Below are 56,669 nucleotides of genomic sequence, written 5' to 3' on the forward strand. Positions count from 1 at the left end.
GCGCCGGAGCCCTGGGTCCTGGACGGCGTCACATTGCTGCCGGCTCCGGCCCCGCGGGCGTCCGTGTCCCCGGGCACACCGGTGGTCACTCCGCCGAGCGCGACGGCCGCGAGCGACACCGCGCCCGCGGCGACGAAGGCGAAGCGCAGTCCGCGAGAGGCGGACCGGTCGGGCTCGTGGCGGCTGACGTCGTGGATGCGGAAGCCGCGCCCCGGGGAGGGGGGCAGCACATCGGCGTGCGGTCCGGCGGGCACGTAGCCGAAGGGTTGGCCGCGCATGCCGAAGACTCCGGGCAATCCGGTGCCCGGCGGGCCGCCGGGCAGTCCGCCGCCGAAGGCTCCTCCGGTCAGCCGCGGGCTGTCGGAGTCGCCTCCCCCGGGGAGTCCCTGGAGGCGGGCGAGGAAGCTCTCGGAGGGCGGCGGCGGGGCCATCTCCGCGAAGACGTTCTTCAGTCGGCGCTGGGCGTCGGCCTCGGCCTTGCACTTCGCGCAGGTGGCGAGGTGGGCCAGGACGCGGTCGCGCGACTCATGGCCGAGCTCTCCGTCCACCAGGGCGGAAAGTCGGTCCCCGAGGTGCTGCTCGGCAGGGGTGGGACGGGTTCCACTCACGCGGTCGCGCCCCCTCCCCCCAGCACGGGCACACGGGCCGCGAACGAGCGACGCTCGGCGCGGGCCTCGGGAGACCGGTGTGCCAGGGCCTTGCGCAGCTGGGAGCGGCCGCGGTGGATCCGGGAGCGGACCGTGCCGAGCTTGACGCCCAGGGTCGCGGCGATCTCCTCGTAGGACAGTCCCTCGATGTCGCAGAGGACGACGGCGGCGCGGAACTCGGGCGCGAGGGTGTCCAGCGCCTGCTGGACGTCAGCGTCGAAGTGCGCGTCGTTGAAGACCTGCTGCGGGGAGGGCTCGCGGCTGGGCAGCCGCTCGGCGGCGTCGTCGCCGAGGGCGTCGAAGCGGATGCGCTGCTTGCGCCGCACCATGTCGAGGAAGAGGTTCGTGGTGATGCGGTGGAGCCAGCCCTCGAAGGTGCCGGGCGTGTAGGTCGACAGCGAACGGAAGACGCGGACGAAGACCTCCTGGGTGAGGTCCTCGGCGTCGTGCTGGTTGCCCGTGAGGCGGTAGGCGAGACGGTAGACACGACCGCTGTGGGTGCTGACGACCTCCTCCCACGTCGGAGGAGTCCACGCCTGCGACTCCGCGTCGGTGGTGAACGTCGCGGTCTGCGCCGGGGCAGCAACGGGGAGCTGGTCAGCGTTGTCGGTCACGGATTTCGGCTCACCCGTCGATCTGAGCAGGCGCCGAAGCACCCCTCCCCGATCCACAGGCGCAGCCGCACCTCCCCTGTCGGCTCTGGTGGTGTCCAGTGGAGCCCCTACCATAGCCACCTCGCCCGTTAGCTCCGGATAAGCGGTTTTACGCGAATTTGATACCGGCTCATATGGGTGCGCCGACGTCTGCCCTCGGCCCCGCTCCGTGTACCGGTCCATCGACTTCCCCCCGCTCGGTGCTCCCACCCCCTTAAACGCCCGGTCCCACCCGCAGGTTCCCAGCACCAACGGATACAGTCACGCCCAGGCAATCACGGGGACAGGAGAGGGTCATTACCGGCAACCGGCAGACGAGCTGGGCGGCTTTCGCCGACGCCTTTGTCGCCGAGGACGAGGCGCTGGCCTGGGCCCGGGACCGGGCCCACGAGGCCGGCCTGCGCTCGGTGACGCCCGGCACGGGCGCCGCGCTGCGCCTTCTCGCCGCCACCGTGGACGCGAAGGCGGTCGCCGAGATAGGCACCGGGACCGGCGTCTCCGGAATTCATCTTCTGCACGGCATGCGGCCGGACGGGGTACTGACCACGGTCGATCCGGAGCCGGAGCGCCAGCAGTTCGCCCGTCAGGCCTTCCGCGCCGCCGGGTTCGCCAGCAATCGCGCGCGCTTCATCCCGGGCCGCGCGCTGGATGTCCTGCCCCGTCTGGCGGACGCCGGATACGACCTCGTGTTCTGCGACGGCGACCGGCTGGAGTGCCTGGACTACCTCGCTGAATCGTTGCGCCTCCTGCGTCCGGGCGGGCTCGTCGCCTTCGAAGGCGTGTTCGCGGACGGCCGCACCGTGGACTCGGGACCGCAGCCGGTCGAGGTGAGCCGGCTGCGCGAACTGCTGCGCGCGGTGCGCGAGAGCCAGGAGCTGGTGCCGTCGCTGCTGCCGGTGGGCGACGGCCTGCTGTGCGCGGTCAAACGCTGACCGCCGCCCGGTCCGCCACCCGTTCCGACGACCGGCCCGAGGCCGGCCTGCTTCCCGCCGCGCGCCCCTGACCAGGCCGTACGCCCTCACCGACCCCGGTCAGCCGAGCATCGCGGCGGTCCCTTCGAGCCGGAAACACGGCTTCCCCGGCACCATGTACGGTGCCGGGGAAGCCGAAAGAGGTGTGGGTCGCGTTCCGCGTCAGCCGACGACCTTCTTGAGGGCGTCGCCGAGCGCGTCAGCCTCGTCAGGGGTCAGCTCGACGACGAGCCGACCGCCGCCTTCGAGCGGAACGCGCATGACGATGCCCCGCCCCTCCTTGGTCACCTCGAGCGGGCCATCGCCCGTCCGCGGCTTCATGGCCGCCATGCTCGTTCCCCTTCCTGAAACCAGTTCATCGTCGCCGACGGCCCCCTCGGAGGGCACGCACGTCCCCTCATAGGACACACGTCACCGGCATCGAACACATTGCTTCCAGGCCATTATCTCGCATCTCAGGACCCGATGACCAACATCAGTCGGCATCGCTTGCGCAACGCGCTTGAGCAAAACCACCCAATTCGGCGATGTGACTGCGATACTTCGCCGCCGCACCGACTTCCAGGGTGCGGAATTCTTTGATGCAGGTCACATGTACGCCCGGCGCCACCGTCGGTGATCTCCGCCATGCTGTCATCGGACACTGGACGTACCGGCCGGTACGACGAACCGCGACCCCCGGAGGGGACCCACCATGGCCGACACCGTGCTCTACGAGGTGAGCGACGGACTCGCGACGATCACGCTCAACCGCCCCGAGGCGATGAACGCGATGAACACCGAGACCAAGGTCGCTCTCCGGGACGCGGCGCAGGCTGCCGCCGATGACGACGCCGTACGGGCGATCCTGCTGACCGCGGCCGGCGACCGGGCGTTCTGCGTGGGCCAGGACCTCAAGGAGCACATCGGGCTGCTGGCCGCCGACAGGGAGTCGGGGTCGGGCGGGACGATGAGGACCGTGCGTGAGCACTACAACCCCATCGTGCGGGCGCTGACCGGCGCCGCGAAGCCGGTGGTGGCCGGGGTCAACGGTGTCGCCGCCGGGGCCGGGTTCGGTTTCGCGCTCGCCGCCGACTATCGCGTCGTCGCCGACACCGCCGCCTTCAACACGTCCTTCGCGGGTGTCGCGCTGACCGCCGACTCGGGGATCTCCTGGACGCTGCCCCGGGTGATCGGCCCGAGCCGCGCCACCGATCTGCTGCTGTTCCCGCGCAGCATCAGCGCCCAGGAGGCGTACGAGCTGGGCATCGCGAACCGGCTGGTTCCGGCCGCCGAGCTGCGGGCCGAGGCGGAGAAGGTGGCGCGGGCGCTGGCCTCCGGGCCGACGCTGGCGTACGCCGCGCTGAAGGAGTCCGTCGCCTTCGGGCTCACCCACTCGCTGGAGGAGACCCTGGAGAAGGAGGACGAGCTCCAGGGGCGGGCCGGAGCGTCCGAGGACCACGCCATCGCGGTCCAGGCCTTCGTGAACAAGGAGAAGGCCAAGTACCTGGGGCGCTGACCGTCCGGGGGCGCCGCGGATCCGGTGCCCCGACCGTCCGAGGGGACACCGCGGGCCGCGCGTGGTCCGCGGCGGACACCCCTCACGCGTGAAGGGGCCACCGGGTCACCCGACGTGGCGCGCCGTGCAGTCCGCCAGGTGGTCGTTCACCAGGCCGCACGCCTGCATCAGGGCGTACGCCGTCGTCGGGCCCACGAAGCGGATGCCGCGCTTCTTGAGCGCCTTGGACAGGGCGGTCGACTCGTCGGTGACGGCCGGTACGTCGGAGAGCTTCTCGGGGGCCGGCCGGGTGGCCCGGTCGGGGGCGAAGGACCAGATGAGCTCGTCCAGCTCACCCGGGGCCCATTCGGCCAGCACGCGCGCGTTGGCGATCGTCGCCCGGATCTTGGCGCCGTTGCGGATGATCCCCGGGTCGGCGAGCAGGCGCGCCTCGTCGGCCTCCGTGTACGTCGCGACCTCGGCGATCTCGAAGTCCGAGAACGCGGCGCGGAAGCCGGTGCGGCGGCGCAGGATGGTGATCCAGGACAGCCCCGACTGGAAGGCCTCCAGGCACAGCCGCTCGTAGAGGGCGTCGTCGCCGTGGACCGCCCGGCCCCACTCCTCGTCGTGGTACGCCACGTAGTCCTCGGTGGACAGCGCCCAGGGGCAGCGCAGCGCGCCGTCGGGTCCGGCCAGCGCCTCGCTCACCGCTCGTCCTCGGGGTGCTTGCGCAGCGAGGTGGTGGCACTCGCCGCGCGGGCGCCCGCCAGCGCGGTCTCCAGGTCGGCGATCCGGGCGTCCCGCTCGCCGATCTCGGCGCCCAGCCGGCCGAGTGCGTCGTCCACGTCCGCCATGCTGTAGCCGCGCATGGTGACGGCGAAACGCAGCGCGTCCACGTCGCCCTTGTGCACGGGACGGTCGTACGGCAGCGGATCGCGCAGCCGCTCGGGCCCGGCGTCCGGAAGGGGCGTGCTCTCGCCGCCGCCCACCACGGACAGGGTCACCGCGGCGACCACGACGGCGAGGGCGACGACCAGGAACAAGAACATGAACATCGCTGAGGTCCCCACGCTCTGGTGCCGGCGCGGGTCGCGTCGGCGCGAAAGTACTGGTGCTGGCGAAAGCAGTCTGACGCTGGAAGTGTCAGGCCCCGATCGTGCCATGCGAGTCTGACAGTTAAGGTCGCAGGCGGCTTATCGGTGCGACTTACTGGGAGAGGTCACAGGGGATGCTCAGGCTGGGCAGGCGTGAATTCGACGCGCACGAGCCGGTGATCATGGCGATCGTGAACCGGACCCCGGACTCCTTCTACGACCAGGGGGCCACCTTCCGCGACGAGCCCGCCCTCGCGCGCGTGGAGCAGGCGGTGTCCGAGGGTGCCGCCATCATCGACATCGGCGGGGTCAAGGCCGGTCCCGGCGAGGAGGTCACCGCCGACGAGGAGGCCCGCCGGACGGTCGGCTTCGTCGCCGAGGTGCGCCGCCGCTTCCCCGACGTGGTGATCAGCGTCGACACCTGGCGGCACGAGGTCGGCGAGGCGGTCTGCGAGGCCGGTGCCGATCTGCTGAACGACGCGTGGGGCGGAGTGGATCCGCGGCTGGCCGAGGTGGCCGCCCGGTACGGCGTGGGGCTCGTGTGCACGCACGCCGGGGAGTCCGAGCCCCGTACCCGCCCGCACCGGGTCGCCTACGACGACGTGATGGCCGACATCCTGCGGGTCACGCTCGGCCTCGCGGAGCGCGCGGTCGCCCTCGGGGTGCCCCACGAGTCGGTGCTCATCGATCCGGGACACGACTTCGGGAAGAACACCCGGCACAGCCTGGAGGCGACACGGCGGCTCGGGGAGATGGTCTCCACCGGGTGGCCGGTTCTCGTCTCCCTCTCCAACAAGGACTTCGTGGGCGAGACGCTCGACCGGCCGGTCAAGGAGCGGGTCGTCGGGACGCTGGCGACGACCGCCGTCTCCGCTTGGCTGGGGGCGCAGGTGTACCGCGTCCACGAGGTCGCGGAGACCCGCCAGGTGCTGGACATGGTGGCCTCGATCGCCGGGCACCGGCCGCCGGCGGTGGCCAGGCGCGGGCTGGCGTGACGGACGGGGCGCGCCGGGGTACGGACGCCCAAGCGGTACGAGAGGCATGAGGGGTGCGCGGGGCGCGACGGGTACGGGAGGCACCGGCTCCGCGGCCCCTCCCGTACCCCCTCTGCTCCCGTACCCCCTCCGCTTCTGTGCCGCCTGCCCCGTACTCCCTGGGTTAGCGGCCGGCCTCCTTCGACACCAGTGCCACCGCTTCGTCCACGTCGTCGGTCACGTGGAACAGCATCAGGTCCTTCTCGGCCGCCTTGCCCTGGGCGACGAGGGTGTTCTTGAGCCAGTCCACGAGCCCGCCCCAGTACTCCGTGCCGAACAGCACGATGGGGAAGCGGGTGACCTTCTGCGTCTGGACCAGGGTCAGTGCCTCGAAGAGTTCGTCGAGGGTGCCGAGGCCGCCGGGCAGAACCACAAATCCCTGGGCATATTTCACGAACATCATTTTTCGCACGAAGAAGTAGCGAAAGTTCAGGCCGATGTCGACGTACGGGTTCAGCCCCTGCTCGAAGGGAAGCTCGATGCCGAGGCCGACGGAGATGCCCTTGGCCTCCAGGGCGCCCTTGTTGGCGGCCTCCATCGCTCCCGGTCCGCCGCCGGTGATCACCGCGAACCCGGCCTCGACCAGTCCGCGCCCGAGGGCGACTCCCGCCTCGTACTCCGGCGAGTCGACCGGCGTCCGCGCCGAGCCGAACACACTGATCGCAGCCGGGAGTTCGGCCAGTGTGCCGAAGCCTTCGATGAACTCCGACTGGATGCGCAGAACGCGCCAGGGGTCGGTGTGCACCCAGTCCGACGGACCTCCCGCGTCCAGCAGCCGCTGGTCCGTGGTGCTCGCCTGAACCTGGTTCCGCCTGCGCAGCACCGGGCCCAGCCGCTGCTCGTCCGGTGGCCGCTTCTTGCCCTCCGGGTTGCCAGTAGCCATGTCCACTCCCTCCGCGTACGGATCTCCCCCGCTCCGGCCGAAGCCGTTGCGGGGGAAGGTCGTTCCGCCCCAGCGTAGATCTCCGCTGGTTACGGCGGGGGGACGTCGGCATGTCCGCCGTGAACAGCCGACGGGTACACGGCGCCCTCAGGCGGTGAGCCAGTCGCGGAGCCGCTCCTCACCCGCGAGGATCTTGGCCGTTTCCACTCGCTCGTCCCGCTTGTGCGCCAGGTGGGGATTGCCGGGGCCGTAGTTGACCGCCGGGACGCCGAGCCGGCTGAAGCGGGAGACGTCCGTCCAGCCGTACTTGGGCTGCGGAGTGCCCCCCACCGCCTCGATGAACGCGGCGGCGGCCGGATGGGACAGGCCGGGGAGGGCGGCACCGCTGTGGTCGTCGACGACGAACTCCTCGACACCGCAGCCGGCGAACACCTCGCGGACGTGCTCGACCGCCTCCTCCTCGGTACGGTCGGGCGCGTAGCGGAAGTTGACGGTGACGACGCACTCGTCGGGGATGACGTTGCCGGCGACCCCGCCCGAGATGTTCACCGCGTTCAGGCCCTCGCGGTACTCCAGGCCGTCGATCACCGGGTGGCGCGGCTCGTAGGCGGCCAGCGCGGCGAGGATCGGGGAGGCCGCGTGGATCGCGTTCGAGCCCATCCAGGCGCGGGCGGAGTGGGCCCGCTCGCCCTTGGTCTTCAGCAGCACCCGCAGCGTGCCCTGGCAGCCGCCCTCGACCTGCCCGTCGGAGGGCTCCAGGAGGACCGCGAAGTCGCCCCGCAGCCACTCGGGGTGGGCCTCGGACACATGCTTGAGCCCGTTGAGATCGGCCGCGACCTCTTCGTTGTCGTAGAAGACGAAGGTGAGGTCCCGGTTGGGTTCGGGGACGGTGGCCGCGATACGGAGCTGGACGGCGACGCCCGACTTCATGTCACAGGTGCCGCAGCCCCACAGCACGCCGTTCTCGTCGAGGCGCGAGGGCACGTTGCCGGCGATCGGCACGGTGTCGATGTGACCGGCCAGGACGACCCGCTCGGCGCGGCCCAGGTGCGTGCGGGCCACGACGTTGTTGCCGTACCGGTCGACCGTCAGGTGCGGCAGGGCGCGCAGGGCGGTCTCGACGGCGTCCGCGAGCGGCTTCTCGGTGCCGCTCTCCGAGCGGAAGTCGACGAGCCGCGCGGTGAGCTCGGCGGCGTCGAGAGTGAGGTCAAGCGGGGTGTCGGCCATGGCGTCGACCCTACGCGCCCCGCAGGGGCGTCCCGAAAGCAGCCGGATGGGGTCGTATCCCCCGGTCGCGCTCGCGTTGTCCACAGCCCCACGGTTCGCCCACAGCGCTCTCCAGTACCTTGTACGCGTGTCTGAGCCGTCCCCCACTCCTGTCCGGCGACGCCGCCGTCGCCTCCTGCGTTTCGGCGGGGCCCTCGTGGTCCTGCTCGCGGTCGCGGGTTACCTCGGCGTGCAGTACCTCACGGGCGGCGTGGGCGCGCCCCGGTGCAAGGTCGTCTCCGCCAACGGCGACGGCGCGTCGTACGAATTCACCCCCGAGCAGGCGGTGAACGCGGCGACGATCTCTGCGGTCGGCACCTCCCGGGGCATGCCCGAGCGGGCGGTGGCCATCGCCCTCGCGACGGCGCTCCAGGAGTCGGGGCTGCGCAACATCCAGCACGGCGACCGGGACTCCCTCGGCCTGTTCCAGCAGCGTCCGTCGCAGGGCTGGGGCACCGAGAAGCAGATCATGGACCCGACGTACGCGGCGGGCATCTTCTACGAGCACCTGGCCAAGGTGCCCGGCTACTCACGGCTGCCGCTCACCGTCGCCGCGCAGCGGGTGCAGCACAGCGGCTTCCCGCAGGCGTACGCGAAGCACGAGCCGGACGCCACGCTGCTCGCCGCCGCCCTGACCGGCCGCGCGGCGGCCACTCTGACCTGCCAGGGGCGTCCGGCCGCGACCCCCGCGGGCGGCCCGGCGCCGGTGCGCGCCGCGCTCGCGCGGGACTTCGGGCGTGATGTGCTCCAGGAGGCGGGGGCCACGGTGGACGCCGCGGGTTCCTTCGCGTCGCCGGCACCGGCCGCCTCGGATTCCCCGGTCGCCTCGGCCTCGGCGGCCTCCCCCGCCTCCCCGGCTTCGTCCGCTTCCCCGGCGGCCACGGCAACCGCGGACCGGACCGTGACGGTCCCCGTGCACGAGGAGGGGTCCGACACCGGGACCGGGGCGCTGCGCCGCGGCTGGGAGGTGGCGCACTGGGCCGTGGCCAACTCCTCGGCCCTGCACATCGACCGGGTGACGTACGCGGGGCGCGAGTGGACCGCGGGGACGTCCGAGGGCTCGTGGCGCACGGCCGACGCCAAGAGCGGTACGGGTGCCGAGGAGGCCGCGGCCGAGGTCCGGATCGTCACCGGGCAGTAGTACGGGTCCTCACCCCTGGGGAGGACCCGACCCTCCCCGACGGCGATGTGCGCGCGCTTTCGGGCGCTCACTCTCCCGTCCGTGAAATCCCTTGGGACCAAAGGGGCATGAGGGTCCCACCGACCCCTCGGCCGGGTATTCTTTGCCCGTTTTTATCCACAAACGATAATGCGACGCATTGCCAACTCTTTACATCGGGGCACCGCAACCTTCGCGGACTTCGAGCGGTAGTCACTGCGTCCGAGCCCGGAACGATCAGTTCGGCCGACCGGCATCCGGTGACGCGGTTCGCCGACGGTCGGCGAACGGCCGGGCACGGCAAGGACACTTCCCCGTTCTCTTCCGTCTAAGGAGCACCATGTCCCTCTCCCTGACCCGCCGGATCGCCCGTGTCGCGCTGCTCGTCGCGGCCGGAGCGGCACCCGTGGTCGGCGCGGCCGGCTCCGCCTGCGCGGCGACCGACCTGCCGGCCACGCCCGCCCTCGGCGGGCTGACCGCCCTGGACGGGGCGAACGTCGCCGGCACCCTCGACGGAGCGACGCACCATGCAACCGGGATCGCCGGCAAGTCCGGTGGACAGGCGGTCCGGAAGGCCCTGCCGGGCACCGGTGCCAAGGTCGCCAAGAAAGCCGCGCCCGTCGCGAAGAAGGCCGCGCCCATCGCGAAGAAGGTGGCCGGGGACGCGGCCGGGCAGGCCGGCGGCCTCCTCGGTGACACCGCGAAGACCGCGGGCGGCGGCCTGCCGACCGACGCCGTGACCAAGGGCGGTCTGCCGACGGGACAGCTGCCACTGAAGGGCCTGCCGCTGGGCTAGGGCCTGCTGTACGGCCAGGGCGGGCCTGGCATGTAGGGGGGGTAGGGCCTGTTGTACGGCCAGGGCGGGCCTGGCATGTAGGGGGGGTAGGGCCGTTGTACGGCCAGGGCCTGCTTGTAGGGCCAGGGCCTGCCGCTGGGCTGGAGCCTGCCATCAGGCCGGAGCCCGTCCTCGGGCCGGGGCCTGCCGTCCGGGTCGTGCCGTACGGCGACGGGGGTCCGGGGAACTCGCTTCCCCGGACCCCCGTTTCGCTGTTGTGCGGCCGGACTACCGCAGGCGGTCCACCGCCGCCGCCACACGCTCGTCCGAGGCGGTGAGGGCCACGCGGACGAACCGCTCGCCCGCCTCGCCGTAGAAGTCGCCGGGGGCCACCAGGATGCCCAGCTCGGCCAGGTGGGCCACCGTGGACCAGCAGGACTCGTCCCGCGTCGCCCAGAGGTAGAGGCTCGCCTCGCTGTGCTCGATGCGGAAACCGTGGCTCAACAGTGCGTCGCGCAGGGCGGTGCGGCGGGCGGCGTAGCGCTCGCGCTGTTCGCGGACGTGGCTGTCGTCCGAGAGGGCGGCGACCACGGCGGCCTGGGTCGGCGCGGAGGTCATCATGCCGCCGTGCTTGCGGATCGCGAGGAGCTCGCCGAGGACGGCGGGGTCGCCCGCGAGGAAGGCCGCGCGGTAGCCCGCCAGGTTCGAGCGCTTGGACAGCGAGTGGACCGAGACGATCCCCTCGTAGGAGCCGCCGCACACGTCGGGGTGCAGCACCGAGACCGGGTCGGCCTCCCAGCCCAGCTCGAGGTAGCACTCGTCGGAGAAGACGAGGATGCCGTGCTCACGGGCCCAGGCGACGATCCGGGCGAGCTCAGCGGCGGACAGGACCTTGCCGGTCGGGTTCGACGGGGAGTTCAGCCACAGCAGCTTCAGGCCCGCCGGGTCCAGCTCCGTCGGGTCGTCGTAGACCACGTGCTCCGCCCGCGCGAGCCGCGCGCCGACCTCGTACGTCGGGTACGCGAGGCGCGGGTACGCGACCTTGTCGCCGGGGCCGAGACCGAGCTGGGTCGGCAGCCAGGCGACCAGTTCCTTGGAGCCGACGATCGGCAGGACATGCCGGTGGGTGACATCCCGTGCACCGAGCCGTCGCTCCACCCAGCCGGTGAGCGCGTCCCTCAGCTCGGGCGTGCCCCACACCGTGGGATAGCCGGGCGAGTCCGCGGCCGCGACCAGGGCTTTCTGGATCAGCTCGGGCACCGGGTCGACCGGGGTGCCGACGGACAGGTCGACGATGCCGCCCGGGTGAGCGGCGGCGGTCGCCTTGTAGGGCTCCAGCTTGTCCCAGGGAAAGACGGGAAGCCGGTCGGAGACTGCGGACACGGGATCAGGCTCACTTTCTCGTACGTACGACCCGTACACGCGGGTACGGGCTGCTGCACGGATGCGGCGCCGGCCGGGGCCGCAAACGCCTCGGTCCCGTACGGCGACCGGAGTGACCAGGCCGTACGGGACCGAGGCGGCGCGTCGAACCGGCGCGGGCCGCTTACTGGTTCTGCGGCGGCAGCGCTGCGATGAAGGAGTGGTCGCGCTCGATCAGCCCGAGCTTGCTGGCACCACCGGGCGAGCCGAGCTCGTCGAAGAACTCGACGTTCGCCTTGTAGTAGTCCTTCCACTCCTCCGGAGTGTCGTCCTCGTAGAAGATCGCCTCGACCGGGCACACCGGCTCACAGGCTCCGCAGTCGACGCATTCGTCCGGGTGGATGTACAAGGACCGGGAGCCCTCGTAGATGCAGTCGACCGGGCACTCTTCGATGCACGCCTTGTCCTTGACGTCGACACAAGGCTGCGCGATGACGTAGGTCACGCTGTCGTTCCTCCTCGATAGGGCGCTGGCGGGCCTGTCACAGGCTCCGCCACCTGGCGCGCGGGAGCGCGGCGTCGTCGATGCCCGCCCCTAGTATCTCCGTTCTTGGGCATGATCCGAACAGGAGGGGTGAACTGACCTGTGGAATTCTCTGCCGCCGGCCGCCTGGAGGTCCGCGTCACCGCTGCTGACGTGGGCAAACGCGTCTCGGTGCGGCGCCTGATCGACAACGGAGACACGGTGGAGAAGTTCACCGATACGGTCGGTGTTCTCACATCATGGGACAACGGCGTGCTGCTGATCACACGACGGACCGGAGAACGTGTCCGGATCACGGAATCGTCCCTGGTCGCGGCCAAGGTCGTCCCGTCCGCGCCCGCACGGAGACGCGGCCCCGCGGCGTCCTACGAGGAGCTCGCGCGTGTCGCGGCGCGGGCCTGGCCGCCGGTGGAGAGCGAGCGGCTCGGCGGCTGGGAGCTGCGGGCGGCGGGCGGGTTCACCCGGCGCGCCAACTCCGTGCTGCCGCTGGCCGACCCGGGCGTGCCGCTCGACCGGGCCCTGACGTACGTACGGGACTGGTACGCGGCCCGTGACCTGCCCGCCTTCGTCCAGACCGCCACCGGTGCCGAGGGCACACAGGAGCTGCTCTGCGCCGAGCTGGAGGAACGCGGCTGGACGCGTGAGGTGACCGCGGAGCTGTGGACCGGCCCGCTGGCGCCGGTCGCGGACCGGGAGGCTCCCGGGGTGACGCTCTCCCGCACGGCGGACGAGGCGTGGCTCGGCCGCTACCAGCGCAAGGGCGTCGGCGACGTGGCCCTGAAGGTGCTGGGCGGCGGTCCCTCGGTGTGGTTCGCGACGGTGCCCGGTACCGGGGGCGCGGCTCCGGCGGCGATCGGGCGGTGCGTGGTGGACGGCCGCTGGGCCGGTTTCGCCGCCGTCGAGGTCGACCCGGACCTGCGCCGCCGGGGCCTCGCCACGGCCGTCATGGCCGCCCTGGCGGGCCGGGCCCTGGAGGAGGGCGCCTCGGCGGCCTGGCTCCAGGTGGAGACGGACAACACGGGGGCGCGGGAGCTGTACGCCCGGATGGGCTTCGCCCCGCACCACGTGTACCACCACTACCGGTGGCCGGCCGCCCCCGTCACGCGGGCGGGCCCGCCGAGCGCCGGTACGGACGCCGCACCGGAGACGGGCGGGCTGCCCGGGGACACCGGTCCGGGTGTCGAGCCGTATCGATCGACGTGACGGGGCACGAGCCGGATATGCGTTCCCCCCAGCCACCCGAGCCCGAGCGAGCCGACGAGGTACGGCGGCGGTTCGCCGACGCCGCGCGGGCCGAGCGGCCCGACCTGGCGGAGCTGTGCCTGCTGGTGGGCGCCGCGGCGGACGGGACGCTGGACGACACCGGGATGGACGCGGCGCAGATCCGGCTGGACGAGCTGGCGGGCCTGCTGCCCTTCCGTCCGGGCGGCCCCCTGCCGTGGGCGACCGCCCTGGCCGAGCTCCTCGGCGGGCGCTGCGGATTCCGCGGCTCTCCGGGCGACTACCAGCGGCTGGAGTCCTCGCTGCTGCACGCGGTGCTGCGCCGGGGGCGCGGGCTGCCCATCCTGCTCTCGGTGGTGTGGATGGAGGTCGCGCGGCGGGCCGGGGCGCCGGTCCACGGGGTCGCGCTGCCCGGTCACTTCGTGGTGGGCTTCGGCCCGCCCGAGCAACAGGTGCTCGCCGACCCCTTCGACGGCGGGCGCGTGCTCACCGGCCAGGACGCCCAGCTCCTCGTCGCGGGCGCGACCGGCGCCCCGCTCGACCCGTCGATGCTCATCCCCGCCGACCCGCTCGACGTCGTCCTGCGCGTGCTGAACAACGTCCGGGCCTGGGCCGCCACCCGGCCCGAGCGCTCCGATGTGGCCCTGTGGTCGGTGGAACTCTCCCTGCTGCTGCCCTCGCACCCGGCGCGGCTGCGTTACGAGCGGGCCCAACTCCTGGTCCAGCGAGGTGACTTCCTGACCGGGGCGACCGAACTGGACGCCTACGCCGACGTGGTGGCGGCGGTCGACGAACCGGCCGCGTCCCAGGTCCGCCGACAGGCCCACGCGGCAAGGGCGATGCTCAACTGATCGCACCGTGCGGCACGGGTGATCCTCGACGGCCTCGCTCGTGCGGCACAGGCGGATGCCCGGGGCCGGCCGGCCCCGGGCACATCCCGCTTCACGCTCCGGCGGGACGCCCTTCCCCGGCAAGGACCCGCAGTTCCTCGATGTCCTCCGGATCGATGTCGAGTTCCCGTGCCTCGGCGAGCAGCGCGCCGATCCGCTCGGGCCGGCCCCGCTCCGCGAGGAACTGCGCGTAGTGCAGGTACGCCTCCTCGTCCTGGTGGCCGATCGCGTCCTGGTAGCGCCGCTCGGCCTGCTCCCACTGGTCGAGGTCCTCGTGCAGGAGCGCGAGGTTCAGGTAGGCGTTGATCTCCTCGTCCTTGTCGATGGCGGCCTCGTAGTGGGGCACGGCCTCCTGCTCGGCGCCGCCGTCGACCAGGTGAAGGGCATAGGCGAAATGCGCGCCCGGCAGTTCCTCGGCGAGGGCCTCACGCAGGTGGGTGCCGGCCGCCTCCACGTCGCCGGTGGCGTTCTCGGCCTCGCCGAGCACCACCAGGACCGACCGATGCCCCGCGTCCAGAGCCTGTCGCAGCCAGGGGAGGGCCTCCTCGTACTCCTCCTGGTCGGCGAGGAGCCTGCCGAGGTTTCCGGCCGCCATGGTGTCCCCCTGGCCGACCGCCCGGCGCAGCAGGTCGGCGGCCTCGTCGAGCCGTTCGTCGTCGTCGCTGAGGAAGGCGCCGTAGTCGTTGAGCGCCCGGGGGTTGTCCGCGGCCAGCGCCTGCCGGTAGTACTCCTCCGCGCGCGCCCTGTCCCCGATCTCCTCGGCCAGGACCGCGGCCGTCCACAGGGTGACGTCGCGGCCGCCGCGGGCGGCCTGCTCCAGGGCCGAGACCGCTTCCTCGGGCCGGTCGAGCTCGATCAGCAGATCGGCCAGGGCCTCGTACGCCCCGGCGTCACCCGCCGCCGCGGCCGCGGAGATCAGCTCCAGCGCGGCGCCGATGTCACCCCATTCGTGCACGAGGTCCAGGATCCTGTCCGCGACATCGTCGTCCGGGCTCGTCCACGCCCGCAGATACAGCGACAGAGCCGCGGCGGGGTCTCCCGCCTCCAGCCGTCGTTCCGCTCGGGCCTCAAGATTGTCTTCCGCCATGGAGCCATCTTGCCGCCCGGCCCCCGGCGTGGTCGACAGGCCCTGGTCCTTTCGGCGAACACGAAGGTTCCGGCGGGTTCCCCGGGAGGCCGAGGCCGGTGCGGGTGGTCCTGCGGGCGGCTACAGCCACCCCTTCTCGCGGGCGGTCCGTACCGCCTCCGCCCGGTTGCGTACCGCGAGTTTCTGGATCGCGGTCGAGAGGTAGTTGCGGACCGTGCCCTGGGAGAGGTGGAGGGCCTTGGCCAGTTCGGCGTTGGTGGAGCCGTCGGCGGCGGCGCGCAGGACCTCGCGTTCGCGGTCGGTCAGGGGGTTGGCGCCCTCGGCCAGCGCGGCCGCCGCCAGGGTGGGGTCGATGACACGCTCGCCGGCCAGCACCTTGCGTACGGCCGCGGCGAGTTGGGCGGCCGGGGCGTCCTTGACCAGGAAGGCGTCGGCGCCGGACTCCATGGCGCTGCGCAGGTAACCGGGGCGGCCGAAGGTGGTGAGGATGAGCAGCTTGACGCCCGGGAGCTCCTTGTGGACCTCGGCCGCCGCCTCTATGCCCGTCATTCCGGGCATCTCGATGTCGAGGAGCGCCACGTCCACGTCGTGGGCGCGGGCCGCGGCCAGCACCTCGTCGCCGCGCGCCACTTGGGCGACCACCTCGATGTCCGGCTCAAGTCCCAGCAGGGCGGCCAGTGCCTCGCGGACCATCGACTGGTCCTCGGCGAGCAGGACCTTGATCGTGCGGCTCATGCACCGGATCCTACGGGGTCGCCCGCCGCGCCCGCAGAGGCCCCGCCCCCCTCCAAGGGCGCCCGTGCCACCAGCCGGAACCCGTGCCGGACACGCCCCGCCTCCATCGATCCGCCCGCCTTCTCCAGGCGTTCGGTCAGCCCGGTCAGGCCGTTGCCGGGTGCGGCTCCCGAGGTGCCGCCCGAGCCGTCGTCCTCCACCGAGAGTTCGAGCACGGGACCGTCCAGGGTCTGGCGCCGGACGAGTTCCACGGTGCAGCGCCGGGCACCGCTGTGCCGTACGACGTTGGTGACCGCCTCGCGCAGCGCCCAGGCCAGCGCGGACTCGCTCTCGTCCGGAACGCCGTCGAGGTCGGGTTCGGCCGGCAGGTCGGCGACGACACCCGCCGCGGTCAACGCGACCTGTATTCCGGCGAGTTCACCGGCCAGCCGGGGCCTGCGATAGCCGGTCACCGCCTCGCGTACGTCGACCAGGGCCTGACGGCTGACCTGTTCGATGTCGGCGACCTGCTGGGCCGCCTTGTCGGGGTGCCCGGGGAGCATCCGCCCGGCCAGCTCGCTCTTGAGCGTGATCAGCGAGAGCGAGTGGCCGAGCAGGTCGTGCAGGTCGCGGGCGAGCCGCAGGCGTTCCTCGTTCGCGGCGAGCTGGGCGACGGTGGCCCGTGCCTTGCGCAGTTCCACCGTCGTGAGGACGAGCTGCCGCACGCCGGTCATCGCGAAGCCGATGAGGACGACGAGCAGGACGAGGTTGCGCGCGTCCCCTTCGCCGCCGTGCAGGCCGACGAGCAGCATCACGACGGCGGTCAGCGGGATGGTCCAGTACGAGACGCGCAACGGGAACGTCGTCCCGCAGGCGACCGAGACGTACACGAACAGGCCGAGCCAGGGCGCTCCGAGCGTCAGGCACAGGACGACGGCCAGCACGCCGAGGCCCAGCACCATGAGGGCGACGGCCAGGGAGCCCGTGAAGGCCTTGCCCATGTGCCGGAAGACCAGCGTCAGATAGACCGCGACGAAGGCCGCGAGGCCCGCCCAGCCGGCCGCGGTGGCCGGGGGCGTGTGGTGGCCGGAGACGAGGTCGTGGACCGGCGAGCTGAGGAACACCAGCCAGATGACGATCCACACCGACTTGCGCAGGGCCTCGCGGACGTTGCGCGGGGACTGTCCCATCCTCACGATCCGGTCCGTGCGGGCCATGTCGGGCATCGGGTCTTCCGTCATGGCGTTCACGCCTTCAGCGTGTCCTTCCGGTACAGCCAGGCCGCGCCGCCCGCGAAGAGGGCGAAGGACACGGCGAGGATGGCGATGTCCTTCGCGTGCGGGGCGTTGCCCAGTTCGATGGCCTGCCCCAGGGCAGCGTACGCGTGCGTGGGGAGCCATTTGGCGATGCTCTGAAGCCAGTCGGGGAAGGTCGTCGTCGGCATCCACAGGCCGCCGAGCATCGACAGGCCGAAGTAGACGATCATCGTGATCGGCCGGACCGCGTCCCCGCTGGCGAGGTAGCCGATGGCGACACCGAGCGCGGCGAAGACCAGGCTGCCCGCCCAGATCACGCCGGTGAGCGCGAACCACTGCCAGACGTCCAGGCGTACGTTCTTCACCGCCGCGGCGACCACGAAGACGATGACGATCGACGGCAGGCTGATCACGGCGGCGCTGGCCGTCTTGGCGAACACATAGCCGCGGCCGGGCAGCGGGGTGAGCCTCAACTGCCTTACCCAGCCGCTCTCCCGCTCCTTGGCGATGCGCTCGCTGTTGCCCATGAGGACGGCGGTCAGGGCGCCGAAGGAGGCCATGGAGACCATGAAGAACGTGGGCAGGGTGAGACCGGTGCCGGGGACCTTGGTGGTGCTGTCGGCGCTGCCCGCGATCAGCAGGAACAGGGCCGAGGGATAGATCACCGAGAAGAACAGGAACTTCCGGTTGCGCAGGGCGCGGGTGATCTCCAGCTTGATGAGACTGTTCACTTGGAGATCTCCATCTCGGCGGCGGTGCGGGTGGCCTCTTCGGCCTCGGTGATGGCGACGAAGGCCTGCTCCAGACCGAGCCCGGCGACTTCGAGGTTGCGGGGGTAGACGCCGAGCCCGTACAGCGCGTGGACGGTCGCGTCCGCGTCCGAGGACTGGATGCGCACGGTCTGCCCGGACCCCGCGGCGGAGCCGCTCTTGGACACCGTGACCGAGGTCAGGAAGGGCAGCGCGCGCAGCGGGGCCTCGTCGATCGTGCCCTCCAGGTCGAAGGAGACGCGGCGCGCTCCGGCCTTCGCCTTGATCTCGGCGGCGGTGCCGTCGGCCAGCAGCCGTCCCCGGTGCAGGACGAGGACGCGGTCCGCTATCGCGTCGGCCTCTTCCAGGTAGTGCGTGGCGAACAGGACCGTACGGCCCTGGTCGGCCTGTTCGCGCATGGTGGCCCAGAACGCCTGCCGGGCGGTGACGTCCATGCCGGTGGTGGGCTCGTCGAGGACGATCAGGTCGCTGTCGCCGGCCGTGGCGAGGGCGAAGCGGACGCGCTGTGCCTGACCGCCGGAGAGCTTGTTGACCTTGCGGTCGGCGATCTGGGTGATGCCCGCGCGGGCGAGGACCTCGGCGGCGCGGTACGGCCTCGGGTGCAGATCGCAGGCGAGCTTGACCAGTTCACCGACGGTGACCTCGTCCATCAGGCCGCCGCTCTGGAGCATGGCGCCCACCCGGCCGGCGACGATCGCCTCGCGCGGGCCGGTGCCGAACACCCGGACCGTCCCGCTGTCGGCGTTCTTGAGGCCGAGCAGCAGGTCCAGCGTGGTCGACTTGCCCGCGCCGTTGGGTCCCAGCAGGGCGACGGTCTCGCCGGGGTGGAGTTCGAGCGTCAGTCCGTCCACTGCCCGGACGTTCCCGTAGCTCTTGGTCACCGATTCGAACCCGACCACCGATGTGGTGGTCGCCGCAGTCGTTGTCATGGCTCCATGGTGATGGAGACGAGGGTGTGCGCGGCAGTGTGGTGTGTCCTGGGCCGCGGATGACAGATGTCATGTCGGCGGGCCGGCACGGCAAGAGGGCACCTCGGTCGGTGGATACCGGCCGGAGTGCCCTCGATGTGCTTGCCGTGCGCGCTAGTTGGGGTTGGTGGAGATGGTCACGATCCGGGCGGCGGCCGTCTTGCCGAGGAGCGCCCTGCCGACGGCCGAGGCCACGTCCTGCGGGCTCACGGCCTTCTGGCTGCCGTTGCCCTTGGTGATCGTCACACCGTCGAAGGCATGGCCGTACAGCGCCTCGAGCGTCTTGAGGTCGTAGTGCTCGACGAGCTTGCCCTGGACCGGCTGGACGCTCAGGAACTTCCAGATGGACTTCTGCGGGCTGAAGGAGACGGCGTGGGCCGCGTCCGTCCGGACGGTGATGTTCGCGGACATGGCGACCGTCGCGAACGTCGACATCTTCCGGTCCACCTCGGCCTTGTCCACCGTCGGCTGACGGGTCGTGGTAGCGACCTTCACCGGCGCGGCCGCGTTGGTCTCGACCTGGGCGCGGTACGCGTCCTCGACGGCCTGGACCGAGGGCCCGGCGTCGATGCCCTTGCCCGCCTTGCCGTAGACCGCGACGGCCTTGCCCGGCTGGAACTTGATCGTGCCGTCGCTCGCCGAGCCCGAACCGCTCGCGGCACGCTCCAGCGCGGCCTGGAGCTTCTCCTTGTCGACCGGCATGACGGGATCCACCACACGCCCCTGGCCGAACAGCGAACCGATCACCGAGATCGGGTTGTAGTCGCTGCCTGCGGCGGCGCGGACGGTCGCCTGGCTGTCCAGCTGGAGTCCGGCCTGGTCGGGCCTGAGCTGGACCGTGTCGCCGTCCACGGACAGCGTGAGCGGCTTGTTCGTCCGGCTGCCGAGGGCGTCGTCGAGCTTCTTGACGGCGTCGTCACGGGTGCCGCCGCCGATGTCGACGCCGAGCACCGTGGTGCCCTTGGGCACGTCCGAGTGGTTCATGAGCAGGCCGGCACCGTAGGCGCCGCCGGCCAGGACCACGACGAGGGCGGCGAGGAGCGCCGGTTTGTTGCGGCCCTTCTTCTTGGCCGGCTTCGACGGGGCGGACGGCTGGCGGACCGGCTCGGGGAGCTTCGGCGGGGTGTGCGACCGGGGGCCGTCGTTGCGCTCACCGTCGTACGCGAAGTTCTGGGAGGGCGAGACGACGGGGATGCCGCTGGTCAGGGTGTGACCGGAGACGTTCTCCGCGGGGGCGCCGTAGCCACCGGGTCCCGGGTCGGGTGCCGGCTTCTGCGGCGTCAGGATCGCGGTGTCGTCGCTGAGACCGCCGCTCAGGCCGCCGCGCGTGCCGGTGCCGGTGCCGGGGTAGCTCCTGCCCGCGTTGCGGTTGCCGGTGCCCGGGCCGGACTGCGCGGCCAGGCTGCCGGGGCCCGCGCCCGCGCCGGCTGGCGGCCGCAGCGGGCCGTCGCCGGTGGCGGGACCGCCGGTCGGACCGGAGGGGCCGCCGCGGCCGCTCTCGGCGAAGTACGGGAGGTCGTCGCGGCGCGGTTCGCCGGACCCCGTGGACGCGCCCGGCCCGCCGGACGAACCGATGGCCGGGAAGGAGCCGGTGTCGCGCAGGGCCCCCGAGACGTCGAAGGAGCCCGTGCCGCCGCCGTGGCCGGGGGCCACGGGTCCGGCGCCGGTGGCGCCGGGGAGGGCCGCGCCGTTCGGGCCGCCGGGGCGCACGCCACCGGTGATGCCCAGCGGTCCGGCGCCGATGGACGGCGCGGGTCGGCCCGTGCCGAGTGCGCCCACGGGACCCGGGGTGCCGGCGGGCGCCGAAGCGCCCGGCATGCCCGCCCCGTTGGTCGAGCCGCCGCCCTGCCCGCCCTTGGGGGGCGTACCGGGCTTGCGGGGCGCGAACCAGTTGCTCGTCTCGGCCGCCTCGGGCTGGTCCGCGGGCGGAGCCGGGACGATGGCCGTCGATCCCGAGGCGTTCGCGGGCGAACTCATGCCCGGCACCGTGTGTGTCCCGGTGTCGCCGCCGTCGGGCGACACGTCGGCGTCGGCGACGGGTGTACGGACGACCACGGGCGGGATGGGCCGCGATCCGGGGATGTTGATCCGGATCCGTGTCGTCAGGGTTGTCTCGGTCTTGCGCTCCTCCGTCGGCTTTCCCGCGGCCGAACGACCCGTGTCGGCGCCGTTCTGGGAAGCCGTGGGGGTGCCGTACGGCGGCGTCCCCGACGGGTACGCGGCTCCACCGCGCCCGTTGGGCCCGGAGGACGAACTGTCAGTTTCACGACTCAAGGCAGGTTCTCCCGGTTGGCTCCGCCGCCCGTTTGCTCGACCTCATCTCGGGCAGCTCGGCGGCGCGCACCACCATACTGGCCATGTCCGGCCGGCAAACCTCGGCCGTGCAGGAATCTCGCACGGGACCCGCACGGGACCGATACGGCGAAGTGGTACGTCACTTGCCAAGTCGGGCGCCGGAAGGGCCCGGTTGCCGCCCCTGACCGAGAGTGGCACACATCACAGCCAGGGCCATGCCTCCGAGCAGGAAGAGATACGAGCCGACTCCCGCTCCGAAGAGGAAGTCCCCTTCCGGGCGGCTGGCGGTGAGCAGGACGACGGCGACCATCCAGCCCGCGGCCGGGGCGACGGCCCCGGCCCGGGACTCCGTCGCCCGCGCGCCGCCCAGGAAGAGTCCGGCGGCGCCCACCAGGGCGAGCAGCAGCCCGAGGGGGAACCAGCCCGGCTGCACCAGCGCTCCCGCGACGCCGACCACGGCGCCGAGCAGGAAGAGCCCCAGGTAGGCGGCGATCCGGCCGCCCGAGGGGCGCATCAGTGGCTGGGCGAGCATGCTTGGGCCGCCGCGCTGTCCGTTCGTGCTCATCGCTCTTCCGTCCCTCGCCGGGTCGTGCCGCTCGTCGTCGTCCCCGCGCCCGTCACCGGTCGCCCCCTTCGGCCTTCCCGGTCCCTTCGAAGAGGTCCCTCTCGCGCGCCGCGGGTCGCGGGGCGCCGGCCAGTTCGTAGTACTCGGTGGTGAACAGCGGCTGGGCCAGCTCGTTCGAGAGGACGAACCAGGGCCCGTCCACGGTGATCTGGGTGGCGTGCGCGCTCATCGCCGCGGCCTTGGCCGCGGCGTAGGCGGTGCCGTCGATCTCGGTGGTGACGACCGCCTCGTCGACCACGCCGGGTACGTCGCCGACGGCGGCGGCCCGGTCGAACGGCAGCCCGGGGAGGGCTTCGCGCAGACGGGCGAACGCCTCCTCGGCGACCGGGCGCGGCACCCGGTTCCAGTAGGTCTTGGCGATCCGCCAGGCGCCGCCGAGGTCGGGGCGGTGGGCGGGCTCCGCGGCCAGTTCGGCGGCGCGGACGGCCACGCGGTGGGCCTGGATGTGGTCCGGGTGCCCGTAGCCCCCGTCGGGGTCATAGGTGACGAGCACCTGGGGACGCATCTCGCGGATCACCTCAACGAGGTGGTCGGCGGCGGCGTCGACCTCTGCGGCCCAGAAGGCACCGGCACGGTGGTTCTGCTCGGCGCCCATCATCCCGGAGTCGCGGAACCGCCCGGGGCCGCCCAGGAAGCGGTGGTCGGCGACGCCCAGTTCCTTCATGGCGGCGCTCAGTTCACCGGTCCGGTGGGGGCCGAGTCCGCCGTCGCGGTCAGGGGTGAGATGGGCGAGTTCGGGCGGAATGACCTCACCCTCCTCGCCGAGGGTGCAGGTCACCAGCGTCACCTGGGCGCCCTCGGCCGCGTACCGGGCCATGGTCGCGCCATTGTTGATCGACTCGTCGTCCGGATGCGCGTGCACCAGGAGCAGACGCCGGTCGGGCAGTTCCGTCATGGAGCCCACCCTACGAGGCACCGGTCGCCCGGGACCCACCCGCCGGGCTCGTCGCGCCGCTGCGGACGGCGGCCGCCGAGGGGCCCCGCAGGCCGCTGGGTCCGGCTGTTCGGCGGCGCGGACGAACCGGGCCGTTTCGGCGAGGCCGGGCGGGGCAGGCGGGGAGCTGGAGCCGTGCGCTCTCCCCGCCGTCGGTCCCGGCGCGGATCAGAACTTGATGCTGCCGATCATGCCCGCGATGTTAGTGGTCAGGTCGCTGATCGTGGGCGCGATGGTCGAGGAGGCGAGATAGAAGCCGAGCAGCATGCAGACGACCGCGTGCCCGCCTTTCAGTCCTGACTTCTTGATCAGAAGAAAGACGATGATCGCCAGCAGCACCACCGCCGAAATCGAGAGTGCCACGGCGGCTCACCTCCAAAGTTCCCAGGGACCTGGGGTCCGGTACGGGGTCGGACATGGGGGGTCGGTCAATCCAAACAGCAGCCAGCAGGTTCCTACCCACGCAGCGCTAGTGATCATAACTATCCGTACGCGCGCATCGATCGGCGCACGGCCGCACAAGGGGGCGCATGGCCAATATGGTCGAGGCATGACGAACGAGCCTCTCTCCTTCCCGCGCCGGTACGCCCGCACCCAGCGGTTCACCTCCGGCGCGCCGCGCGCGTTCACCGTGTCCCCCGACGGTTCCCGTGTGGTGTTCCTTCGCTCCCCCTCCGGCACGGAGCGGGCGAACCAACTCTGGGTCCTCGACGTGCCGGAGGGCCGTGAGCGGGTCGTCGCCGACCCCGCGGCCCTGCTCGGCGGTGCCGCCGAGCACCTCTCCCCGCAGGAGCGGGCGCGGCGCGAACGAAGCCGCGAGGGCGGCGCGGGCATCGTCGGCTATGCCACCGACACAGCCGCTGAGTTGGCGTGTTTCACCTTGTCAGGGCGGCTGTTCACGGCGGAGCTGCGGGCCGGCACCGCGCGTGAACTCCCGGTCCCCGCACCGGTGATCGACCCGCGCCCCTCTCCCGACGGCAGGCTCGTGGCGTACGTGTCCCAGGGCGCGCTGCGGGTCGTCGGGGCCGAGGGCGAGGGCGACAGGGTGCTCGCGGAGCCGGAGGAGAGCGCGGGCGACGGCGCGGTCTCCTACGGCCTGGCCGAGTTCATCGCGGCCGAGGAGATGGGGCGTTCGCGCGGCTTCTGGTGGTCACCCGAAGGGGACCGGCTGCTTGTCGCGCGGGTGGACGACACGCCGGTACAGCGCTGGTGGATCTCCGACCCGGCGAACCCGGAAGCCGATCCCCAGCGGGTCGCCTACCCGAGGGCGGGCAGCGCCAACGCGGACGTCCGGCTGTTCGTGTTCGGGCTCGACGGGGTGCGCACGGAGGTGTCCTGGGACCGGGCGCGCTACCCGTATCTGGCACATGTGCACTGGTCAGCCGCCGGTGCGCCGCTGGTTCTGGTACAGGCGAGGGACCAGCGCAGCCAGCTGTTCCTGGCCGTGGACCCGGACACCGGGGCGACCCGGATGGTGCACGCCGATGAAGATCCAACTTGGCTTGATCTTTTCCCTGGAGTGCCGTGCTGGAGCCCGGGCGGACAGCTCGTGCGGATCGCCGACGAGGGCGGCGCGCGGGTTCTGGAGTTCGGCGAACGGCCGCTGACCGGGGCCCAGTTGCACGTCCGGTCGGTGCTCGACGTCTCGGCCGACGATGTGCTGGTCGCCGCCTCGGCGGGCGAGGACGCGAGTTCGCCCGAAACGGGTGAAGTACACGTGTACCGGGTGAACGAACTCGGCCTGGAGCGCGTCTCGCAGGAGCCGGGCGTGCACTCGGCGGTGCGCGCCGGGGGCGTGACCGTGCTCGTGTCGTCGGTGCTCGACCAGCCGGGCGTCAATGTGCGGGTGCTGCGCGACGGAAAGCCTCAGGCGACCATCCCCTCGTACGCCGAAGATCCTGGTTTGTCCCCGCGCGTGACGCTCACACAGGGGGGCGCACAGAAAATCCAATGCGCCGTGCTTATGCCGGCCGACTACGACGGTGACACTCCCCTGCCCGTCCTCCTGGACCCCTACGGCGGCCCGCACGGCCCCCGGGTGGTGGCCGCGCACAACGCCCACCTCACCTCGCAGTGGTTCGCCGACCAGGGCTTCGCGGTGGTCGTCGCGGACGGCCGCGGCACCCCGGGGCGCTCCCCCGCCTGGGAGAAGGCGATCCGCGACGATCTGACGCTCTCCCTCGACGACCAGGTGGAGGCGCTGCACTCGCTCGCGGAACGCTTCCCGCTCGACCTGTCCAAGGTCGCGATCCGCGGCTGGTCGTACGGCGGCTGGCTCGCGGGACTCGCCGTGCTGCGCCGCCCCGACGTCTTCCACGCGGGCATCGCGGGCGCCCCGGTCGCGGACTGGCGGCTGTACGACACGCACTACACGGAGCGATACCTCGGCGACCCGGCCGCGAGTCCGGCGGTGTACGCGAGGAGTTCACTGGTCACCGACGAGGGGCTCGCCGAGCCGGCGGACACCCACCGGCCGCTGATGATCGTGCACGGCCTCGCGGACGACAACGTCGTGGTGGCGCACGCCCTGCGGCTCTCCTCGGCACTGCTGGCCGCCGGCCGCCCGCACGAGGTGCTGCCGCTCTCGGGGGTCACGCACATGACCCCGCAGGAGACGGTCGCCGAGAACCTCCTGCTCCTCCAGGTCGACTTCCTGAAGCGCTCCCTCGGGATGAGCTGACCCACGCCGACCCGCCGGAAAAACAACGAGCCGGGGTGACATGGCGACACCCCGGCTCGTTCACGGCACCCGCACGGCCGTACGTTGTTCACCTTGACGCGTCCGTATATCGGTACCGCTTCCGTCAAGTTGCCTGCGTGTTAACGAAGTTCGCTCACATTTGTGATGTTATGCCGTACCGTCGGACGGCTCCTCCGGGGGCACGACCTGCTTCTCCTCGGCGAAGTGACAGGCCGAGTCGTGGGCGGCCGGACCCTCGACGAGCCGGAACTCGGCCGGCACCGCGAGCAGCGGCACCTCGAGCGTGCAGCGTTCCTGCGCCTTCCAGCAGCGGGTGCGGAACCGGCAGCCGGACGGGATCTTCGCGGGCGAGGGCACGTCCCCGTGCAGGATGATCCGCTCCCGGTGCTCCCGGGCCTCCGGGTCCGGAACGGGCACCGCGGACAGCAGCGCCTGGGTGTAGGGGTGCGTCGGATGGTCGTAGATCTCGATGTCCCGGCCGGTCTCCACGATCCGCCCGAGGTACATCACCCCGACCCGGTCGGAGATGTGCCGCACGATCGACAGGTCGTGCGCGATGAAGACGTAGCTGAGTTCGAACTCGGCCTGGAGCCGGTCCAGCAGGTTGATCACCTGCGCCTGCACGGACACGTCGAGCGCGGAGACCGGCTCGTCGGCCACGATGATCTCGGGCCGCAGCGCCAGGCCACGGGCGATGCCGATGCGCTGGCGCTGGCCGCCGGAGAACTGGTGCGGATAGCGGTTGATGTACTCGGGGTTGAGCCCGACCACGTCCAGCAGTTCCTGGACCCTGCGCCGCCGGTCGCCCTTCGGCGCGACCTCGGGGTGGATGTCGTACGGCTCCCCGATGATGTCGCCGACGGTCATGCGCGGGTTGAGCGAGGTGTACGGGTCCTGGAACACCATCTGGATGTTGCGGCGCACCGCCTTCAGCGCCTTGCCGGACAGCTGGGTGATGTCCTCGCCCTTGTACTTGATCGTCCCCTCGGTCGGCTTCTCCAGGTTGACCAGCATCTTGGCGACCGTGGACTTGCCGCAGCCGGACTCGCCGACGATGCCGAGGGTCTCGCCGCGGTCGAGGTGGAAGTCGACGCCGTCGACGGCCTTGACCGCCCCGATCTGCTTCCTGAACAGAATCCCCTGGGTGAGGGGGAAGTGCTTGACCAGTCCGCTGACCTCCAGCAGCGGCTCAGTTGCGGCTTGAGTCATCGAGGCACTCCCTCCAGAAGAAGCAGGCGCTCCCGCGGTCCGCGTCGACCTCCGCGAGCGGCGGCACCTCGGTGCGGCAGATGTCCTGCGCCATCGGGCAGCGCGGGTTGAAGGCGCAGCCCGACGGGATGCGCATCAGGTTGGGCGGCAGGCCCTTGATGGCGTAGAGCTCCTGGCCCTTCTGGTCGAGCCGGGGGATCGAGTCGAGGAGCCCCTTCGTGTAGGGGTGGGCGGGCGCCTTGTAGATGTCGTGGACCGGAGCCGTCTCGACGATCCGGCCCGCGTACATCACCGCGATCCGGTCGGCGACGTCCGCGACCACGCCGAGGTCGTGGGTGATGAGGATGAGCCCCATGTGGAGCTCGCGCTGGAGTTCCGCGAGCAGGTCCATGACCTGGGCCTGCACGGTGACGTCGAGCGCGGTGGTCGGTTCGTCGGCGATGATCAGGGCGGGTTCCAGGGCCAGCGCCATGGCGATCATGATGCGCTGGCGCATACCGCCGGAGAACTGGTGCGGATAGTCCCGCACGCGCTCCTTGGCGCCCGGGATGCGTACGTGCTCCATCAGCTCGATCGCCTTGGCGCGGGCTTCCTTGCGTTTCATCCCGCGGTGCACGATGAACATCTCGCCGAGCTGGTCGCCGACGCTGATGACGGGGTTCAGGGACGACAGCGCGTCCTGGAAGATCATCGCCATCTCGGCGCCCCGCACCTTGCGCCGCTCCTCCTCCTTGAACTTCAGCAGGTCCTTGCCCTGGAAGAGGATCTCGCCGCCGGTGATCTTCCCGGGCGGCACGTCGAGGATGCCCATGATCGCCTGGGCGGTCACCGACTTGCCGGAGCCGGACTCGCCGAGCACGGCGAGCGTCTCGCCCTCGTCGACGCTGTAGTTGACCCCGTTGACGGCCTTGGCGACACCGTCCCGGGTTCTGAACTCCACCTGTAGATCCCGCACTTCGAGCAGCACGGCTCTCACCTCAGCTTCGGGTCGAGGGCGTCGCGCACCGCGTCGCCGAGCATGATGAACGCGAGCACGGTGATCGCGAGCGCGCCGGCCGGCCACAGCAGCATGTGCGGGGCCTGGCGGATGTACGCGGAGGCCGAGGAGATGTCGATGCCCCAGCTGACCGTCGGGGGCTTGAGACCGACGCCCAGGTACGACAGCGTCGCCTCCAGCGAGATGTACGTGCCGAGCGCGATGGTCGCGACGACGATCACCGGCGCGACGGCGTTCGGGGTGATGTGCCGCAGCATCATCCGCGAGTTGGAGGCGCCGAGGGCGCGGGCCGCGTGGACGTAGTCGTTCTCCTTGGTGGTGATGACGGAACCGCGCGCGATCCGGGAGACCTGCGGCCAGCCGAGCAGCACCATGAACCCGACGACCGGCCAGATCGTGTTGCTGGTCACCACGGAGAGCAGGACCAGACCGCCGAGGACGACGGGGATCGCGAAGAAGATGTCCGTGATCCGGGACAGGACCGAGTCGCCCACCCCGCCGTAGAAGCCGGCCAGACCGCCGAGGAACGAGCCGAGGAGCGCGACCCCGACCGTGGCGAGCACACCGACGCTGATCGAGACGCGGGTCCCGTACACGGTCCGTGTGTAGACGTCGCAGCCCTGTCCGTCGAAGCCGAAGGGATGTCCGGACTGCGAGCTCTGCTGCGCCTTGGAGAGGTCGCACTTGAGGGGGCTCTGGGAGGTGATCAGGGAGGGCCAGATCGAGATGACGACCAGGAAGAGAATGATGAGTCCGGAGACGATGAAGACCGGATTGCGGCGCAGGTCGCGCCAGGCGTCGGACCACAGGGAGCGCGGCTTCTCGCCCGGTCCCGTGCCCTCGGGGCCTCCCGGTGTCTTCTCCAGGGTCTCCGCCTCGCTCGACCCGAGGTCCATCGTGCCCCCGAAGCCGGTCGGGGCGATGGCGAGATCCTCCGGCGGCGGGCCTTCGGGGCCGTGGTGGAATTCCTCTTCATCGTACGGCGGCTGCTCAGGCATAGCGGATCCTCGGGTCGAGTACGGCGTACAGCAGGTCGACGAGCAGATTGGCGACCATGAAGATGAGGACGAGTACGGTCACGAAGCCGACGACGGTCTGGGTGTTCTGGCGCACGATCCCCTGGTAGAGGTAGTAGCCGACTCCGTGGATGTTGAAGATCCGCTCGGTGACGATCGCGCCGCCCATCAGCGCGCCGATGTCGGTGCCGATGAAGGTGACCACGGGGATCAGCGAGTTGCGCAGCAGGTGGCGGATGGTCACCCGGCGCCGCGGCAGGCCCTTGGCGACGGCCGTGCGGACGTAGTCGGACCGCTTGTTCTCCGCGATGGAGGTCCGGGTCAGCCGGGTCACGTACGCCAGCGACACCGAGGCCAGTACCAGCCCGGGCACGATCAGCTCACCGAAGGTGGCGTCGGCGGAGACCGACGGTTTGATCCAGCCCCACTTGATACCGAGCAGCAGCTGGGCCAGCAGACCGGTGACGAAGGTCGGCACCGCGATGACGACGAGGGTGAGCAGCAGGACGCCGGTGTCGACGGGCCGGCCGCGGCGCAGACCGGTGATGACGCCGAGCGTGATGCCGATGACGATCTCGAAGAAGATCGCGACGATCGTCAGCCGGATGGTGACCGGGAACGCGGAGGACATCAGGTCGATGACCGGCTGTCCGTCGAACGCGGTGCCGAAGTCGCCGGTGAAGATGTGGCCGAGGTAGGTCAGGTACTGCTGCCACAGGGGCTTGTCGAGGCCGAACTCCGCGCGCAGCTGGGCGGCCGTGGCGGGGTCGCACTTGCGCTCGCCGCACAGACCCGCGATGGGGTCGCCCATCACGTTGACCATCACGAAGATGAGCAGGGTGGCGCCGATGAAGACCGGGATCATCTGCAGCAGTCGCCGGATGACGTACCGTCCCATGAGTGCTCCGGAGATAGAGGGGCGGACCGGCGTGAGCGGCCCGCCCCGGGCGGCTCAGTTGACGGTGATCTCGTTGTAGACGGGCACGCTGAACTGGTTCAGCGCCACGTTCGAGACCTTGTCCGAGTAGCCGGCGCTGCCGTTCTGGTACCAGAGCGGGATGGCGGCCATGTTGTCCCGTACGACCCCTTCGGCCTGCTGGAAGAGCTTGATGGCCTTGGTGGTGTCGGTCTCCGCGTTCGCCTGGTTGACGAGGCTGTCGAACTGCTTGTTCGACCACTGGCCGTCGTTGGAGGAGGCGTTCGTGAAGTACAGCGGCTGGAGGAAGTTCTGGATCAGCGGGTAGTCCATCTGCCAGCCGGCCCGGAACGGACCGGGCATCTTGTGCTGCCCGATCTGGTTGCGGAAGTCGGCGAAGGTGCCGATCGGGTTGCCGACGCACGCCTTGTCGTTGCCGAGGGAGTTGTTGATGGAGTTGCAGACGGCGTCGACCCATTCCTTGTGGGAGCCGGTGTCCGCGTTGTACGAGATCTTGACCTGGCCGCCGGGCAGCCCGCCGCCCTCCTGGACCATCTTCTTGGCCTCGGACGGGTTGTAGTCGCAGTACTTGCCGCACAGCCCTTCCTGGAAGCCGCCCTTCGTGCCGAGCACCGGTGAGGTCCAGTCGCTCGCGGGGGTCCGCGTCTTCTGGAAGATGGTGTCGGTGATCTGCTGGCGGTTGATCGCCATGGACAGCCCCTGGCGGACCTTGGTGGCGCCGCTGGTGTTCCACTTCGGGTCGTAGAACGGGAACGCGAGCGTCTGGATGATGCCGGCCGGGGTGTTGATGTACCGCCCGTTCAGGTCGGACTTGGCGTTCTTGAGCTGGGCCGCGGGCACGTCGTCGACGAGGTCGAGGTTGCCGGCCAGCAGGTCGTTGTAGGCGGTGTTGTTGTCCGTGTAGACCTTGAGGGTCACACCGTCGTTCTTCGCCTTGTCGTCACCGGGGTAGTCGTTCCACTTCACCAGGGCCATCTGCGAGCCCTTGGCGTAGTTGTCGATGGTGTACGGACCGTTGCCGATGGGCTTCTTCACCCAGGCGGCGTGGTCGCTGAAGAACGACTTGGGCAGCGGCGAGAACGCCGCGTAGCCGAGCGTGTCCGGGAACGTCGAGAACTTCTGGGTCAGCTTGACCGTGAACGTGTCCGTTCCGGTCACCTTGAGCCCGGACAGAGTGTCGGCGCTCTGACTGCCCGTGTCGGGGTGCGTCTTGTCGTAGCCCTCGATGTACCCGAAGAAGTACGCGTTCTTCTGGTTGTTCTTCAGGCTGGCGCCGTAGTTCCAGGCGTCGACGAAGGACTGGGCGGTGACGGCCTCGCCGTTGCTGAACTTCCAGCCGCTCTTGACCGTGATCGTGAAGTTCTGCGAATCCGAGGTCTCGATCTTCTGGGCGAGCATGTCCTCGGCCGCGCCGGTCTTGGCGTTGTACCGCTTGAGCCCGCGGAAGATCATGTCGAGGACCTTGCCGCCCTGCACCTCGTTGGTGTTGGACGGCTCCAGCGGGTTCTGCGGGTCGCCCCAGGAGGCGCTGACCGTACCGGAGCCGCCACCGCTGCTCCCTCCGCCCCCGCAGGCGGACGCCGCCAGGGCTACCGCCGCCGCGCATGCGGCCCATTTGGCGTGCGTGGCTCCACGCATGGAGTGCCTCCTCGAGAGTGCGCTGTGCCGCCGGCGCCGGGGTCGGGGTCGGACGTCCGGCTCCGGTGCGCTGTGCCTTTAGGGCCCAATATCTTCCGATACGGGGCACATCGCACATTTACCCCACCCTTTCGAGTGGTGAGCCATCCGGAAGGGTGCACTCCGGACACCCCGTCAAAAGATCTTGACCATCGACCGAGACGATCTTGACCTTCGGCGCAACAGATCTCCACGCTTCGATGCGGAACTGTTGATTCCAGTGCACTGGATGTACGCATTCCGAGACTCCGGCGTCCGGATAACGAACTCATTGCCCGTTTCGCACCATTGGTCCGAATCCGGACACAGAACGGCCACAGTGCGCTACACGCGTAGTTACGCTCAGGTCAACTCAAGGCAAAGAGAGTAAAGAGAAACCCAAGGCGACCGAGATTTTATTGACCTTGCATGAATTGCGTTGAAAAAGTCCGGCGTAGCCCGTAGGGAGCGCCCTGCGGAGCCCTTGACCCTCGGGCCTGGAGCATCATGACCCCCCCTACTCCATCCGCGGCCGCCCCACTTGAGGTGACCGACGAGACCGGCAAGACCCCGGCTCCGTCTTCCACCTCCAAGGGCTCGGAGAGTCGCTCCCCGGGACGACTCGCCTGGACGCGGTTCAAGCGCGACCGCACCGGCGTCATATCCGCGTACATCGTGGTGTTCTTCTTCGCGATCGCGATCTGCGCGCCGCTCATAGCCAAGCTGTACGGGAAGAACCCGTACGAGCAGTACGGCCAGGAGACGGACGGCCTCCTCAACGACTTCGCCTTCCCGGTGAAGCCCAACGGCGGCATCGACAGCAACTTCTGGTTCGGCATCGAGCCCCAGCTGGGCCGCGACGTCTTCACCTTCCTGCTGTACGGCATCCGCACGTCGCTGATGATCGCCACGGCCGCCACCCTGCTCACCACGGTGGTCGGTGTCGTGATCGGCATCACCGCGGGATACCTCGGCGGCCGGACGGACTACCTCGTCGGCCGGGTCATCGACATCCTGCTGTCGTTCCCGTCCACGCTGTTCTTCATCGCCTTCATGCCGGTCGTCTACACGCTCTTCGTGCCCTTCAACGAGGACGTCCCGACCTGGCTGCGAGCCACCTGCCTGATCCTCGTCCTCTCCGCCTTCGGCTGGGCCTCCATCGCGCGTCTGCTGCGCGGTCAGGTCCTCGGCCTGCGGGAGCGCGAGTTCGTCGAGGCGGCGAAGGTGACCGGCGCGTCCTCGCGCCGCATCGTCTTCAAGGAACTGCTGCCCAACCTCTGGACGCCGATCCTGATCCAGTCGACCCTCATGCTGCCGGCCTACGTCACGGCCGAAGCGGGGCTCGCCTTCCTCGGCGCCGGCATCCAGGACCCGACCCCCGACTGGGGCGTCATGATCCAGCGCGGCGCCGGTTTCTACACCGAAGACATCACCTTCATGATCTTCCCGGGCGTCACGATGATCATCTTCGTCCTCGCCTTCAACCTGCTCGGAGACTCGGTCCGCGACGCACTCGACCCGAAGTCCAAGCGCTGACTTCCTCCCCCAGACCCGGTCGTAGTCGTCCGGCTGGTTACCCGTCTCTCACTCACCCACCACTAGGCAGGTAAGCCATGTCCTTTTCCCGCAGAAACTTCCTCATAGCCACTGGTGTGGCCGCCGGTGCGAGCACGGTGCTCAGCGCGTGCAGCAGCGGCAACAGCGGGAGCGGCAACAACAAGGCCCCGTCCGTGGCGAAGGCCAAGGCGACCACCATCGCGGTCGGCACCAAGGCGGACTCCACCGGCCCGGCCCCCGAGGTCACCGGCGCGGTCAAGGGCGGCACGATCTACACGCTCGACCAGATCGACTGGGACCACCTGGACCCGGCGCAGCTCTACTCCTCGTACGAGGGTTCCTGCTCGGTCCTGTTCCTGCGCGGTCTGACCGGCTACAAGATCGACTCCAAGGGCGGCACCACCCTCGTGGGTGACCTCGCCACGGACGCCGGCACCTCGGCCGACAGCGGCAAGACCTGGTCCTTCACGCTGAAGGACAACGTGAAGTGGGAGGACGGCGCCGACGTCACGATCGACGATGTGCGCTGGACCTTCGAGCGCCTCTTCGCCTCGTTCGTCACCCAGGGTCCGCGTTACCCGCAGGGCTGGCTCATCGGCGGCGACAAGTACAAGGGCCCCTACGGCGGCAAGCACCTCGACTCCATCGAGGTCAGCGGCAAGACCATCACGTTCAAGCTGAAGGAGGCCCACGCCGACTTCAACTTCATGCTGGCCATGCGCGGCTTCTCCATCGTGCCCAAGAAGCACGACACCAAGGAGAAGTACGACAAGCACCCGCTCTCCTGCGGCCCGTACAAGATCGCCAACCGCAGCATCGGCAAGTCGGCGTCGCTGGTCCGCAACACCCACTGGGTCGCCGAGACGGACCCGCTGCGCAACGCGTACCCGGACAAGTTCGAGTTCCAGTTCGGCTTCCAGCCGCTGGCCTCCACGGACCGCTACATCGCCGACCAGGGCAACGACCAGTTCACGCTGTCGCTGCTCAACGAGGTCGCCCCGGAGCGCATCCAGAAGGTCATGACGGACGCGACGCTCAAGAAGCGCGTCCTGACGCAGGTCGACACCACCTGCTACTACTTCGCGATCAACACCAAGCGCGTCACGGACGTCAAGGTGCGCCAGGCGCTCAACTTCGCGTGGCCCTCGAAGCAGCTCCAGCAGATCCGCGGTGGTTCGCTCTCCACGGCGACCGCCACCACGATCATCAGCCCGCTCACCCCGGGTCACAAGGACTTCGACCTCTACGGCAAGAAGACCAAGCCCCTGGGTGACCCCGACAAGGCCAAGTCCCTCCTCAAGGAGGCCGGCAAGTCGGGCCAGCGCATCGTCGTCGCCATGCAGCAGTCGGACAACGCGGTCAAGCAGGCCGTCGCGATCAAGACCGCGCTGACCAAGGCCGGCTTCACCCCGGTCGTGAAGCAGGTCGACAAGACCTCCTTCTACAGCCAGATCGGCCAGCTCGACAACGAGTACGACATGTTCGCCGCGGGCTGGGGCCCGGACTGGCCGGCCGGTTACGCCGTCATCCAGCCCTGCTTCGACAGCAGCCAGATCGCCGACGGCGGTGTCAACTGGCCGCAGCTGAAGGACGCGAGCGTGGACAAGGCGATCGCCGCCGCCACGATCGAGCCCGACGCGAAGAAGGCCGCCAAGATGTGGGGCGACATCGACGAGCAGATCATGCAGCTCGCCGCCGTGGTTCCGGACTACAACCCGATCCGCAACTACTTCCACGGCTCCAAGGTCGGCGGCGTGATCTACGACTCCGGCAACACCTGCATCGCGCTGGGCAAGGTCTACGCCGCGAAGGCCTGATCCTGCTTCGGGGCGGCGGCCACCGTGCCGCCGCCCCGGTCTCACTCCCCCCCACCCCTCACCCCCGGCGACGGCGCCCAGTCCGGAAAGTCACGCCATGCTCCGTTTTCTAGTCCGCCGTGTGATCGGCGCACTTGTGATTCTGCTGATCATCAGCGCCGTCACCTTCATGCTCTTCTACGCGCTCCCGCGTGACCCCGCCCGCATGGCGTGCGGCAAGGTCTGCACCAAGGAGCTTCTGGACCAGGTCAGGCACAACCTCGGCATGGCCGACTCGCTTCCGGTGCAGTACTGGCACTGGCTGGAGGGCATCTTCGTCGGGCGTGACTACGGCGGCCTCGGCAACTGCAACGCCCCCTGCCTCGGCTTCTCGTTCACCAACCGTGAGCCGGTCCTGGGCACGATCATGGACCGTCTGCCGACGACGCTCTCCCTCGCCTTCGGTGCCTCGATCTTCTTCCTCATCATCGGCGTCGGCACGGGCATGATCGCCGCGGTCAAGCAGGGCAAGGCCGCCGACAAGATCGCCAGCTCGTTCTCGCTGATCGGCTCCTCGCTCCAGATCTACTTCGTCGGCTACATCGCGATGTACTTCCTGGTCCAGCAGCTCGGCATCCTCGAGCAGCCCTCGTACACGCCGTTCACCGACGACCCCGGAGCCTGGGCCGGCGGCCTGCTGCTGCCCTGGCTGACGCTCTCCATCATCTTCACCGCGAACTACACCCGTATGACGCGCTCCCAGCTGGTGGAACAGCTCAGCGAGGACTACGTGCGCACGGCCCGCGCCAAGGGTCTGTCCCGGCGCGCGGTGTTCTTCCGCTTCGCCTGGCGCGGAGCGATGGGTCCGATCGTCACGATCTTCGGCATCGACCTGGGTACCCTGATCGGCGGCGCCATCATCACCGAGTCGGTCTTCAGCCTCCAGGGCATCGGCAAGCTCGCCGTGACCGCCGTGGACGCGAACGACCTGCCGATGCTGCTGGCCGTGACCTTGGTGGCCTCCGGGGCGATCGTCTTCTTCAACATCCTCGTGGACGCCGTCTACGCCTTCATCGACCCGCGGATCCGGCTCGCCTGACCCCGGCGCCCCGCCGCCGACCCCCCCGCCGAACCGCAAGCTACCCCTCGCATCACCCCCAGGAGCGTCCCCGTGACGAGCACCGATCAGCAGCCCTTCCTGTCCGTCAGGGATCTGAAGGTCCACTTCTCCACCGAGGACGGCGTCGTCAAGGCCGTCGACGGTCTCACCTTCGACCTGGCCAAGGGCAAGACGCTCGGCATCGTGGGCGAGTCGGGTTCGGGCAAGTCCGTCACGAACCTGACGATCCTCGGTCTGCACGACCGTGACCACACCGCCATCGACGGCGAGATCCTGCTGGACGGCAAGGAACTGCTGACCGCCTCCGAGCGCGAGCTCGAGAAGCTGCGCGGCAACAAGATGTCGATGATCTTCCAGGACGCGCTGGCCTCGCTGTCGCCGTACCACACCATCGGCCGGCAGATCGGCGAGACGTACCGCAAGCACACCGGTGCCTCCAAGAGGGAGGCCCGGCTGCGGTCGATCGAGATGCTGCGGCGTGTGGGCATCCCGCAGCCGGACGTCCGGGTGGACGACTACCCCCACCAGTTCTCCGGCGGTATGCGCCAGCGCGCGATGATCGCGATGGCTCTGGTCTGCGACCCCGAGCTGCTGATCGCGGACGAGCCGACCACCGCGCTCGACGTCACCGTGCAGGCCCAGATCATGGACCTGCTCAAGGACCTCCAGCAGGAGTTCGGCACGGCGATCATCTTCATCACCCACGACCTCGGCGTCATCGCCGACATCGCGGACGACGTGCTCGTCATGTACGGCGGCCGGTGCGTGGAACGGGGCACCAAGAAGGAGGTGCTGCGGGCGCCGCAGCACCCCTACACCTGGGGCCTGCTGGGCTCGATGCCGAGCCTGGACGGACCGGTCGACGTGCCGCTTTCGCCGATCCCCGGCTCGCCGCCCTCGCTCCTCAACCCGCCGTCCGGCTGCCGCTTCCACCCGCGGTGCACCTTCGCGGAGACGGTCACGGACGGCCGCTGCTCCACCGAGCAGCCGCCGCTCCAGGTCACGGACGGGCGCGGTGCCGCCTGCCACCTCACGGCGGACCAGCGCCGCGACTTCTTCGCCGACTACGCCGCGACACGTTCGCACTGACGTTACTGAGACGGGACTTCACGATCATGAGCAACACGAACCCCCTCCTGGACGTCACCGGACTGACCAAGCACTTCCCGGTGATGGGCGGCTTCCCCTTCAAGCGGAAGATCGGCGCGGTCCAGGCCGTGGACGGTCTCGACTTCCAGGTCGCCGAGGGCGAGGCCCTCGGTCTGGTCGGCGAGTCCGGCTGTGGCAAGTCGACGACGGGCCGGCTGATCACGCGTCTGCTGGAGCCCACCGGCGGCAGCATCAAGTACCGCGGCCAGGACATCACGCACGCGGGCCGCAAGCAGCTCGCGCCGGTCCGCTCCGAGATCCAGATGATCTTTCAGGACCCGTACGCCTCGCTGAACCCGCGGCAGACGGTCGGCAAGATCGTCTCGGGCCCGATGGAGATCAACGGGATCAACCCGCCCGGCGGTCACGAGAAGCGCGTCCGTGAACTCCTGGAGACGGTCGGCCTCAACCCCGAGCACTACAACCGCTTCCCGCACGAGTTCTCCGGCGGTCAGCGCCAGCGCATCGGCGTGGCCCGCGCGCTGGCCCTGAAGCCGAAGCTGATCGTCGCGGACGAGCCGGTCTCGGCGCTCGACGTCTCCATCCAGGCGCAGGTCGTCAACCTGCTCCAGGAGCTCCAGCGGGACCTCGGCATCGCGTTCCTGTTCATCGCCCACGACCTCGCGATCGTCCGGCACTTCTCGCAGCGCGTCGCGGTCATGTACCTCGGCAAGATCGTCGAGATCGCCAACCGCGAGGACCTGTACGACAACCCGCGCCACCCGTACACGCGCGCGCTGATGTCCGCCGTGCCCGAGGCGACCGCGGACGACGTCCCGGCCCGTGAGCGCATCCTGCTCAAGGGTGACGTCCCCTCGCCGCTCAACCCGCCGTCGGGCTGCCGGTTCCGCACCCGCTGCTGGAAGGCGACGGAGAAGTGCGCGACCGAGGCTCCGCCGCTGGTGCAGATCTCGGGCAGCAACGACGGTCACCTGACGGCCTGCCACTACCCGGAGACTCGCGAGACCGTTCCGGCCCAGCGTCTCGCCAAGGACGCCGAGGCGGCGGTCTGACACACCCCTTTCACGTCAGCCGCCCCCTTCCGGAACCGACTTTCCCGGCCCATTGACCCGAGCCCATGAACGCCGGTTTCAGGGGAACGAAGGCCCGCACCCTCCTGGGTGCGGGCCTTCTCCCATGGCGGGGCGACGGCCCTGGGCGCACCCCGGTCCGGTCAGTGGTCGGCCGGGCCGCGTTCCATGCAGAATTCGTTGCCCTCGGGGTCCGCGAGGACGACGAAGCCGCCGCCGTCGGGGCGGATGTGGTCCGCGACCCGGCGTGCGCCGAGAGACAGGACGCGTTCGACCTCCTCGTCGCGGGTGCGGCCGTGCGGGGTCAGGTCGAGGTGGACGCGGTTCTTGACCGTCTTGCCCTCGGGGACCTGTACGAACAGCAGGGTCGGGCCGCCGGACGGGTCCTCGATGACCGCTTCCGGGTCACCCGGCTTGTCGTCGTCGTGGAGCGGCCGGCCGAGCAGCCGGCTCCAGAACAGCCCGGCATCGTAGGGATCGCCGGTGCAGTCGAAGGTGATCGTGCGGATGGTGGGGTGCGACAGCGGTGCTTCCGTCATGGTCAGTCTCCCGTCCGGCCGTCGGCCAGTTCGCGCAGGATGTCGAGGTGGCCGTTGTGCCGGGCCGTCTCCTCCACGAGGTGCAGGACGATCCAGCGGAGGTCGACGTGGGTGCCGTCGCGGCCCGCCCGCCGCGCCTTGGTGCCGAGGTCGTGCTCGGCCACCAACTCGGCGTAGCGGGAGCTCTGTTCCTCGTACTCCGCGAGGAGCTGCGGCAGCGGGAAGTCCACCGCGATGCGCATCTCCCGGTCGGGGTCCTTCTCCGTCCAGGGACCCTTGTCCTCCTCGCCGAGGAAGACCACCTGGAACCAGTAGTACTCGACCCAGCGGAGATGGTTGATCAGCCCGCTCAGGGTCATGAGCGGGGACCCGGGCAGCGGGGCCTTGCGGGCGTCCTCCGCGGACACCCCTTCGCACTTGGCGCGTGCGGTGGCACGGGCGTAGTCGAGGAACGTGGTCAGCTGGGTGCGCTCGTCCCAGGCGGGGGGCCTGTCCGTACGTGTCTGTGAAGTCATCGGGGTGAAGCATCGCGGCCCGCCCCGTCGATGTCGAGCGAATAAGCACGCCGGGACGGCCCACGCCCTGCGAATGGTCAAAGACCCTACGGGCAAGGGGCGTTGCCCGACCCGGCGCCTGCGGGCAGACTGTCGCCCCATGCCCTTCCACCTGCGCGGAACCGTCCTGCCCGACGGCACCGTCCGCGACCTCTGGACACTCGGCGACCGGATCACCCTCCGGCGCCCCTCCGTCCGAGGTCATGCACCTCGGCGAGGCCGGGCTGCCTCCCGCCGCCGCCGTGGGCGCGGCCGGCTGGACCGCCCGCGCCTTTCTCGGGCTGCCGCTGCTGACCGAGGGCGCCCTGGCCGACATCACCGTGTACGACACGGACCCGCGCGAGGAACCGGCGGTCCTGCGTCACCCGCGCCGCGTGATGCTGCGCGGCCGGATCATCCGCTGACCGCGCCGCTCTCCGTCCGGTCCCGTGCGACCAGTTCGGCCTCGAAGCCGTCGGTGTTCTCCAGGTAGGCGGCGTAGTGGCCGGTGCCTCCCGCGTGGGGGTGCCGGTCGGGGAACAGGAGCGTCCAGCCGTGTGCCGGCGCCTCGGCGACGAGGGCGTCGAGTTCGGCGGGGCTCGTGACGTGGAAGGCGAGGTGGTTCAGTCCCGGACGCAGCCGGTCGTGCCGGTTGGCGGTCAGGGCGGGCGACTGCTCGAAGACGAGATAGGTCTCCCCCAGCCGCCAGCTCCGGCCGTCCGGCCAGTCCTGGTACGGCGCGTACCCGAGCCGCTCCAGCAGCCAGCCCCAGGAGCGCACGGCCCGTCCCAAGTCCGGCACCCACAGTTCGACGTGGTGCAGCATCTCGTCCCGATTCTCGCGAGCGGTGTCGGGGCCCGTCGTGTCCGGGCTCCGCCTTCGGCCTGTTCAACCTGCCATTCTTCGCGCCGGCTCGCGCACCCGATTCCTTCGCGATCAGTGGTTTCGGATGGCCGCGCGGGCTGAGAGACTGCTTCGATGACTGACCGTTCGTTCAGTGACGTCTCGCTCGCCGCCCTGTACGACACGCTGAATCCATGGGGTCCGAGCGACGACTTCTACCTGGACCTGGTGATGTCCGCGCGGTCCGTGCTCGATGTCGGATGCGGAACGGGACGCCTGTTGGCGCGCGCCCGGGAGCACGGTCACGAGGGACGGCTGTGCGGGCTCGATCCCGCCGCGGCCATGCTGGTGCAGGCGCGCGGGCAGGCGGACGCCGAGTGGGTGCTCGGGGACCTCGGATCGGTGCGCTGGGAGCGGGAGTTCGACCTCGTGGTGATGACCGGGCACGCGTTCCAGGTGCTCGTCGGCGACGAGGAGGTGCGGTCCGCGCTGGCCACGGTACGCCAGGCACTCGGCGACGGCGGTCGGTTCGTCTTCGAGACCCGCAACCCCGGCGCCCGGGCGTGGGAGACCTGGCGGCCCGAACGGGCCCGTGAGGTGAGCGACGCGCACGGGGACGCCGTACGGGTCCGCCACGAGGTCGAGACGCCGGTGCTCGGGGACCGGGTGACGTTCAGTGAGACGTTCGAGCACGCGCGCTGGGGGCGGCCGCGGGTCAGCCACAGCACGCTGCGGTTCCTGGGAGCGGACGCCTTGCGGGAGTTCCTCGGCGAGGCCGGGCTCGTCGTGCGCGAGCAGTACGGCGACTGGGGGCGCGAGCCGCTCTCCCCCACCGCACCCGAGATCATCACGGTCGCCGGCCGCGGCTGAACCCGAGCCCGGCGCCCGGCCATTAGCCCGCCGAGGCAGCCCGGCGGACGGCCGGGAACGTCCACCAGGGCCCCCCGTTCACCGCGTGAGGGTGGCGTGCGCCCGGGCCCGTCCGTTCCGCGTGAAGGGGCCTACGCGAAGGGGACCGCACGAAGGGGGCCCGCACGAAGGGGGCCCGCACGAAGCGCCCACGCGAAGAGGCCCGCGCGCGACTGCTGCGGGCCCCTTCCCGTACCGGCTGGTCCCCTCCGGGAGGACGGAGGCTAGGCCCTGTCCTCGGCCGCGTCCTCCAGAGCCACCAGCGCCGGGTCCAGCACGATGTCCTCGTCACGGGCCTCGGTGGTCGGGTCCTCCGGGAAGTGGCATGCCGTCAGATGCCCCTCTCGGTTGCCGGACAGGCGGACCAGCGGCGGCTCCTCCTGGGCGCACTTGTCCTGCGCCTTCCAGCAGCGGGTGCGGAAGCGGCAGCCCGAGGGCGGGGAGATGGGGGACGGCACGTCACCGGCGAGCCGGATGCGCTCCCGGGGGGCCTTGCCGGTCTCCTCCAGTTCGACCTCGGGGACCGCGGAGAGCAGGGCGTGGGTGTAGGGGTGCCGGGGCCGGGTGTAGATCGAGCCCCGGTCGCCGACCTCGATCACCTTGCCGAGGTACATGACGGCGACCCGCTGCGAGAAGTGCCGTACCACCGCCAGGTCGTGGGCGATGAACAGGAACGCGATGCCCAGTTCCTTCTGCACCTCCTGGAGGAGGTTGACGACCTGCGCCTGGATGGAGACGTCCAGGGCGGAGACCGGCTCGTCCGCGACGATCAGCTTGGGCTCGGGCGCCAGCGCGCGGGCCACTCCGATGCGCTGGCGCTGCCCGCCGGAGAACTCGTGCGGGAAGCGGTTGTAGTGCTCGGGGTTCAGGCCGACGATCTCCAGCAGTTCCCGGACCCGCTTCTCCCGGCCGCCGGGCGGGTTGATCCCGTTGACCTCCATCGGCGCGGAGATGATCTTGCCGACGGTCTGCCGCGGGTTCAGCGACGAGTAGGGGTCCTGAAAGATCATCTGGATCTCGGAGCGGACCGGCGCCAGTTCCCTGCGGCTGGCGTGACTGATCTCCTGGCCGCGGTACTTGATGCTGCCGACGGTCGGCTCCAGCAGTCGCGTGATCAGGCGTCCTGTCGTCGACTTGCCGCAGCCCGACTCCCCCACCAGACCGAAGCTCTCGCCCACGTTCACCGTGAGGTCGATGCCGTCCACGGCCTGCACCGCGCCGATGGTGCGCCGGATGGGAAAGCCGCCCTTGACCGGGAAGTGCTTGACGAGGTTCTCGACCACCAGCAGCGGCTCGGCGGAGCCGTCGCCGCCGGCGGCGCGCGGGGCGGGCAGCGTGGCGGCGCCCGCGGTGACGTCCTTCTCGACGTCTTCCTTCATGACGCTCTTCTCCCTACCGCAGCCGGGGCTTGATCTGCTCGATGAAAATGGTCTGCTTCTGCTCGGCCGTGAGATGGCACGCGCCGCCCCGGCTCGCAGGCATCAGCGGGAGTTCGTCCACGCACCGCGCGCCCCCGACCTCGCCCTGGAAGGTGCAGCGGGGGTGGAACCGGCAGCCCGACGGCGGCCTCAGCAGGGAGGGGGGCGAGCCGGGGATGGGCGCGAGCGGTGTGTCGAGGTCCGAGTCCAGTCGTGGCATCGAGTTCAGCAGGCCCCAGGTGTAGGGGTGCTGGGGCGCGCGCAGCACCTCGTTCACCGTGCCGCGTTCCACCGCCCCGCCCGCGTACATCACCATGATGTCGTCGGCCATGTCCGCGATGACGCCGAGGTCGTGGGTGATGAAGATGATGGCCGAGCCGAACTCCTGCTGGAGGTTCTTCAGGAGGTCGAGGATCTGGGCCTGCACGGTGACGTCGAGCGCGGTGGTCGGCTCGTCCGCGATCAGCAGGTCGGGGTCGCAGACCAGGGCCATCGCGATCATCGCGCGCTGGCGCATACCGCCGGAGAACTGGTGCGGATAGTCCTTCGCCCGCTCCTTGGGGTTGGGGATGCCGACCTTGCCGAGCATCTCCACCGCCCGGTCCCAGGCGGCCTTCTTCGACGCCCCGGTGTGCTTCCAGAACGGCTCGGCGATCTGCCGGCCCACCGTGTAATAGGGGGAGAGCGCCGTGAGCGGGTCCTGGAAGATCATCGCGGCCTTGTTGCCGCGCACCTTCTCCAACTCCGACTCGCGGGCGGTGATCAGCTCCTGGCCGTCGAGCACGATCTCGCCCTCGACGGTCGTGAACATCGGGTTGTGCAGGCCGAGGATCGTCAGGTTGGTCACCGACTTGCCCGAGCCCGACTCCCCCACGATGCCCAGGGTCTTGCCGCGTTCGAGGTCGAAGGAGAGTCCGTCGACGGCCTTGACGACGCCGTCCTCGGTCTTGAACCGGACGTACAGGTCACGCACCGAGAGGAAGGGACCCGAGTCCGCCGGGGCAGCGGCGCCCGATTCCTTGGTCGAAGTGGTCACGGATTGCTCCTAGGACAGCCGCACGCGCGGGTCGATGAAGGCGTAGCAGGCATCCACGATGATGTTGAACAGCAGGATCATGGCGGCGGAGAAGAGCATCACGCCCAGCAGCAGCGGAAGGTCGCTGAAGAACACCGACTCGACCGCGAGCTTGCCGAGGCCGGGCAGTCCGAAGGTGTACTCGGTGATGATCGCGCCGCCCAGCAGCGAGCCGAGGTCGATGCCGAAGATGGTGACGATGGGGATCAGCGAACCGCGCCAGGCGTAGCGGAAGAAGACGTACTTGCGCGACATGCCCTTGGCCCGCGCGGTGCGGACGTGCTCCTCCTGGAGCTGCTCGATCATCGACGAGCGCGCCATACGGGTGTACTGCGAGGCGAAGATCGTGGACAGGATCACCCAGGGGATGATCAGCCCGGTGAACCAGCTGACCGGATTCGCGGTGAAGTCGTTGTACGCGGGCTTGGAGAAGAGGTGGCTCTGGTAGACGAGCGCCGCGAGCGCCAGCGGGCCGAGGAAGTAGATCTGCATCGAGCTGAGCACCATCGCGCCGGCGGTCACCGTCTTGTCCACGAGTGTGCCGCGCTTCCACGCGGAGAGCATGCCCGTGCCGAGGCCCACGATCAGGAAGCAGACCGCGGCCCCCAGCGTCAGCGACACCGTGGTGGGCAGGCGGTCCATCAGCGTGCCCCAGACCGCCTCATTGGTGTGGTACGAGTACCCGAAGCAGGGTGCGGGACACGGTCCCTGGTCGAAGCCGTTGCTGCCCAGCACGAGGTTGTGCAGGAAGATCCAGTACTGCTCGGGGATCGACTTGTCGAGGCCGAGCACATGGTGGATGTTCGCGAGGTTGGCGGGCGTGCAGGTCTTGCCGCACATCAGCAGGCCCGGGTCCCTCGGCATCCCGAAGAACAGCAGGAACGCGACGATACTCAGCAGGAAGAGAATGACGGCGGCGCCGAGTGTCCGGCGAATGAGGAAGCGCAGCATGGCAGGGGCAGCTCTCAGACGTCAGCGGGCCCGGCGGGGCCCGGCGCGTTTGCCTCGCCGAGGGCGAGCGCGCCGGGCCCCGTCAGGGCGACGGTTACTTGACGAACAGGCGACGCGGGTCGACGCCACCGATCACGTCGTCGTAGACCAGGCCGCCGACCTTGGAGCCGGCGATCTGGGACTGCTTGTAGTACGCGGTCGGGACGACGTTGACGACGTCCTTGACCAGGTACTGGTCGACCTTCTCCCACTCGGCCGCGCCCTTGACCGGGTCGGTGATCTTGTTGATGCGGTCGATGTCCGCGTTCACCTTGGGGTCGTTGACGTGCGAGTAGTTCTGCGCGCCGTCGGCGATCGCGCGGCCGTCGTACAGCGGCGGGATCACGGTCGAGGAGGACGGCCAGTCGGCACCCCACGCGGTGTGGAAGATGTCGTAGTTGTTGTCCACCTTGCCGACCTGGTCGTAGTAGGTCTCGGCCGGGATCTCCTGGCGCTGGACGTTGAAGCCCGCCTTCTGGAGGCCCGCCGCCATGGCGGTGGAGTACTGCTGGCCCTCGGGGGTGTTGATGTAGCCGAAGGTCAGCTTCATGCCCACCTTGCCCGCTTCCTTCAGCAGGGCCTTGGCCTTGACGGGGTCACCGGCCGGCTTCTTCTTCTTGCCGAACGGGTCGAAGGAGGCGTCGTAGCCGCTGACGGTCGGGCTGATGAGGCCGCCGGCGACCTCCATCGCGTCGGTACCACCGTAGGCACGCACGAACGGCGTGATCGGCAGGGCGTAGGCGATGGCCTCGCGGACCTTCTTGTCCTTGAGCGCCGGGTGGCTCATGTTGATGTTCATCTGGCCGACGTAGGGCTGGAAGCCCGAGACCGTACGGGACTTCATCTTCGGGTCGGCGAGGACCTTGGAGAGGTTGCCCGCGTCGACCTGGTTGTTGAAGCTGAGGCCGGCCTGGTCGGCTCCGGTGTCCGCGAGCAGCGTCTTGGTGGACGCCTCGTACTGCTGGTTGAACGTGATGTTGAACTGGTCCACGTACTGGTGGCGGATCGGGTCCGTCTTCGCGTCCCAGTTGGTGTTCTTCACGAGGACCATCGACTTGCCGGACTTGAACGACTGGATCTTGTACGGTCCGGTCGTCACGGGCGCCCGGTCGTACTTCGTCTTGGTGTCGCCCTTGGCGGAGACGACCGCGTAGCCCGCCATGGCGAGGGCGTACGGCAGGTCGGGGTGCGGCGTCTGGAACTTGAAGACGACGGTCTTCGCGTCCGGCGTCTGGAGGATGCTGTCCGGCAGGTGCTTGCCCTTGTAGGGGCCGTCCTTCAGCAGCTTGCGGTAGTCCGCGCCCGGGGTGTTGGCGAGCCACTGCTGGATGTAGGGCGGGCCCTGGTTGATGAACGGGGCGAAGAGACGCTCGAAGGTCTGGCGGACGTCCTTGGACGTGATCGCCGAGCCGTCCTCGAACTTGATGCCGTCCTTGAGCGTGTACTTCCAGGTCTTGCCGCCGTCCGTCGTGGTGCCGGAGTCGGTGGCGAGGTCGCCGACGACCTCGTGCTTGGAGCCGTCGTCGCTCGTGGCCTTGTATCCGGTCAGACCACGGTGGATCAGCGTGGCGAGGGAGCCCTCGTCGGAGACGTAGATCTGGGCCGGGTCCAGGTGCGCGTAGCTGTCACGCTGGAGGACCTCCATCGTGCCGCCGCTCTTCGCGCCGGGCACTTCGGCCGCGGGGCCGGTGGAGTCGGCGGCGGTGCCGAACTTGATCGACGCCTGCTGCCGCTGCGCGTTCTCCTTGTCCTTGCTGTTGTTGTTCCCCTTGTCGCTGCCGCCCTTGCTGCAACCGGTGAGCACGAGAGCTCCCGCCGCGAGCACTGAGATTGCGGCGTATGCGTGGCGTCCGCCCCTACTCATCACTCAGATTCCTACCCATCTGTGTATCACCGGTGCGATCAAGTGCACCTGTGGTGCCGGTGAGTTGCGGTCGTCGAACCAGTGAGGTGCCGTTGTGGTGCTGTTTGGAAGTGCCGTCAGGAATCGGGGCAAAGGCGCGCGCCCACAACTCTGCGGTCAGCGAGCCGTCTTGGGATCGAAGGCGTCTCTGACCGAATCCCCGAGCAGGTTGAACGCGACGACGAAAATGATCATCGAGACACCCGGGAAGAACATGTAGGTGATGTCGTTCTGCAGAACGAGTTCCGTCGAGGCCTTGGAGAACATCTGCCCCCAGTCGGGCGTCGGTTCGACGATTCCGACGCCGAGGAAGGACAGACCCGCCTCGATCGTGACGAAGTTGGGGAGCAGGTAGGTGGTCTGCACCAGGAGCGGTGTCACGACGTTGGGCAGCACTTCCTTGCGGATGATCCGCCAGGGGGACGCCCCGCTCACCTTGGCCGCTTCGATGAACTCCCGCTCGCGCAGGGCCAGTGCGGTTCCGCGCAGGATGCGGGCCAGACTCATCCAGCCGAGGACCCACTGGACGGCGATCAGCGCGATCACGCGCACATAGGTCGGTGTCTCGTCGCGCGGGCTCACGAAGAGCGAGACCACGACCGGCATGCTCGCGATGAAGAAGAGCTGCGAGGGGAAGGCCAGCAGGAAGTCGATGACACGGCTGATGCCGTAGTCGACCCGTCCGCCGATGTAGCCGGCGGTGACTCCCAGCAGGATGCCGGTGAGCACGACCGTGACCGTCACCGCCACGGAGATCATCAGCGAGGTCCGGATGCCGAAGATCAGCTTGGTGAAGACGTCGTAGCCGTTGCCCGGCTCCAGACCGAACCAGAACTCGCTGCTGATACCGCCGTTGGGCTGGAGCGGCACGCCGGCGCTGTCGAAGAGCTCGGGGCGTTCGTCCGCGTACACCGTGTACGGATTCTTGCCGTACAGCTTGGCGATCAGCGAGGCGGTCAGCCCGATCAGGAAGTAGAACCCCACGACGTAGGCGGAGATGACTCCCGAGCGGTCCCGCTTGAAGCGGGTCCACATCAGCCGGCCGGGAGACCGGCCGACAAGCTGCTCGGCCTCGGGTTTCGTGGTCGCCGCCTGCCCGCCGTGCACGACGACCGGTTCCGCGCCGTCCTCAGTCTCGATAGGACTCGTCACAATTCGCCCATTCCGCAAGTGTGGGTGTGCCGTACCCGGCACCGCCGGTCCGCCGGAGCGGATCAGGCTGCGCCGAGCCGGCGGCCGTCACCAGGCGTGCCCGGCCACCGTTCGGTTCAGAAGAGACGTCGACTGCCCGGCAGTCGCCCGGAAACCCCAGTGGGACGCGCGTAGTTGAAACCACGGCGCGGTCCGTCGGGCCGGGTGTCGACGCCGGCCCCCGCGTCAGTACGCGCTGGCACGGATCCGGGCTCGGAACTCCGCGCCGTCGTCGCGGACCGCTGGGGACGATGTGACCCACAGGGCGCTGATGACACCGCACATGGGTACCTCCTCATGACTCAACCGGTGCACGGACAGGAGGGGTACTGGCTGACCTCCGACACCCCTGACGGAGGATCAAGCACCCCACTGTGCTCGTGAGTCGGCACTGTCCCCACAGCGCATGACCCATTGACCCGAGCGTTACGCGGCTAACTATCTGACATGAGCCAGATAACCGACCACAGCCTTTAGGTCTCGGTTCCATCACAGCTGCCGCGTACATCTTCCAAAATCTGGACAAAATGATCTGCGGGAGAAGCCCCCGAAACGGACGTGTTACATGCCTATCGGTCTGGGCGCACCGGATTTCGGACACGGGAGGGCGGGAAACGGGTGGCAAAAAAGCCCGGGTGCCCCCACGTGGGGGCACCCGGGCTCATTTCGTGCCGGTGATCAGGCGGAACGGCCGATGGATCAGCCGGTCGGGCCGCCCTGGATCAGGCGGTCGGGCCGCTCTGGATCAGCCGTGCTTGGCGCGGCTCGCGGTGCGACCGCGATCCTTCTGGTCGAGGACGACCTTGCGGATGCGAACGGACTCCGGGGTCACCTCGACGCACTCGTCGTCGCGGCAGAACTCCAGGGACTGCTCCAGGGAGAGCTTGCGCGGCGGGACGATCGCCTCGAACGAGTCGGCGGCGGCGGACCGCATGTTGGTGAGCTTCTTCTCCTTGGTGATGTTCACGTCCATGTCGTCGGCACGCGAGTTCTCGCCGACGATCATGCCCTCGTACACCTCGGTGCCGGGGTCGGTGAACAGCACGCCGCGCTCCTGGAGGTTCGTCATCGCGAACGCGGTGACGGCGCCCGAGCGGTCGGCGACCAGCGAACCGTTGTTACGGGTCGTCAGCACGCCGAACCACGGCTCGAGGCCCTCGTGGATGGAGTGGGCGATGCCCGTACCGCGCGTGCCGGTCAGGAACTCGGTCCGGAAGCCGATGAGACCGCGCGAGGGAACGACGAACTCCAGGCGGACCCAGCCGGAGCCGTGGTTCGACATGTTGTCCATCCGGCCCTTACGGACACCCATGAGCTGCGTGACAGCGCCCATGTGCTCCTCGGGCACGTCGATCGTCATGCGCTCGACCGGCTCGTGGACCTTGCCGTCGACGAGCTGCGTGACGACCTGCGGCTTGCCGATGGTCAGCTCGAAGCCCTCACGGCGCATCTGCTCGACCAGGATGGCGAGCGCGAGCTCACCGCGGCCCTGGACCTCCCAGGCGTCCGGGCGCTCGGTGTCGAGCACGCGGAGGGAGACGTTACCGACCAGCTCGCGGTCGAGGCGGTCCTTGACCTGACGGGCGGTGACCTTGCGGTCCTTGACCGCGGCCTTGGTGTCCGCGCCCTTGCCGGTGGCACCGCGGCCGACCATCGGCGAGGTGTTCGTGCCGATGGTCATGGAGATCGCCGGCTCGTCGACCGTGATGAGAGGCAGCGCGATCGGGTTCTCGGGGTCGGCGAGGGTCTCACCGATCATGATGTCCGGGATACCGGCGACGGCGCAGATGTCACCGGGGCCCGCCTTCTCGGCGGGCTTGCGGGTGAGCGCCTCGGTCATCAGCAGCTCGGTGATGCGCACGTTGGACATCGTGCCGTCGCGCTTGATCCACGTGACGCTCTGGCCCTTGCGCAGCTCGCCCTGCTCGACGCGGAGCAGCGCGATACGGCCGAGGAAGTTGTCGGCGTCCAGGTTGGTCACGTGGGCCTGGAGCGGCGCGGCCTCGTCGTAGGACGGGGCCGGGACGGACTGCAGGATCGTGCTGAAGAACGGCTCCAGGCTGTCGCTGTCGGCCGGGACGGTGCCGTTCTCCGGCTTGGTCAGCGAGGCCACGCCGTCACGCGCGCAGGCGTAGACGATCGGGAACTCGATCTGCTCCTCGTCGGCGTCCAGGTCGAGGAAGAGGTCGTACGCCTCGTTCACGACCTCTTCGATGCGCGAGTCCGGACGGTCCGTCTTGTTGATGCACAGGATGACGGGCAGGCGGGCCTGGAGCGCCTTGCGCAGCACGAAGCGCGTCTGCGGCAGCGGGCCCTCGGAGGCGTCGACGAGCAGGACGACCGCGTCCACCATCGACAGGCCGCGCTCGACCTCACCACCGAAGTCGGCGTGGCCGGGGGTGTCGATGATGTTGATCGTGATGGCGTCGCCGCCATCCTTCGGGTGGTACTTGACCGCCGTGTTCTTCGCCAGGATCGTGATGCCCTTCTCACGTTCCAGGTCGTTCGAGTCCATCATGCGGTCGTCCAGCGACTCGGCGGCGTGCGCGGCGAAGGCACCGGCCTGCTTGAGCATGGCGTCGACCAGGGTGGTCTTGCCGTGGTCGACGTGGGCGACGATGGCGACGTTGCGGATGTCGTGGCGCGTGGCCATAGTGAGGCGCTTCTCCCGGAGTGAGTTGACGGCCTCCGCATCCGCGGGGCCTGCCGGGCTGAACACGCCACGGCCTTACCCCATCGTACGGGGCCCGGACCGAGGCGGCCTCCGCAGGGCTGCGGAGGGCCCGGCCGGGAGGGCCCGCCGGGCGGCGGGCCCCTGTCGTTCACTCGCAGGTCACCCGCTCTTCGACGGGCTCGCGGACGGGTGCGCGCCCTTCTTCAGGAAGCCCATGTCCTCGTACACCGGGGTCTGGAATCCAAAGGCTCCGGTGTTCGCCAGGCCGATACGGGCGGCGGCGAGCTGGGGGCGCTGGTAGAGGGGGATGGAGCCGGCGGCGGCCCAGATGCGGGCGTCGGCCTTGCGGACCAGGGAGCGCTCCTGGTCCTCGTTCAGGGTGGAGAGCGCCTGATCGAACAGCTGATCGACCTGGTCGGTGCCGACGCGGGTGTAGTTCTGCTCGACGCTCAGCGAGCCGTCCGCGGCCGGGACGGGCTTGGCGTAGATCGGGCGGGCGTCGGTGGCCGGGAAGGCGGAGGCGGGCCACGAGTAGAGCGCCAGGTCGTACTGGCCCGAGGCGATGTGGTCCTTGAAGTAGCTGTCGTCGGAGACCTTCGTGATGTCCGTACGGACACCGATGCGCTGGAGCATCCGCGAGATGCGGTCGGCGACGACCCGCAGGGACTCCGAGCCCGCCCCGGCGGGCACGACGAAGCGGAGCGTCAGCGGCTTGCCGTCCTTGGCGAGGACGTTGGACGCGGCACCGGCGGGAGCGACCGTCCCCTTGGGCGCGGCCGTTCCCTTCGGCGCGTACGCCCCCGGAAGCCCGCCCTGCCCGGGGTACTGCCTGCCGTCCAGGTGCCGGACGGCCTGGTCGTCCGTGTCGGCGCCCGGCCGCGCGCCGGTCTGCTCCTGCTTCCTGGCGTGGTCCTTGGGGTCCTGCGCCGGCTCCCGGACCGCGCCGGCGGGCTTGTCGTCCTCGCCGAGGTCGTAGGTCCCGCCCGCGCCCGGCCTGTCGTCCTGGCCGGTGTCCCCCTTCTTACCCTTGGACCCGGTCTTACCCTTGGACCCGGCGGCCTTCTCCGTCTTCTTCTGCTCCGTGACGGGCCCGCCCGGCACCCAACCGGCGTCCGCGAGCAGCGCCCGCGCCTCGGCGGCGTCCTGGTTCCCGAGGGCGCCGCTGTTGTCGGCGTACGCGTCCTGCCCGGCGAGGGCGAGATGGCTGCCGACCGGCTCGGCGGGCAGGCCGAGCGGCTGGAGGACGACCCGGGCGAGTTCCTTGCGGTCCAGGGCACGGGCCACGGCGCGGCGGACGCGCTCGTCGGCGAGAGGGCCCTCGGAACCGTTGAGGGCGAGCTGCGTGTAGGCGGGTTCGAGGGACTTGCGGACCACGAAGTCGCTCAGCGCCGACCGGGAGGACGACTCCTCCGCCGTGCCGCTGCCCTTCGCACCCGCGTCCCCCTTCCTCCCGCTCTTCGTCCCGCTCTCGCCGTCGCCGCTCTTCTCGCGCCCGGCGCTCTTGTCGCTCTTGTCGCTCTTCTCGTCCTTGTCGCTCTTCCCGTGCTTGGTGCTCTCGTCCTTGGGGCTCTCGCTCTTCTCGTCCTTGTCGCTCTTCGAGTCCGCCGGGTTCTTCCCGTCCTCCTCCTCGGACTCGCTCTTCGTGCTCTTCTTCCCGGACGGTTCGCTCGTCGCCGAGGCCGACGCGGAGGCCCCCTGCAACGGGGCGCCGTCCTTGTGCCGGCCCGCGAGGGTGACGCGCTCGGCCTCGGCGGCGTCGACCTCGGCCAGGTCGAGGTCGTCGGCGGCGAGCGCCTCGGCCCGCTTGTCACGGGCGACGGCCACCAGATCGATCTCGTCGAGCTTGCTCGGACGGCCCCACCAGCGCGCGTTGCGCGTGAGGCGGACCTGGCCGGCCTTGCGGTCGACCGTCTTCACTGAGAAGGGCCCCGCGCTGACCTTGAGCTTGCGCCGCGCGCCGTCGTTGAAGGAGTCCGCGGTCCCCATGACGTCCTTGGGGTACAGCGGCGAGAACAGGGCCTTCCAGTCGGCGTAGGGCCGGCTGAAGGTGACCCGGACCTCCAGGTTGTTCCTGCCCCGCTCGATCTTCTCGATCCGGTCGTAGCCGGCGTTGCGCGCCGTCCAGTACGCGGAGTCCTTGCCGGACAGCGCGCGCCACTGGGCGGCGAAGTCGGCGGCGCCGATCTCGCGCCCGTCGCTCCACACGGCCTGCTGGACGAGCTTGTACAGCACGACCTGCTTGGGCGACGTGCCCACGACCTTCGCCGACTCCAGATAGTCGGAGTTGATCTGCGGCCGCCCGTTCGCGTCGAGCCGGTACATGGACGGCAGGACGGCGCCGGCGACACGCGAGGTCGCGGCGTCGGCGTCCGCCTGGAACGCGTTCAGCGTCGCCGGTACGGCGTCCACGGCCCAGCGCAGGGTGCCGCCGTCGGCGATCTGGTCACGGGACGCGGGCGCGATGTCCTGCACGGCCACGGGTCTGCCCGTGTCTTCGTCCGCACTGCACGCGGCGAGAGCGGGTACCGCGAGTACGCCCGCGGTGAGGAATGCGGCCGAGCGCATCACCGCGCGCAGTCCGACGCCTTCGTGGGACATCACTGCAACCTCCGGGGGACGCTCCGCCGCGGGGGCAGGTCTGCCACTGATCCCGTTCGGCGGTATTAAGGAGTTGATCTGATCTACGTGCCAACTGAAGAGCAGTCCGGCGGAGGGGCGGCGGCGACACGGCGGCGGGCGCGGGAACCCCACTCGTGCGGCGCAATCCGGAACCGCGCCGGGGTCCGTGCCGGGGCCCGGAGCGCGGACACGGCGCGCTGAGGGCGCGCGGCCGCTGCGCCCGGTCCCGCGTGCCGTCCGGCCTGCCGGGCGGCTCCCGGGTCCGCTCCGGGGCGCGCGGAGAAATCGGCCGGTGCGGCGGCGAACGAACCGGCGCACGGGGTCCGTTCTGGAGCGCGCGGGCCGTCAATCCGTGCACACGCCTTCACACGGGTGCGGGTGACGCGCAACACTCGCAGGCGCATGAACGTTGCCGCTTGAAGGCCACGGGGCCCACGGAAGTGAGGGCAAGTCATGTCCGTGCACGAAGACCTGACATCGGTCCAGCGCTGCCTGGACGATCTACAACGGTCGGTGCGGCGCCTGGAACAGCAGATGGGCGCCGGTCTGGAGATGCGCCGCGTGCGCGCCGACACCGACCACCTGCGCGAGAGCCTCGCGCTGCTGCGCGAGTCCGCCGCGGTCGGCGCGACCGGACTCCCGGCCGTGCCCGGACCGGCGGGATCCGTCTCCGGCCGGCTGCCCGACCTGGTGCCCGTCCCCGACACCCCGTACGACAGCTCCTTGTGGACCGATTCCGACGACGAGGGTCTCGGCGCCCACCACGGTCCCTCCCACTAGCGCCCTCGACACCGGCGCGCCCCCGAACCCGACCGGAGTGCGAAGTTGGCCACTGGTACGGAACCTCATCTGAACAGCGGCGGTGTACGAACGGGTACGCGCGCCGCGATCGCCGCCCCGCATCTGCGGACCGACCGCTGGTGGCTGGCGCCCGCCGCCACCGCGGCCGGGTTGCTGGCCTTCGTCGTGTACTCGACCTGGCGGGCCTTCTCGGACGCGCACTACTACGCGGCGCCCTACGTCTCCCCGTTCTACTCGCCGTGTCTGGCCGAGCGGTGCGGGACGATGCGCGCCGGGCCGAACGCGGACCTGTTCGGGAGCTGGTGGGCGATCTCCCCCGCGATCATCATCCTGATCTTCCCGCTCGGCTTCCGGCTGACCTGCTACTACTACCGCAAGGCCTACTACCGGGGCTTCTGGGCGAGCCCGCCGGCCTGCGCGGTGGCCGAGCCGCACAAGAAGTACTCCGGTGAGACCCGCTTCCCGCTGATCCTCCAGAACATCCACCGGTACTTCTTCTACGCGGCCCTCGTCGTCGCCGGCATCCTCACGTACGACACCGTGCTCTCCTTCCGCGACGAGCACTACAACTGGGGCCACATGGGCCTCGGCACGCTGGTGTTCCTGGTCAACATCACGCTGATCTGGGCGTACACCCTCTCCTGCCACTCCTGCCGGCACATCGTCGGCGGGAAGCTCAAGCACTTCTCCAAACACCCCGTGCGCTACCGGATGTGGCAGTGGGTCGGGAAGCTGAACGCCCGTCACATGCTGCTGGCCTGGGCGTCGTTGGTGAGTGTGGCGCTCGCCGACTTCTACGTGTACCTGGTCGCGTCCGGCGCCTTCGACGATCCGCGCTTCTTCTGAAATGAGTGGGGCTCTCTGATGTCCGTGGTCGATCGACAGCAGTGGGACGTCGTCGTGGTCGGCGCCGGTGGCGCCGGACTGCGTGCCGCGATCGAGGCACGCGAGCGCGGCGCCCGTACGGCGGTGATCTGCAAGTCGCTGTTCGGCAAGGCCCACACGGTGATGGCCGAGGGCGGTATCGCGGCCGCCATGGGCAATGTGAACTCCGGCGACAACTGGCAGGTCCACTTCCGCGACACCATGCGCGGCGGCAAGTTCCTCAACCAGTGGCGGATGGCCGAGCTGCACGCCCGCGAGGCACCGGACCGCGTATGGGAGCTGGAGACCTGGGGCGCCCTCTTCGACCGGACGAAGGACGGGCGCATCTCGCAGCGCAACTTCGGCGGCCACGAGTATCCACGCCTCGCGCACGTCGGGGACCGTACCGGGCTCGAACTGATCCGCACGCTCCAGCAGAAGATCGTGTCCCTCCAGCAGGAGGACATGAAGGAGACCGGTGACTACGAGTCGCGTCTGAAGGTCTATCAGGAGTGCACCGTCACACGAGTGCTGAAGGACGGAGAGCGCGTCTCCGGGACCTTCTGCTACGAGCGCGAGTCGGGCCGCTTCTTCGTCCTCGAAGCACCCTCCGTCGTGATCGCCACCGGCGGCATCGGCAAGTCGTTCAAGGTGACGTCCAACTCGTGGGAGTACACGGGCGACGGGCACGCGCTGGCGCTGCTCGCCGGGGCTCCGCTGCTGAACATGGAGTTCGTGCAGTTCCATCCCACGGGCATGGTCTGGCCGCCGTCGGTCAAGGGCATCCTCGTCACCGAGTCGGTGCGCGGTGACGGCGGGGTGCTGCGCAACTCCGAGGGCAAGCGGTTCATGTTCGACTACATCCCCGATGTCTTCAAGGAGAAGTACGCGCAGTCCGAGGAGGAGGGCGACCGCTGGTACGAGGACCCGGACCACAACCGGCGCCCGCCGGAGCTGCTGCCCCGTGACGAGGTCGCCCGGGCCATCAACTCCGAGGTGAAGGCGGGCCGCGGGTCACCGCACGGCGGGGTCTTCCTCGACGTGTCGACCCGGATGCCCGCCGAGGTGATCAAACGCCGACTCCCGTCCATGTACCACCAGTTCAAGGAGCTGGCCGACGTCGACATCACGGCGGAGGCGATGGAGGTCGGGCCCACCTGCCACTACGTGATGGGCGGCATCGCGGTCGACTCGGACACGGCGGCGGCACGCGGGGTGCCGGGGCTGTTCGCGGCCGGCGAGGTCGCGGGCGGTATGCACGGCTCCAACCGGCTGGGCGGCAACTCCCTCTCCGACCTGCTGGTGTTCGGGCGGCGGGCCGGCCGGCACGCGGCGGAGTACGCGGCCGGTCTCACCGGTGACGGCGTCCGCCCTCCGCTGGACGACGGCCAGATCGACGCGGCCGCCGCGGAGGCGCTGCGGCCCTTCTCGGCCGAGGGGCCCGAGTCCGTCCCCGCCCCGGCGGGCGGTGCCCCCGCCGCGCAGCCGCCCGAGAACCCCTACACCCTGCACCAGGAGCTCCAGCAGACCATGAACGACCTGGTCGGCATCATCCGCCGCGAGGGCGAGATGGAGCGGGCCCTGGAGAAACTCGCCGAGCTGCGGGTACGGGCGCGCCGGGCCGGGGTCGAGGGCCACCGCCAGTTCAACCCTGGCTGGCACCTCGCCCTGGACCTGCGGAACATGCTCCTGGTCAGCGAGTGCGTGGCGCGGGCGGCCCTGGAGCGCGCGGAGTCGCGCGGCGGACACACCCGCGAGGACCACCCGGCGATGGAACGTTCCTGGCGCCGGATCAACCTGCTGTGCCGGCTCACCGACCCCACCGGCGGGCTGGCCGCGACCGACCCGGTGGCCGGGCAGATCGACCTGTCGGACGAGACCACCCAGCCCATCCGTCCCGACCTGCTCGCCCTCTTCGAGAAGGAGGAGCTGGTCAAGTACCTCGCCGAGGAGGAGCTGTACGAGTGAGCAGCTACGAGGCCCGCTTCAAGGTGTGGCGCGGGGATGTGAAGGGCGGCGGCCTGAAGGACTTCGGGGTCGAGGTCAACGACGGCGAGGTGGTGCTGGACATCATCCACCGGCTCCAGGCGACCCAGGCCCCCGACCTGGCCGTGCGCTGGAACTGCAAGGCGGGCAAGTGCGGTTCGTGTTCGGCGGAGATCAACGGCCGGCCGCGGCTGCTGTGCATGACGCGGATGTCGGTGTTCACCCGGGAGGAGACGATCACTGTCACCCCGCTGCGCGCCTTCCCGGTCGTACGGGATCTGGTGACCGACGTCGGCTTCAACTACGACAAGGCGCGGCAGGTCCCCGCCTTCGTGCCGCCCGCCGGTGTCGGGCCCGGCGAGTACCGGATGATGCAGGAGGACGTCGACCGGTCGCAGGAGTTCCGCAAGTGCATCGAGTGCTTCCTGTGCCAGGACACCTGCCATGTGGTCCGTGACCACGAGGAGAACAAGCCCGCGTTCGCCGGGCCGCGTTTCCTGATGCGGGTGGCGGAACTGGACATGCACCCG

At 70.0% G+C, this 56,669-nt stretch carries 52 protein-coding genes (1 of these 52 running past the window's edge); 19 read left to right on the forward strand and 33 right to left on the reverse strand.

Translation table 11 applies throughout. From position 1 onward, the window contains the following. Positions 1-608 (reverse strand): anti-sigma factor (locus tag ABZV42_RS26225; protein ID WP_356053801.1); only part of this gene is annotated, 608 nt, incomplete at its 3' end. Next, complete coding sequence (gene sigE, locus ABZV42_RS26230; protein ID WP_356053803.1) at positions 605-1,303, reverse strand: RNA polymerase sigma factor SigE; 699 nt, start codon at positions 1,301-1,303, stop codon at positions 605-607. The genes ABZV42_RS26225 and sigE, both read right to left, overlap by 4 nt. Before the next feature lie 293 nt (positions 1,304-1,596). Here sigE and ABZV42_RS26235 point away from each other — a divergent pair, with 293 nt between their 5' ends. Then, positions 1,597-2,232 (forward strand): O-methyltransferase, encoded by a 636-nt coding sequence (locus ABZV42_RS26235; RefSeq protein ID WP_355985913.1) that lies wholly within the window; start codon positions 1,597-1,599, stop codon positions 2,230-2,232. A 201-nt stretch (positions 2,233-2,433) separates the two neighbouring features. Here ABZV42_RS26235 and ABZV42_RS26240 read toward each other — a convergent pair whose 3' ends face one another. Then, positions 2,434-2,601, reverse strand: coding sequence for a DUF3117 domain-containing protein (locus tag ABZV42_RS26240; protein ID WP_003966491.1), 168 nt, complete (start codon positions 2,599-2,601; stop codon positions 2,434-2,436). A gap of 364 nt (positions 2,602-2,965) precedes the next feature. Between ABZV42_RS26240 and ABZV42_RS26245 the strand changes: the two genes are divergently transcribed. Then, positions 2,966-3,769: an enoyl-CoA hydratase-related protein gene (locus tag ABZV42_RS26245; protein ID WP_355985861.1), complete on the forward strand. Its 804-nt coding sequence runs from the start codon at positions 2,966-2,968 to the stop codon at positions 3,767-3,769. Positions 3,770-3,874: 105 nt separating this feature from the next. On the opposite strand, the gene ABZV42_RS26250 is transcribed toward ABZV42_RS26245, so the two are convergent. Next, a complete protein-coding gene (locus ABZV42_RS26250) occupies positions 3,875-4,456 on the reverse strand; it encodes a DNA-3-methyladenine glycosylase I (RefSeq protein WP_355985859.1) in 582 nt (193 codons plus the stop codon). Further along, positions 4,453-4,803 (reverse strand): DivIVA domain-containing protein, encoded by a 351-nt coding sequence (locus tag ABZV42_RS26255; protein WP_355985857.1) that lies wholly within the window; start codon positions 4,801-4,803, stop codon positions 4,453-4,455. The genes ABZV42_RS26250 and ABZV42_RS26255 overlap by 4 nt, the downstream gene beginning before the upstream one ends. A gap of 173 nt (positions 4,804-4,976) precedes the next feature. Between ABZV42_RS26255 and folP the strand changes: the two genes are divergently transcribed. Next, positions 4,977-5,837: a dihydropteroate synthase gene (gene folP, locus ABZV42_RS26260; protein WP_355985855.1), complete on the forward strand. Its 861-nt coding sequence runs from the start codon at positions 4,977-4,979 to the stop codon at positions 5,835-5,837. A 163-nt stretch (positions 5,838-6,000) separates the two neighbouring features. On the opposite strand, the gene ABZV42_RS26265 is transcribed toward folP, so the two are convergent. Continuing rightward, entirely contained in the window at positions 6,001-6,759 is a 759-nt protein-coding gene (locus tag ABZV42_RS26265; RefSeq protein ID WP_355985853.1) for a TIGR00730 family Rossman fold protein, read from the reverse strand. Between the two features lie 147 nt (positions 6,760-6,906). Further along, a complete protein-coding gene (gene dapE, locus ABZV42_RS26270; RefSeq protein ID WP_355985851.1) occupies positions 6,907-7,986 on the reverse strand; it encodes a succinyl-diaminopimelate desuccinylase in 1,080 nt (359 codons plus the stop codon). A 127-nt stretch (positions 7,987-8,113) separates the two neighbouring features. Here dapE and ABZV42_RS26275 point away from each other — a divergent pair, with 127 nt between their 5' ends. Both ABZV42_RS26275 and ABZV42_RS26280 read left to right on the forward strand, forming a co-directional pair. Continuing rightward, a complete protein-coding gene (locus ABZV42_RS26275; RefSeq protein WP_355985849.1) occupies positions 8,114-9,166 on the forward strand; it encodes a heavy metal transporter in 1,053 nt (350 codons plus the stop codon). Positions 9,167-9,524: 358 nt separating this feature from the next. Next, entirely contained in the window at positions 9,525-9,980 is a 456-nt protein-coding gene (locus ABZV42_RS26280) for an ATP-binding protein (RefSeq protein WP_356053805.1), read from the forward strand. Positions 9,981-10,247: 267 nt separating this feature from the next. On the opposite strand, the gene ABZV42_RS26285 is transcribed toward ABZV42_RS26280, so the two are convergent. Further along, positions 10,248-11,342 carry a bifunctional succinyldiaminopimelate transaminase/glutamate-prephenate aminotransferase gene (locus tag ABZV42_RS26285; RefSeq protein ID WP_356053807.1) on the reverse strand — a complete coding sequence of 365 codons (1,095 nt, stop codon included), beginning with the start codon at positions 11,340-11,342 and terminating at the stop codon, positions 10,248-10,250. A gap of 163 nt (positions 11,343-11,505) precedes the next feature. After that, positions 11,506-11,826, reverse strand: coding sequence for a ferredoxin (gene fdxA, locus ABZV42_RS26290; RefSeq protein WP_016642910.1), 321 nt, complete (start codon positions 11,824-11,826; stop codon positions 11,506-11,508). 141 nt (positions 11,827-11,967) lie between these two features. Here fdxA and ABZV42_RS26295 point away from each other — a divergent pair, with 141 nt between their 5' ends. Next, positions 11,968-13,068, forward strand: coding sequence for a GNAT family N-acetyltransferase (locus tag ABZV42_RS26295; protein WP_356053809.1), 1,101 nt, complete (start codon positions 11,968-11,970; stop codon positions 13,066-13,068). A gap of 17 nt (positions 13,069-13,085) precedes the next feature. Continuing rightward, the gene (locus tag ABZV42_RS26300; RefSeq protein WP_356053811.1) at positions 13,086-13,937 is read left to right on the forward strand and encodes a transglutaminase-like domain-containing protein; all 852 of its coding nucleotides are present in this window, start codon (positions 13,086-13,088) and stop codon (positions 13,935-13,937) included. A 91-nt stretch (positions 13,938-14,028) separates the two neighbouring features. Here the strand turns inward: ABZV42_RS26300 and ABZV42_RS26305 are convergent, their stop codons facing one another. The 9 genes from ABZV42_RS26305 to ABZV42_RS26345 form a co-directional block, all read right to left on the reverse strand. Further along, the gene (locus tag ABZV42_RS26305; protein ID WP_355985836.1) at positions 14,029-15,063 is read right to left on the reverse strand and encodes a tetratricopeptide repeat protein; all 1,035 of its coding nucleotides are present in this window, start codon (positions 15,061-15,063) and stop codon (positions 14,029-14,031) included. 120 nt (positions 15,064-15,183) lie between these two features. Further along, positions 15,184-15,798 carry a response regulator transcription factor gene (locus ABZV42_RS26310; protein ID WP_355985833.1) on the reverse strand — a complete coding sequence of 205 codons (615 nt, stop codon included), beginning with the start codon at positions 15,796-15,798 and terminating at the stop codon, positions 15,184-15,186. After that, positions 15,795-17,018 carry a sensor histidine kinase gene (locus tag ABZV42_RS26315; RefSeq protein WP_356053932.1) on the reverse strand — a complete coding sequence of 408 codons (1,224 nt, stop codon included), beginning with the start codon at positions 17,016-17,018 and terminating at the stop codon, positions 15,795-15,797. The genes ABZV42_RS26310 and ABZV42_RS26315 overlap by 4 nt, the downstream gene beginning before the upstream one ends. Positions 17,019-17,023: 5 nt before the next feature. Next, positions 17,024-17,764 carry an ABC transporter permease gene (locus ABZV42_RS26320; RefSeq protein ID WP_356053813.1) on the reverse strand — a complete coding sequence of 247 codons (741 nt, stop codon included), beginning with the start codon at positions 17,762-17,764 and terminating at the stop codon, positions 17,024-17,026. Further along, positions 17,761-18,732 (reverse strand): ABC transporter ATP-binding protein, encoded by a 972-nt coding sequence (locus ABZV42_RS26325; protein WP_356053815.1) that lies wholly within the window; start codon positions 18,730-18,732, stop codon positions 17,761-17,763. Before ABZV42_RS26325 ends, ABZV42_RS26320 begins: the two co-directional genes overlap by 4 nt. A gap of 153 nt (positions 18,733-18,885) precedes the next feature. Further along, a complete protein-coding gene (locus ABZV42_RS26330) occupies positions 18,886-21,045 on the reverse strand; it encodes a hypothetical protein (RefSeq protein ID WP_355985826.1) in 2,160 nt (719 codons plus the stop codon). A 160-nt stretch (positions 21,046-21,205) separates the two neighbouring features. Continuing rightward, positions 21,206-21,631 (reverse strand): DUF6113 family protein, encoded by a 426-nt coding sequence (locus tag ABZV42_RS26335; RefSeq protein WP_355985824.1) that lies wholly within the window; start codon positions 21,629-21,631, stop codon positions 21,206-21,208. A 52-nt stretch (positions 21,632-21,683) separates the two neighbouring features. Further along, entirely contained in the window at positions 21,684-22,586 is a 903-nt protein-coding gene (mshB, locus tag ABZV42_RS26340; RefSeq protein WP_356053817.1) for an N-acetyl-1-D-myo-inositol-2-amino-2-deoxy-alpha-D-glucopyranoside deacetylase, read from the reverse strand. A 207-nt stretch (positions 22,587-22,793) separates the two neighbouring features. Then, positions 22,794-22,988, reverse strand: a complete 195-nt coding sequence (locus tag ABZV42_RS26345) for a hypothetical protein (RefSeq protein ID WP_037620693.1) — start codon at positions 22,986-22,988, stop codon at positions 22,794-22,796. A 187-nt stretch (positions 22,989-23,175) separates the two neighbouring features. Here ABZV42_RS26345 and ABZV42_RS26350 point away from each other — a divergent pair, with 187 nt between their 5' ends. Beyond that, positions 23,176-25,305 carry a prolyl oligopeptidase family serine peptidase gene (locus ABZV42_RS26350; RefSeq protein ID WP_356053819.1) on the forward strand — a complete coding sequence of 710 codons (2,130 nt, stop codon included), beginning with the start codon at positions 23,176-23,178 and terminating at the stop codon, positions 25,303-25,305. A 168-nt stretch (positions 25,306-25,473) separates the two neighbouring features. Here ABZV42_RS26350 and ABZV42_RS26355 read toward each other — a convergent pair whose 3' ends face one another. From ABZV42_RS26355 to ABZV42_RS26375, 5 genes are all read right to left on the reverse strand, one after another. After that, the gene (locus ABZV42_RS26355) at positions 25,474-26,535 is read right to left on the reverse strand and encodes a dipeptide ABC transporter ATP-binding protein (protein WP_355985818.1); all 1,062 of its coding nucleotides are present in this window, start codon (positions 26,533-26,535) and stop codon (positions 25,474-25,476) included. Then, complete coding sequence (locus ABZV42_RS26360) at positions 26,516-27,502, reverse strand: ABC transporter ATP-binding protein (protein WP_355985816.1); 987 nt, start codon at positions 27,500-27,502, stop codon at positions 26,516-26,518. Before ABZV42_RS26360 ends, ABZV42_RS26355 begins: the two co-directional genes overlap by 20 nt. 5 nt (positions 27,503-27,507) lie before the next feature. After that, positions 27,508-28,428 (reverse strand): ABC transporter permease, encoded by a 921-nt coding sequence (locus tag ABZV42_RS26365; protein WP_355985909.1) that lies wholly within the window; start codon positions 28,426-28,428, stop codon positions 27,508-27,510. A gap of 94 nt (positions 28,429-28,522) precedes the next feature. Then, on the reverse strand, positions 28,523-29,446 hold the full coding sequence (locus tag ABZV42_RS26370) for an ABC transporter permease (RefSeq protein ID WP_355985814.1): 924 nt from the start codon (positions 29,444-29,446) through the stop codon (positions 28,523-28,525). 54 nt (positions 29,447-29,500) lie between these two features. Beyond that, positions 29,501-31,123, reverse strand: a complete 1,623-nt coding sequence (locus ABZV42_RS26375; protein ID WP_355985812.1) for an ABC transporter substrate-binding protein — start codon at positions 31,121-31,123, stop codon at positions 29,501-29,503. A gap of 564 nt (positions 31,124-31,687) precedes the next feature. On the opposite strand from ABZV42_RS26375, the gene ABZV42_RS26380 reads away from it, so the two are divergent. The 5 genes from ABZV42_RS26380 to ABZV42_RS26400 all read left to right on the forward strand — a co-directional run bounded on the left by ABZV42_RS26380 (position 31,688) and on the right by ABZV42_RS26400 (position 37,776). Then, positions 31,688-32,677, forward strand: a complete 990-nt coding sequence (locus ABZV42_RS26380) for an ABC transporter permease (protein WP_355985810.1) — start codon at positions 31,688-31,690, stop codon at positions 32,675-32,677. Positions 32,678-32,754: 77 nt separating this feature from the next. Then, entirely contained in the window at positions 32,755-34,515 is a 1,761-nt protein-coding gene (locus ABZV42_RS26385; RefSeq protein WP_355985808.1) for an ABC transporter substrate-binding protein, read from the forward strand. A gap of 97 nt (positions 34,516-34,612) precedes the next feature. Next, positions 34,613-35,593 carry an ABC transporter permease gene (locus ABZV42_RS26390; RefSeq protein ID WP_355985806.1) on the forward strand — a complete coding sequence of 327 codons (981 nt, stop codon included), beginning with the start codon at positions 34,613-34,615 and terminating at the stop codon, positions 35,591-35,593. 72 nt (positions 35,594-35,665) lie between these two features. Next, positions 35,666-36,703 (forward strand): ABC transporter ATP-binding protein, encoded by a 1,038-nt coding sequence (locus ABZV42_RS26395; protein ID WP_355985803.1) that lies wholly within the window; start codon positions 35,666-35,668, stop codon positions 36,701-36,703. Between the two features lie 26 nt (positions 36,704-36,729). Further along, on the forward strand, positions 36,730-37,776 hold the full coding sequence (locus ABZV42_RS26400) for a dipeptide ABC transporter ATP-binding protein (protein ID WP_356053821.1): 1,047 nt from the start codon (positions 36,730-36,732) through the stop codon (positions 37,774-37,776). 161 nt (positions 37,777-37,937) lie between these two features. Here ABZV42_RS26400 and ABZV42_RS26405 read toward each other — a convergent pair whose 3' ends face one another. Together ABZV42_RS26405 and ABZV42_RS26410 are read right to left on the reverse strand one after the other, a co-directional pair. After that, the gene (locus ABZV42_RS26405) at positions 37,938-38,333 is read right to left on the reverse strand and encodes a VOC family protein (protein ID WP_355985799.1); all 396 of its coding nucleotides are present in this window, start codon (positions 38,331-38,333) and stop codon (positions 37,938-37,940) included. A 2-nt stretch (positions 38,334-38,335) separates the two neighbouring features. Further along, positions 38,336-38,848: a DinB family protein gene (locus ABZV42_RS26410; RefSeq protein ID WP_355985797.1), complete on the reverse strand. Its 513-nt coding sequence runs from the start codon at positions 38,846-38,848 to the stop codon at positions 38,336-38,338. Between the two features lie 242 nt (positions 38,849-39,090). Here ABZV42_RS26410 and ABZV42_RS26415 point away from each other — a divergent pair, with 242 nt between their 5' ends. Beyond that, positions 39,091-39,291, forward strand: a complete 201-nt coding sequence (locus ABZV42_RS26415; RefSeq protein ID WP_356053823.1) for a hypothetical protein — start codon at positions 39,091-39,093, stop codon at positions 39,289-39,291. Here ABZV42_RS26415 and ABZV42_RS26420 read toward each other — a convergent pair. Further along, entirely contained in the window at positions 39,281-39,691 is a 411-nt protein-coding gene (locus ABZV42_RS26420) for a VOC family protein (protein WP_355985792.1), read from the reverse strand. The two genes, ABZV42_RS26415 and ABZV42_RS26420, sit on opposite strands and share 11 nt — an antisense overlap. Positions 39,692-39,844: 153 nt before the next feature. On the opposite strand from ABZV42_RS26420, the gene ABZV42_RS26425 reads away from it, so the two are divergent. Next, positions 39,845-40,579 (forward strand): class I SAM-dependent methyltransferase, encoded by a 735-nt coding sequence (locus ABZV42_RS26425; RefSeq protein ID WP_355985790.1) that lies wholly within the window; start codon positions 39,845-39,847, stop codon positions 40,577-40,579. Positions 40,580-40,842: 263 nt separating this feature from the next. Here ABZV42_RS26425 and ABZV42_RS26430 read toward each other — a convergent pair whose 3' ends face one another. The 7 genes from ABZV42_RS26430 to ABZV42_RS26460 form a co-directional block, all read right to left on the reverse strand. Then, complete coding sequence (locus ABZV42_RS26430) at positions 40,843-41,997, reverse strand: oligopeptide/dipeptide ABC transporter ATP-binding protein (RefSeq protein ID WP_355985788.1); 1,155 nt, start codon at positions 41,995-41,997, stop codon at positions 40,843-40,845. A 13-nt stretch (positions 41,998-42,010) separates the two neighbouring features. Beyond that, positions 42,011-43,072: an ABC transporter ATP-binding protein gene (locus ABZV42_RS26435; protein WP_355985786.1), complete on the reverse strand. Its 1,062-nt coding sequence runs from the start codon at positions 43,070-43,072 to the stop codon at positions 42,011-42,013. A 9-nt stretch (positions 43,073-43,081) separates the two neighbouring features. Further along, a complete protein-coding gene (locus ABZV42_RS26440) occupies positions 43,082-44,062 on the reverse strand; it encodes an ABC transporter permease (protein ID WP_355985784.1) in 981 nt (326 codons plus the stop codon). A 94-nt stretch (positions 44,063-44,156) separates the two neighbouring features. Next, positions 44,157-45,965, reverse strand: a complete 1,809-nt coding sequence (locus ABZV42_RS26445; protein WP_355985782.1) for an ABC transporter substrate-binding protein — start codon at positions 45,963-45,965, stop codon at positions 44,157-44,159. 156 nt (positions 45,966-46,121) lie between these two features. Beyond that, the gene (locus ABZV42_RS26450) at positions 46,122-47,156 is read right to left on the reverse strand and encodes an ABC transporter permease (RefSeq protein WP_355985780.1); all 1,035 of its coding nucleotides are present in this window, start codon (positions 47,154-47,156) and stop codon (positions 46,122-46,124) included. Between the two features lie 784 nt (positions 47,157-47,940). Then, positions 47,941-49,848: a translational GTPase TypA gene (gene typA / locus ABZV42_RS26455; RefSeq protein WP_355985778.1), complete on the reverse strand. Its 1,908-nt coding sequence runs from the start codon at positions 49,846-49,848 to the stop codon at positions 47,941-47,943. A gap of 180 nt (positions 49,849-50,028) precedes the next feature. Further along, entirely contained in the window at positions 50,029-52,467 is a 2,439-nt protein-coding gene (locus tag ABZV42_RS26460; protein WP_356053825.1) for an ABC transporter substrate-binding protein, read from the reverse strand. Positions 52,468-52,941: 474 nt separating this feature from the next. Here ABZV42_RS26460 and ABZV42_RS26465 point away from each other — a divergent pair, with 474 nt between their 5' ends. The 4 genes in view from ABZV42_RS26465 to ABZV42_RS26480 are tightly spaced (at most 45 nt apart) and all read left to right on the forward strand, a layout consistent with a single transcriptional unit that may run on beyond the window. Further along, positions 52,942-53,268 carry a hypothetical protein gene (locus ABZV42_RS26465; RefSeq protein WP_355985775.1) on the forward strand — a complete coding sequence of 109 codons (327 nt, stop codon included), beginning with the start codon at positions 52,942-52,944 and terminating at the stop codon, positions 53,266-53,268. Between the two features lie 45 nt (positions 53,269-53,313). Further along, a complete protein-coding gene (locus ABZV42_RS26470) occupies positions 53,314-54,135 on the forward strand; it encodes a hypothetical protein (protein ID WP_355985773.1) in 822 nt (273 codons plus the stop codon). Positions 54,136-54,153: 18 nt separating this feature from the next. Beyond that, complete coding sequence (locus tag ABZV42_RS26475; protein ID WP_355985771.1) at positions 54,154-56,121, forward strand: fumarate reductase/succinate dehydrogenase flavoprotein subunit; 1,968 nt, start codon at positions 54,154-54,156, stop codon at positions 56,119-56,121. After that, on the forward strand, positions 56,118-56,669 hold the 5' portion of the coding sequence (locus ABZV42_RS26480) for a succinate dehydrogenase/fumarate reductase iron-sulfur subunit (protein ID WP_356053827.1). The gene runs 219 nt beyond the window's last position; the window shows 552 of its 771 coding nt (coding positions 1-552); it begins with the start codon at positions 56,118-56,120; the stop codon falls past the right edge of the window. Before ABZV42_RS26475 ends, ABZV42_RS26480 begins: the two co-directional genes overlap by 4 nt.

It is taken from the genome of Streptomyces sp. NPDC005281, from assembly GCF_040607495.1.
GTDB lineage: Bacteria > Actinomycetota > Actinomycetes > Streptomycetales > Streptomycetaceae > Streptomyces.

Excerpts from the sequence above, each read along its gene's own strand:
- ABZV42_RS26460 (WP_356053825.1), bottom strand. The coding sequence starts at position 52,467 with ATGTCCCACGAAGGCGTCGGACTGCGCGCGGTGATGCGCTCGGCCGCA.
- ABZV42_RS26425 (WP_355985790.1), top strand. The coding sequence starts at position 39,845 with ATGACTGACCGTTCGTTCAGTGACGTCTCGCTCGCCGCCCTGTACGAC.
- ABZV42_RS26375 (WP_355985812.1), bottom strand. The coding sequence starts at position 31,123 with ATGCGTGGAGCCACGCACGCCAAATGGGCCGCATGCGCGGCGGCGGTA.
- ABZV42_RS26440 (WP_355985784.1), bottom strand. The coding sequence starts at position 44,062 with ATGCTGCGCTTCCTCATTCGCCGGACACTCGGCGCCGCCGTCATTCTC.
- ABZV42_RS26265 (WP_355985853.1), bottom strand. The coding sequence starts at position 6,759 with ATGGCTACTGGCAACCCGGAGGGCAAGAAGCGGCCACCGGACGAGCAG.
- ABZV42_RS26365 (WP_355985909.1), bottom strand. The coding sequence starts at position 28,428 with ATGGACCTCGGGTCGAGCGAGGCGGAGACCCTGGAGAAGACACCGGGA.
- ABZV42_RS26300 (WP_356053811.1), top strand. The coding sequence starts at position 13,086 with ATGCGTTCCCCCCAGCCACCCGAGCCCGAGCGAGCCGACGAGGTACGG.
- ABZV42_RS26390 (WP_355985806.1), top strand. The coding sequence starts at position 34,613 with ATGCTCCGTTTTCTAGTCCGCCGTGTGATCGGCGCACTTGTGATTCTG.
- ABZV42_RS26410 (WP_355985797.1), bottom strand. The coding sequence starts at position 38,848 with ATGACTTCACAGACACGTACGGACAGGCCCCCCGCCTGGGACGAGCGC.
- typA (WP_355985778.1), bottom strand. The coding sequence starts at position 49,848 with ATGGCCACGCGCCACGACATCCGCAACGTCGCCATCGTCGCCCACGTC.
- ABZV42_RS26245 (WP_355985861.1), top strand. The coding sequence starts at position 2,966 with ATGGCCGACACCGTGCTCTACGAGGTGAGCGACGGACTCGCGACGATC.
- ABZV42_RS26405 (WP_355985799.1), bottom strand. The coding sequence starts at position 38,333 with ATGACGGAAGCACCGCTGTCGCACCCCACCATCCGCACGATCACCTTC.
- mshB (WP_356053817.1), bottom strand. The coding sequence starts at position 22,586 with ATGACGGAACTGCCCGACCGGCGTCTGCTCCTGGTGCACGCGCATCCG.
- ABZV42_RS26475 (WP_355985771.1), top strand. The coding sequence starts at position 54,154 with ATGTCCGTGGTCGATCGACAGCAGTGGGACGTCGTCGTGGTCGGCGCC.
- ABZV42_RS26310 (WP_355985833.1), bottom strand. The coding sequence starts at position 15,798 with ATGAGCCGCACGATCAAGGTCCTGCTCGCCGAGGACCAGTCGATGGTC.
- dapE (WP_355985851.1), bottom strand. The coding sequence starts at position 7,986 with ATGGCCGACACCCCGCTTGACCTCACTCTCGACGCCGCCGAGCTCACC.
- ABZV42_RS26350 (WP_356053819.1), top strand. The coding sequence starts at position 23,176 with ATGACGAACGAGCCTCTCTCCTTCCCGCGCCGGTACGCCCGCACCCAG.
- ABZV42_RS26420 (WP_355985792.1), bottom strand. The coding sequence starts at position 39,691 with ATGCTGCACCACGTCGAACTGTGGGTGCCGGACTTGGGACGGGCCGTG.
- ABZV42_RS26415 (WP_356053823.1), top strand. The coding sequence starts at position 39,091 with ATGCACCTCGGCGAGGCCGGGCTGCCTCCCGCCGCCGCCGTGGGCGCG.
- ABZV42_RS26325 (WP_356053815.1), bottom strand. The coding sequence starts at position 18,732 with ATGACAACGACTGCGGCGACCACCACATCGGTGGTCGGGTTCGAATCG.
- ABZV42_RS26305 (WP_355985836.1), bottom strand. The coding sequence starts at position 15,063 with ATGGCGGAAGACAATCTTGAGGCCCGAGCGGAACGACGGCTGGAGGCG.
- ABZV42_RS26255 (WP_355985857.1), bottom strand. The coding sequence starts at position 4,803 with ATGTTCATGTTCTTGTTCCTGGTCGTCGCCCTCGCCGTCGTGGTCGCC.
- ABZV42_RS26315 (WP_356053932.1), bottom strand. The coding sequence starts at position 17,018 with ATGACGGAAGACCCGATGCCCGACATGGCCCGCACGGACCGGATCGTG.
- ABZV42_RS26465 (WP_355985775.1), top strand. The coding sequence starts at position 52,942 with ATGTCCGTGCACGAAGACCTGACATCGGTCCAGCGCTGCCTGGACGAT.
- ABZV42_RS26430 (WP_355985788.1), bottom strand. The coding sequence starts at position 41,997 with ATGAAGGAAGACGTCGAGAAGGACGTCACCGCGGGCGCCGCCACGCTG.
- ABZV42_RS26355 (WP_355985818.1), bottom strand. The coding sequence starts at position 26,535 with ATGACTCAAGCCGCAACTGAGCCGCTGCTGGAGGTCAGCGGACTGGTC.
- ABZV42_RS26400 (WP_356053821.1), top strand. The coding sequence starts at position 36,730 with ATGAGCAACACGAACCCCCTCCTGGACGTCACCGGACTGACCAAGCAC.
- ABZV42_RS26280 (WP_356053805.1), top strand. The coding sequence starts at position 9,525 with ATGTCCCTCTCCCTGACCCGCCGGATCGCCCGTGTCGCGCTGCTCGTC.
- ABZV42_RS26385 (WP_355985808.1), top strand. The coding sequence starts at position 32,755 with ATGTCCTTTTCCCGCAGAAACTTCCTCATAGCCACTGGTGTGGCCGCC.
- ABZV42_RS26240 (WP_003966491.1), bottom strand. The coding sequence starts at position 2,601 with ATGGCGGCCATGAAGCCGCGGACGGGCGATGGCCCGCTCGAGGTGACC.
- folP (WP_355985855.1), top strand. The coding sequence starts at position 4,977 with ATGCTCAGGCTGGGCAGGCGTGAATTCGACGCGCACGAGCCGGTGATC.
- ABZV42_RS26370 (WP_355985814.1), bottom strand. The coding sequence starts at position 29,446 with ATGGGACGGTACGTCATCCGGCGACTGCTGCAGATGATCCCGGTCTTC.
- ABZV42_RS26335 (WP_355985824.1), bottom strand. The coding sequence starts at position 21,631 with ATGAGCACGAACGGACAGCGCGGCGGCCCAAGCATGCTCGCCCAGCCA.
- ABZV42_RS26445 (WP_355985782.1), bottom strand. The coding sequence starts at position 45,965 with ATGAGTAGGGGCGGACGCCACGCATACGCCGCAATCTCAGTGCTCGCG.